Annotated in this window: 46 protein-coding genes and 2 tRNA genes; 27 read left to right on the forward strand and 21 right to left on the reverse strand. The window is 72.1% G+C overall.

What is annotated here, in order from left to right; translation table 11 throughout:
• From IG54_RS0129740 to IG54_RS42260, 5 genes are all read right to left on the reverse strand, one after another.
• Positions 1-393: carboxyl transferase domain-containing protein (locus IG54_RS0129740; RefSeq protein WP_030791413.1), on the reverse strand; the 393-nt coding region annotated here is incomplete at its 3' end.
• Positions 394-437: 44 nt separating this feature from the next.
• Entirely contained in the window at positions 438-869 is a 432-nt protein-coding gene (locus IG54_RS0129745) for a hypothetical protein (RefSeq protein WP_030791415.1), read from the reverse strand.
• Between the two features lie 158 nt (positions 870-1,027).
• The gene (locus IG54_RS0129750) at positions 1,028-1,819 is read right to left on the reverse strand and encodes an AfsR/SARP family transcriptional regulator (protein WP_030791418.1); all 792 of its coding nucleotides are present in this window, start codon (positions 1,817-1,819) and stop codon (positions 1,028-1,030) included.
• A 398-nt stretch (positions 1,820-2,217) separates the two neighbouring features.
• Positions 2,218-2,315: transfer RNA gene (locus IG54_RS0129760), tRNA-Val, on the reverse strand.
• 54 nt (positions 2,316-2,369) lie between these two features.
• Positions 2,370-2,464: transfer RNA gene (locus IG54_RS42260), tRNA-Val, on the reverse strand.
• Positions 2,465-2,662: 198 nt separating this feature from the next.
• Here IG54_RS42260 and IG54_RS0129765 point away from each other — a divergent pair.
• The 6 genes from IG54_RS0129765 to fabI all read left to right on the forward strand — a co-directional run bounded on the left by IG54_RS0129765 (position 2,663) and on the right by fabI (position 7,723).
• The gene (locus IG54_RS0129765; protein ID WP_030791421.1) at positions 2,663-3,655 is read left to right on the forward strand and encodes a DUF2156 domain-containing protein; all 993 of its coding nucleotides are present in this window, start codon (positions 2,663-2,665) and stop codon (positions 3,653-3,655) included.
• A gap of 51 nt (positions 3,656-3,706) precedes the next feature.
• Positions 3,707-3,871, forward strand: coding sequence for a hypothetical protein (locus IG54_RS42650; RefSeq protein ID WP_199809612.1), 165 nt, complete (start codon positions 3,707-3,709; stop codon positions 3,869-3,871).
• A 178-nt stretch (positions 3,872-4,049) separates the two neighbouring features.
• Positions 4,050-5,204 carry a fatty acid desaturase family protein gene (locus IG54_RS0129775; protein WP_030791424.1) on the forward strand — a complete coding sequence of 385 codons (1,155 nt, stop codon included), beginning with the start codon at positions 4,050-4,052 and terminating at the stop codon, positions 5,202-5,204.
• Entirely contained in the window at positions 5,204-6,625 is a 1,422-nt protein-coding gene (locus IG54_RS0129780) for an MFS transporter (RefSeq protein WP_030791427.1), read from the forward strand. Before IG54_RS0129775 ends, IG54_RS0129780 begins: the two co-directional genes overlap by 1 nt.
• Before the next feature lie 13 nt (positions 6,626-6,638).
• The gene (gene fdxA, locus IG54_RS0129785; protein ID WP_030791430.1) at positions 6,639-6,962 is read left to right on the forward strand and encodes a ferredoxin; all 324 of its coding nucleotides are present in this window, start codon (positions 6,639-6,641) and stop codon (positions 6,960-6,962) included.
• Positions 6,959-7,723, forward strand: a complete 765-nt coding sequence (fabI, locus tag IG54_RS0129790; protein ID WP_030791435.1) for an enoyl-ACP reductase FabI — start codon at positions 6,959-6,961, stop codon at positions 7,721-7,723. Before fdxA ends, fabI begins: the two co-directional genes overlap by 4 nt.
• Positions 7,724-7,806: 83 nt before the next feature.
• On the opposite strand, the gene serS is transcribed toward fabI, so the two are convergent.
• From serS to IG54_RS0129845, 11 genes are all read right to left on the reverse strand, one after another.
• Positions 7,807-9,084, reverse strand: coding sequence for a serine--tRNA ligase (gene serS, locus IG54_RS0129795; protein WP_030791438.1), 1,278 nt, complete (start codon positions 9,082-9,084; stop codon positions 7,807-7,809).
• A gap of 142 nt (positions 9,085-9,226) precedes the next feature.
• The gene (locus IG54_RS0129800) at positions 9,227-10,447 is read right to left on the reverse strand and encodes a beta-ketoacyl-[acyl-carrier-protein] synthase family protein (protein ID WP_030791441.1); all 1,221 of its coding nucleotides are present in this window, start codon (positions 10,445-10,447) and stop codon (positions 9,227-9,229) included.
• The gene (locus IG54_RS0129805) at positions 10,447-10,677 is read right to left on the reverse strand and encodes an acyl carrier protein (RefSeq protein ID WP_030791443.1); all 231 of its coding nucleotides are present in this window, start codon (positions 10,675-10,677) and stop codon (positions 10,447-10,449) included. Before IG54_RS0129805 ends, IG54_RS0129800 begins: the two co-directional genes overlap by 1 nt.
• Before the next feature lie 93 nt (positions 10,678-10,770).
• Positions 10,771-11,793 (reverse strand): beta-ketoacyl-ACP synthase III, encoded by a 1,023-nt coding sequence (locus IG54_RS0129810; RefSeq protein ID WP_030791445.1) that lies wholly within the window; start codon positions 11,791-11,793, stop codon positions 10,771-10,773.
• Positions 11,790-12,794, reverse strand: a complete 1,005-nt coding sequence (locus tag IG54_RS0129815) for a VlmB-like protein (RefSeq protein WP_030791448.1) — start codon at positions 12,792-12,794, stop codon at positions 11,790-11,792. Before IG54_RS0129815 ends, IG54_RS0129810 begins: the two co-directional genes overlap by 4 nt.
• On the reverse strand, positions 12,791-13,345 hold the full coding sequence (locus tag IG54_RS0129820; RefSeq protein WP_030791451.1) for a flavin reductase family protein: 555 nt from the start codon (positions 13,343-13,345) through the stop codon (positions 12,791-12,793). Before IG54_RS0129820 ends, IG54_RS0129815 begins: the two co-directional genes overlap by 4 nt.
• Complete coding sequence (locus IG54_RS0129825) at positions 13,342-13,884, reverse strand: hypothetical protein (protein WP_030791455.1); 543 nt, start codon at positions 13,882-13,884, stop codon at positions 13,342-13,344. Before IG54_RS0129825 ends, IG54_RS0129820 begins: the two co-directional genes overlap by 4 nt.
• 21 nt (positions 13,885-13,905) lie before the next feature.
• Positions 13,906-14,388, reverse strand: coding sequence for a type II toxin-antitoxin system RatA family toxin (locus IG54_RS0129830; RefSeq protein ID WP_030791459.1), 483 nt, complete (start codon positions 14,386-14,388; stop codon positions 13,906-13,908).
• 2 nt (positions 14,389-14,390) lie between these two features.
• Entirely contained in the window at positions 14,391-15,701 is a 1,311-nt protein-coding gene (locus IG54_RS0129835; protein WP_030791461.1) for an aspartate aminotransferase family protein, read from the reverse strand.
• Between the two features lie 44 nt (positions 15,702-15,745).
• Positions 15,746-16,885 (reverse strand): acyl-CoA dehydrogenase family protein, encoded by a 1,140-nt coding sequence (locus IG54_RS0129840; RefSeq protein ID WP_030791463.1) that lies wholly within the window; start codon positions 16,883-16,885, stop codon positions 15,746-15,748.
• Positions 16,886-16,921: 36 nt separating this feature from the next.
• A complete protein-coding gene (locus IG54_RS0129845) occupies positions 16,922-18,559 on the reverse strand; it encodes an aldehyde dehydrogenase family protein (RefSeq protein WP_234336392.1) in 1,638 nt (545 codons plus the stop codon).
• A 249-nt stretch (positions 18,560-18,808) separates the two neighbouring features.
• Here IG54_RS0129845 and IG54_RS0129850 point away from each other — a divergent pair, with 249 nt between their 5' ends.
• From IG54_RS0129850 to IG54_RS0129895, 10 genes are all read left to right on the forward strand, one after another.
• A complete protein-coding gene (locus tag IG54_RS0129850; RefSeq protein WP_234336393.1) occupies positions 18,809-19,129 on the forward strand; it encodes an acyl carrier protein in 321 nt (106 codons plus the stop codon).
• Positions 19,130-19,162: 33 nt separating this feature from the next.
• Positions 19,163-24,883 (forward strand): type I polyketide synthase, encoded by a 5,721-nt coding sequence (locus IG54_RS0129855; RefSeq protein WP_030791471.1) that lies wholly within the window; start codon positions 19,163-19,165, stop codon positions 24,881-24,883.
• Positions 24,884-24,895: 12 nt separating this feature from the next.
• Positions 24,896-26,560 (forward strand): fatty acid--CoA ligase, encoded by a 1,665-nt coding sequence (locus IG54_RS0129860; protein ID WP_051820134.1) that lies wholly within the window; start codon positions 24,896-24,898, stop codon positions 26,558-26,560.
• Positions 26,561-26,620: 60 nt separating this feature from the next.
• On the forward strand, positions 26,621-27,634 hold the full coding sequence (locus IG54_RS0129865; protein WP_030791478.1) for an LLM class flavin-dependent oxidoreductase: 1,014 nt from the start codon (positions 26,621-26,623) through the stop codon (positions 27,632-27,634).
• Between the two features lie 35 nt (positions 27,635-27,669).
• Positions 27,670-28,431 carry a thioesterase II family protein gene (locus tag IG54_RS0129870; protein WP_030791482.1) on the forward strand — a complete coding sequence of 254 codons (762 nt, stop codon included), beginning with the start codon at positions 27,670-27,672 and terminating at the stop codon, positions 28,429-28,431.
• A complete protein-coding gene (locus IG54_RS0129875; RefSeq protein ID WP_030791485.1) occupies positions 28,428-29,912 on the forward strand; it encodes an MFS transporter in 1,485 nt (494 codons plus the stop codon). Before IG54_RS0129870 ends, IG54_RS0129875 begins: the two co-directional genes overlap by 4 nt.
• Positions 29,913-30,147: 235 nt before the next feature.
• Complete coding sequence (locus tag IG54_RS0129880; RefSeq protein WP_037897987.1) at positions 30,148-31,359, forward strand: cytochrome P450; 1,212 nt, start codon at positions 30,148-30,150, stop codon at positions 31,357-31,359.
• Positions 31,360-31,456: 97 nt separating this feature from the next.
• Positions 31,457-32,416 carry a diacylglycerol/lipid kinase family protein gene (locus IG54_RS0129885; RefSeq protein WP_030791492.1) on the forward strand — a complete coding sequence of 320 codons (960 nt, stop codon included), beginning with the start codon at positions 31,457-31,459 and terminating at the stop codon, positions 32,414-32,416.
• An 88-nt stretch (positions 32,417-32,504) separates the two neighbouring features.
• Positions 32,505-32,873: a nuclear transport factor 2 family protein gene (locus tag IG54_RS0129890; protein WP_030791495.1), complete on the forward strand. Its 369-nt coding sequence runs from the start codon at positions 32,505-32,507 to the stop codon at positions 32,871-32,873.
• A gap of 73 nt (positions 32,874-32,946) precedes the next feature.
• Positions 32,947-34,500: an MmgE/PrpD family protein gene (locus IG54_RS0129895; protein ID WP_078594680.1), complete on the forward strand. Its 1,554-nt coding sequence runs from the start codon at positions 32,947-32,949 to the stop codon at positions 34,498-34,500.
• A 46-nt stretch (positions 34,501-34,546) separates the two neighbouring features.
• Here the strand turns inward: IG54_RS0129895 and IG54_RS0129900 are convergent, their stop codons facing one another.
• Positions 34,547-35,200, reverse strand: a complete 654-nt coding sequence (locus tag IG54_RS0129900) for a ScbR family autoregulator-binding transcription factor (RefSeq protein WP_063756278.1) — start codon at positions 35,198-35,200, stop codon at positions 34,547-34,549.
• A 232-nt stretch (positions 35,201-35,432) separates the two neighbouring features.
• Between IG54_RS0129900 and IG54_RS38420 the strand changes: the two genes are divergently transcribed.
• Positions 35,433-36,455 (forward strand): ScbA/BarX family gamma-butyrolactone biosynthesis protein, encoded by a 1,023-nt coding sequence (locus IG54_RS38420; RefSeq protein WP_051820136.1) that lies wholly within the window; start codon positions 35,433-35,435, stop codon positions 36,453-36,455.
• Here the strand turns inward: IG54_RS38420 and IG54_RS39435 are convergent.
• The gene (locus IG54_RS39435) at positions 36,432-37,034 is read right to left on the reverse strand and encodes a TetR/AcrR family transcriptional regulator (protein WP_234336394.1); all 603 of its coding nucleotides are present in this window, start codon (positions 37,032-37,034) and stop codon (positions 36,432-36,434) included. The genes IG54_RS38420 and IG54_RS39435 overlap by 24 nt on opposite strands.
• Positions 37,035-37,127: 93 nt before the next feature.
• Between IG54_RS39435 and IG54_RS0129915 the strand changes: the two genes are divergently transcribed.
• From IG54_RS0129915 to IG54_RS42265, 4 genes are all read left to right on the forward strand, one after another.
• The gene (locus tag IG54_RS0129915) at positions 37,128-38,381 is read left to right on the forward strand and encodes an oxidoreductase (protein ID WP_051820138.1); all 1,254 of its coding nucleotides are present in this window, start codon (positions 37,128-37,130) and stop codon (positions 38,379-38,381) included.
• Positions 38,368-39,021 carry an HAD family hydrolase gene (locus tag IG54_RS40740; RefSeq protein WP_078594682.1) on the forward strand — a complete coding sequence of 218 codons (654 nt, stop codon included), beginning with the start codon at positions 38,368-38,370 and terminating at the stop codon, positions 39,019-39,021. Before IG54_RS0129915 ends, IG54_RS40740 begins: the two co-directional genes overlap by 14 nt.
• Before the next feature lie 205 nt (positions 39,022-39,226).
• A complete protein-coding gene (locus IG54_RS40745) occupies positions 39,227-39,538 on the forward strand; it encodes a hypothetical protein (protein WP_078594684.1) in 312 nt (103 codons plus the stop codon).
• 12 nt (positions 39,539-39,550) lie between these two features.
• Positions 39,551-39,715 carry a hypothetical protein gene (locus tag IG54_RS42265; protein WP_158708953.1) on the forward strand — a complete coding sequence of 55 codons (165 nt, stop codon included), beginning with the start codon at positions 39,551-39,553 and terminating at the stop codon, positions 39,713-39,715.
• A 271-nt stretch (positions 39,716-39,986) separates the two neighbouring features.
• Here the strand turns inward: IG54_RS42265 and IG54_RS0129925 are convergent, their stop codons facing one another.
• On the reverse strand, positions 39,987-40,589 hold the full coding sequence (locus IG54_RS0129925; protein ID WP_078594686.1) for an RNA polymerase sigma factor: 603 nt from the start codon (positions 40,587-40,589) through the stop codon (positions 39,987-39,989).
• Between the two features lie 50 nt (positions 40,590-40,639).
• Positions 40,640-41,755, reverse strand: coding sequence for a threonine synthase (locus IG54_RS0129930; protein ID WP_030791520.1), 1,116 nt, complete (start codon positions 41,753-41,755; stop codon positions 40,640-40,642).
• A 343-nt stretch (positions 41,756-42,098) separates the two neighbouring features.
• Here IG54_RS0129930 and IG54_RS0129935 point away from each other — a divergent pair, with 343 nt between their 5' ends.
• The 6 genes from IG54_RS0129935 (at position 42,099) to IG54_RS0129960 (ending at position 49,066) form a co-directional block, all read left to right on the forward strand.
• Positions 42,099-43,673, forward strand: coding sequence for a S8 family peptidase (locus tag IG54_RS0129935; protein ID WP_030791523.1), 1,575 nt, complete (start codon positions 42,099-42,101; stop codon positions 43,671-43,673).
• Between the two features lie 255 nt (positions 43,674-43,928).
• Positions 43,929-44,684, forward strand: coding sequence for a GntR family transcriptional regulator (locus IG54_RS0129940; protein ID WP_030791526.1), 756 nt, complete (start codon positions 43,929-43,931; stop codon positions 44,682-44,684).
• Between the two features lie 340 nt (positions 44,685-45,024).
• Positions 45,025-45,213, forward strand: coding sequence for an SPOR domain-containing protein (locus IG54_RS0129945; RefSeq protein ID WP_030791530.1), 189 nt, complete (start codon positions 45,025-45,027; stop codon positions 45,211-45,213).
• 73 nt (positions 45,214-45,286) lie between these two features.
• Positions 45,287-45,685, forward strand: a complete 399-nt coding sequence (locus IG54_RS0129950) for a (deoxy)nucleoside triphosphate pyrophosphohydrolase (RefSeq protein WP_030791533.1) — start codon at positions 45,287-45,289, stop codon at positions 45,683-45,685.
• A 116-nt stretch (positions 45,686-45,801) separates the two neighbouring features.
• A complete protein-coding gene (locus tag IG54_RS0129955) occupies positions 45,802-46,218 on the forward strand; it encodes an ATP-binding protein (protein ID WP_030791536.1) in 417 nt (138 codons plus the stop codon).
• Positions 46,219-46,390: 172 nt separating this feature from the next.
• Positions 46,391-49,066, forward strand: coding sequence for a SpoIIE family protein phosphatase (locus tag IG54_RS0129960; protein WP_030791539.1), 2,676 nt, complete (start codon positions 46,391-46,393; stop codon positions 49,064-49,066).
• Between the two features lie 33 nt (positions 49,067-49,099).
• Here IG54_RS0129960 and IG54_RS0129965 read toward each other — a convergent pair whose 3' ends face one another.
• A complete protein-coding gene (locus IG54_RS0129965) occupies positions 49,100-49,813 on the reverse strand; it encodes a PspA/IM30 family protein (RefSeq protein WP_030791543.1) in 714 nt (237 codons plus the stop codon).
• Positions 49,814-50,014: the final 201 nt, after the last annotated feature.

Raw genomic sequence — 50,014 nt, forward strand, 5'->3', positions numbered from 1 at the left:
GGCCCCCGCGCCGTCGTTCAGCGAGACCAGCGGAGCACCCGCGGCGATGGCCATGTCCATGATCTTGTGGATCTTCGTGGCGTGCGCCTCACCCAGCGCACCACCGAAAATCCGGAAATCGTGCGCGTACACGAAGACCGTACGGCCCTCGACCGTGCCCCAACCGGTGACGACGCCGTCCGTGTACGGGCGCTTCGCCTCCAGGCCGAAACCGGTCGCCCGGTGTCGGCGCAGGGGTTCGACCTCGCGGAACGATCCCTCGTCGAGGAGCAGTGCGATCCGCTCCCGGACGGTGAGCTTGCCCTTGGCCTTCTGAGCGGCGGTGGCCGGTTCGCCGGGCCCCGCGAGGGCCCGGTCCCGGATCGCCGCCAGCTCCGCGACGTGGAGTCTCATCTCTCCCCTTACCGGTTGCCGTCACCGGGGACGCTGTGGGCGGTTCAGTCGGTGAGCTTGCGCAGGCCGCTGATCTGGAGCACGGCGAACCCGCCGACGACAGCGGCCTGCATGAGGATCCACACCGTGCCGATCGTGTTCGGGTCGAACCAGCCGAACAGCGCGGTGGCGACGCTGGCGAGGGCCCACAGCAGATTGGCCTCGATGACGATCTTGGTGGCGGCGGCGGACGGCACCTGCTGGGCGGCGAGGACGCCGACGAGCACGCCGTAGACGGTCAGGAAGACACCGATCCCGCGCAGCAGCCCGGCGTTCATGTCGAGGAGGTCGCCGACGGGGCCCGCGGCGATCAGGTAGATCAGGCCGTTGCCGGCCGTGACGGCGGCGTCGAGACCGAGGAACAGACGCAGCGGGCGCGCGGCGGACGAATTCGTGGCCGCGGTTCCAAAGCGTGCGGAGGTCTGGCTCGTGGTCATGAAATCTCCTGGTGGATACGGTTGTTGGGTCGATGCGCGCCGCGCGGGACGCGTGTGGGGGGTCCGCGCGGAGTGCGGGGGCCCGCCTTTTCCGTTCCGATGGTGGCAACTGGCGCTGACCGGGCGCTGACATCCCGCGTGCGGGGACGGCCAGAAACTCAGGCGGGCTGGAGCAGGGTGCGGGGCTCCGCGGCCAGGGCGGGGTCGTGCGCGAGGATCGCGTGCTCGACCTGGCGCAGGGCGGGGGAGGGGTCGATGCCCAGCTCGTCCGAGAGGTGCCGGCGCATGGCGCGGTAGACGTTGAGCGCGTCGGCCTGCCGCCCGGAGCGGTAGAGGGCGACCATCAGCTGCTCGCAGAAGCGTTCCCGCAGCGGGTGGTTGCTGTGCGCCTCGTGGAGTTCGGCGAGCATCGCGGCGTGGTGCCCGAGCCGCAGCTCCGCCTCGAAACGCAGTTCCATGGCGCGCATGCGGTACTCCTCGTAACGCGCGCAGGCGAGCTGGCAGATGGTGCCGCCGGGGAAGTCGCCGAAGACGGGGCCGCGCCACAGGGCGAGCGCCCGGCCGAGCAGTTCCGCCGTGGCGCCGGGGTCGGCCGCGCCCGCGGCCTCGGCCTGCCGGACCGACTTGGTGAATTCCGCCGCGTCGAATTCGCCCTCGTGGATGGTGAGCCGGTATCCGGAGGGGTGAATGGTCACCCGGGACACGGCGAGATCGGGTTCCAGGCTCTTCAGTTTGCGGCGGAGTCGGCTGATGTGAGCCTGGAGAGCATTGGCCTGCTTGTCCGGGACGCAGTCGCCCCACATTTCTTCAACGAGGCTCTCGCCCGAGATCGGGCGGCCCTCGCTGACGAGCAGCGTCTGGATGAGGTTGCGCTGGAGATCTCCCGAGATCTCCGCGAATCCTGACGCGGTGCGGATTTGCAGTGCTCCGAGAATCGAAAAGCTCAGCATGCCGTTTCCCCCTTGGCTTTCGTTGCTGCAACGTCGGGGTGGTTCACCTTCCGGGTCGCCAGGGCCATCGGTGCTGCGGTGTGGGGGCCCGCGGGTGGAGGTCGGCGTGGCGATCTCTGGGCGTCCCCGACCTGGGGAGACAGGGGGCGCACCCTCTGCCTCCTTCCGGCGAAGACCCTCTCACGGTATCATTCCTTTGGGAAGGTATTTTTTTGAACGAGGCGTATCGGATCCGCGAAAGCGGCTCTGACCTGCTGCTCCGTCCAGAAGAAGAGAGGCGCGTCCGCCGGACGCAAGCCCGCCCCGGCAGGCCTTGCCGCTGTCGCGGGGCGCCGGGGCGGTCGCTTCACCGGGGCGGGGGAGGCCCGGCGAAGTGGATGTGGAAGTCACTGTTCCAGTGGCGGAGAGGGCAGGATTCGAACCTGCGTGGGCCGCGGACGACCCGACCTTGAGCGTGAGCCCGAGATCCCCGATAAGCCACTCCGGGCACCTCTCCTGGTGGTACGGGCACGGTGTTCCGTGCCTGTACGGGCACGGTGTTCTGTGCCTGCGGAGAGGGCAGGATTCGAACCTGCGTGGGCCGCGAGCGACCCGACCTTGAGCGTGAGCCCGAGATCCCCGATAAACCACTCCGGGCACCTCTCCGTGTTCCCGGCCCGGTTTCCCGTGCCGTTCACGAGAACAACATTGCCAGGCACTTCTGACGGCGTGCTGACGCCTCTCTGACATGCCGTCACGCCTCCTGCCGTACACCTTCGGTGTGAGCTTTACGCCCTTCCCATGAAAGGGGCGGCGGTGCTCTACTCTCCTCGACCGCAACGGCTTCCGAAAGGGAAACGGATCATGACCGTGACCGTAGTGGAAAACCCGATTCTCCAGGCTGTTCGCACCCATACGCGGGCCGAGAATCCCAGCGCGTTCCTCGCGCTGAACAGTGGCAACAGCACCTTCACGCTGCCGGGAACGGACGGCGTCGTCATCTACCGCAGGACCGGCCGGTTCGCCGTCCAGTTCGGCGGGCCCTTCGCCGCCCCCGACGACTACGACACCCTCCTCGACGGCTTCCGGCGCCATGCGGGGGAGCAGGGGCTGACCCACGTAGGCGTCCAACTCCAGCGCGACGACGCCGCGCGCTACGCGCGGCGCGGGTTCACCGTCAACCAGATCGGCGCCTCCTGGGCGGTGAGCCTGGCCGAGTTCACCCTGCGTGGCACCCGCTTCATGCAGCTGCGCAACAAGATCTCCCGCGCCTACCGCAACGGCCTCCAGATCCAGGAGGTCGAGGCGGACGCCTGGCGGGAGGCGCTGGAGACCATCGACGGCGCCTGGCTGTCCAGCAAGGGAGCGGCCCGCCCACTGGAGTTCCTCGTCGGCGAGATCGGCGGCGAGGCGCAGCAGCACCGGCGGCTCTTCGTCGGCACGATCGCCGGGGCGCCGGTCGCCTACATCTCGTACTCCCCGGTCTTCGGCAGCCGCGCCGGGTGGATGCACGACCTGAGCCGGCGCGTGCCGGACGGGTCGCCGGGCCTGATGGAGGCCATCAACGCGCACGCCATCGAGGTGTTCCGCGGCGAGGGCGTCCCGTGGCTGCACTTCGGCTTCACGCCCTTCACGGGCCTGGACGCCGAGCACGAACTGGACGGCCACAGCCCGGCGTTCCAGTGGCTGATGCACGCCCTGTGGGCCGAGGGCGCCGCGCTCTACCCGGCCCAGACGCAGCTCTCGTACAAGCACAAGTGGGCGCCCGACGCGACCATCCCGGAGTACGTGGCCTTCGACGGACCCGCCTCCCTGGCGTCCTTCGCGCACATCTTCCGTGCGTGCAACGCCTTCTGAGGTGCCGTCAGGCAGGCGTAAACCGCAACCGACCGACAGGAGTGAAAGACGATGAGTGGCAACGCGGAGACCATCGACACGCTCAAGCACGCCATGGTGGAACAGCTCATGGGTGTCATCGCCGCCCCCGACGACGAGGACGTGGCCCGCGCCGCGGACGCCGTGGTCCGCGACCTGGACGCCCTGCTGCGGGCCGAGCCCGGCCCCGCGGCCTGAACCGGCGCGGAGCGAGGCCGAGCGGCACTGAACAGCGCCGATCAGTCCAGCATCAGCGCCACATCAGTGCCTCACGGAACGCTGCACACACGTTCGCCCGGCGTCCGTCCGGTGGGATACCCGACGCCGGGCGGGCGCCGCCGCCCGGTTCGGGCACTTCTTCCGAGGAGAGCTTCGTATGCAGCGTCCGTACGTCCAAGAGACCGGTGTCGCCGTCGACCCGCAGCGCCCCGCTGTTTCTCAGCGCCCCGCTGTTTCTCAGCGCACCGCAGCCCCGCAGCGCACCGCAGCCCCGCAGCGCACCGGGGCATCCGCGACCTTCTCCGAGCTGCTCAAACGCGTCAAGGCGGAGGGGCTGCTCGACCTCGACCCGCGGTACTACATCGGGCGCCTCACCCGGAACACCACGCTGCTGGTGGCTGGGCTCACCGCGTTCTTCCTGCTGGGCGACTCGTGGTGGCAGCTCGTCGTGGCGGTGTGGATGGGCCTCTGCGGCGGCCAGTCCTCCTTCATGTGGCACGACGCGGGCCACAAGGCGATGTTCCGCGACAAGCGGGCCGCCTCCGCGGTCGGCTACTTCCACGCCAACTTCGTCAACGGGGTCAGCTTCGGCTGGTGGGTCAACCACCACAACCGCCACCACAGCAACCCCAACCACCTGGACATGGACCCGGACATCGGCCGGCGCACCGCGATCTTCGACATCAAGCAGTACGCGACCCGCACCGGCGTCCAGCGCTTCATCGTGCGCTACCAGAGCGTCCTGTTCTTCGTGCTGCTCGTCCTCGAGTCGTTCAAGATGCACAAGACGGCCGTGAAGTCGATCGCCCAGGGCCTCACCAAGCGTCCCGTCCTGGAGTCCACCCTGCTCCTCGCGCGTGCCGCGATCTATCTGACCTGCGTCTTCACCGTCCTGTCGCCGGTCCTCGCGGTCACCTTCATCCTGGTCCAGCAGGCCACCCTCGGCGTCTACTTCGGCATGATCTTCGCCCCGAACCACAAGGGCATGGACGTGCGCGACGGTGACGAGGAGACCCTGGACTGGCTGGAGCGCCAGGTCCTGACCTCCCGCAACATCCGGCCCTCCTGGTTCATCGACTTCCTGTACGGGGGCCTCAACTACCAGGTGGAGCACCACCTGTTCCCGGCCATGCCGCAGAAGAACCTGGGGCGGGCCCGCGAACTGACCCGCGAGTACTGCGCCGAGCGCGGCGTCCCGTACCACGAGGTCGGCTTCTGGGCCTCCTACCGCGAGGTCGCCTCCTATCTGCACGAGGTCAGCGCACCCGTCCGCCGCGGCGAGGTCGACGCGCACATCGAGCGGGCCGCCTGATGGTCCACACCGCCACCAGACCGGCGGCCCCAAGCGCCGCCTCCCCGGGTGCCTCGATCGGCGTCCGGCTCGACCGGATGCCGATCACCCCGACCCACCGCAGCGTCACCGCGGTCATCGGCGTCGGGCTGCTCTTCGACACGTTCGAGAACAACCTCTCCGGCACCATCGCCAAGGTCCTCCAGAACGACTTCGCCTTCGGCGCCACCGAGCTGAAGCTCGTCCTCGCCTCCGCCTTCATCGGCCAGTTCATCGGCTCGCTGGTACTCGGCAAGATCGCCGACCGGTACGGGCGGCGCCGGGCGTTCCTGATCAACCTCGCGATCTACTCCGGTTTCTCGCTGCTCGGCGCCTTCTCGCCGAACGCGGCCTGTCTGATCGCGACCCGGTTCTTCGCCGGCATCGGCATCGGCGCCGAACAGTCCCTCTCCGACTGCTACTTGTCGGACGTGCTGCCCGCGAGGAAGCGCGGCCGGTTCATCGCCTGGGCGTACACGCTCGCCTTCTGCGGGGTGCCCGCCGTGGGCTTCGCCGCGCTGTGGCTCGTCCCGCTGACCCCGTTCGGCATCGACGGCTGGCGCTGGCTCTTCGTGATCGGGGCGCTCGGCTCGGCCGTGGTGTGGGTGCTGCGCAGGCGTCTTATCGAGTCCCCGCGCTGGCTGGCGGCGGTCGGCCGCGAGGACGAGGCGGAGGCGCTGGTCGCCCGCATGGAGGCGGAGGTCCCCGGCGGGGCCCCGGCCGCGCCGGAGGGCGACCTCGCGCACGCCGCCGCCAAGGGGCCCGCCCCCGCGACCCGGCTGCGGGACATCTTCCAGCCCCACCTGCGGCGCCGCACCACCATGCTGTGGATCTTCTGCGCGCTGTCGACGGTCGGCTACTACGGCTTCGGCACGCTCGCCCCGCAGATCCTCGCCGCCAAGGGGTACGGGATCGTCGCCGGCATCGGCTTCACCGCCGTCTGCTTCCTCGGCTACCCCGTGGGCTCCGCGCTCGCCCTGCCCATCATCGACCGCGTCGAGCGCAAGAAGCTGGTGGTCGCGTCGGCGGGCGCGATGGTCGTGGCCGGGCTCGGCTTCAGCTACGCGGGTTCGCCGACGGTCATCATGGTCTACGGCTTCGCCTACACGGTGTTCAGCAACCTCTTCTCCAGCGTCTCGCACGTCTACCTCGCCGAGCAGTACCCGACCGCCATCCGCGCGGCCGCGTCCGGCGCGGCGTACTCCCTGTCCAAACTCAGCGCCGCCGCGCTGCCGTTCGTCCTGCTCCCGGTCCTCCAGTCGTACGGGCCAGGCGCGCTGTTCGGTGTCATCGCCACCGTGATGGCCGCGCTCGCCGTCACCGTCCTCACCCTGGGCGAACGCACCACCGGCGTCCCGGTCGACCGCGCGAGCACCCCCGACCCCACCGCCCCCCTCACGTGAAGGAGGAAACCGCATGGCCTACGTCATCGCCCAGCCCTGCGCCGATGTGAAGGACAAGTCCTGCATCGACGAATGCCCCGTGGACTGCATCTACGAAGGCGGCCGCGCCCTCTACATCCACCCCGAGGAATGCGTGGACTGCGGCGCCTGCGAACCCGTCTGCCCGGTGGAGGCCATCTACTTCGAGGACGACGTACCCGCCGACTGGGGCGACCACCGCGGCTCCAACGCCGTCTTCTTCGAGGAGATCGGCTCACCCGGCGGCGCCACCGCCCTCGGCGCGCTCCCGCACGACTCCGCCCTCGTCGCCTCCCTGCCGCAGGCGGTGGCGTCATGAGCGGCCTGCTCGCGGGCAAGCGCGTCCTGGTGACCGGCGTCCTCACCGAGGCGTCCATCGCCTTCCACGCGGCGCGCCTGGCCCAACTGGAGGGCGCCGAGGTCGTGCTGACCGGCTTCGGGCGGCTCTCCCTGATCGAGCGCACCGCGGCCCTGCTGCCCAAGCCCGCCCCGGTCGTCGAACTGGACGTCACCGACCAGGAGCACCTGGACGGGCTCGCCGGCCGTCTGGGTGAGTACGTCGACGGCCTGGACGGCGTCGTGCACTCCATCGCCTACGGCCCGCCCGGCGCCTTCCACTTCCTCGACGGCACCTGGCAGGACGTATCGAGCGCCGTGCACGTCTCCGCGTACTCCCTGAAGTCCCTGACCACCGCCTGTCTGCCGCTCCTCGAACCGCGCGGCGGCTCGGTGGTGGGCGTCACCTTCGACGCCACGGTCGCCTGGCCCAAGTACGACTGGATGGGTGTGGCCAAGGCGGCCCTGGAGTCCACCAGCCGCTACCTCGCCCGCGACCTCGGCCCCCGCGGCATCCGCTGCAACCTCGTCGCCGCGGGCCCGCTGCGCTCCATGGCCGCCAAGTCCATCCCGGGCTTCTCCGAACTGGCGGACGACTGGCACACCCGCGCCCCGGCGGGCTGGGACCTCACCGACCCGGACCCCGCGGCCCGCGGCATCGTCGCCCTCCTCTCCGACCTCTTCCCGCGCACCACGGGCGAGATCGTCCACGTGGACGGCGGGGCGCACATGATGGGCGCGTGACCCGCGGGCGCACGACGGAGGGGGAGTTCAGGTGCCCGGCACCTGAACTCCCCCTCCGTCATACGCCCGGCGACAGCCCTCGGTCACTCCGTCGCACCATCCGGCAGGATCCGGCGGAACCCCGTGTACGAGATGAGCGCCTCGGGCAGCTCCACCGAACCGTCCGGCCGGGCGCCCTGTTCCAGGAGGGCCGCCACCGTGCGGCCGATCGGCAGCGCCGAGCCGTTGAGGGTCGCCGCGTACTCCTTGCGGCCGTCCGCCGTGCGGCACCGGATGCCGGCGCGGCGGGCCTGGAAGGTGCCGCAGTCGGAGACCGAGGAGATCTCACGATAGGAGCCGCTGCCCGGCAGCCACACCTCGATGTCGTAGGTCGAACGGGCCGAGAAGCCGAGATCCCCGGCGGGCAACTGCACGACGCGGTAGGAGAGTTCGAGGCGGCGCAGGCACTCCTCCGCGTGCTCCAGCATCAGCTCCAGCTGCGCGGGGGCGTCCTCAAGGGCGCAGACACGCACCAGTTCCACCTTCTCGAACTGGTGCAGTCGCAGGATGCCCCTGGTGTCCCTGCCGTACGCCCCGGCCTCGGCGCGGAAGCACGGGGTGCGGGCCGTGAACGCGTACGGCATCTCGCGGGCGTCCAGGGTCTGCTGCGCGAGCAGGTTGGTGAGCGGGACCTCCGCAGTGGGGATCAGGAACAGCTCGCGGTCGCCGACCTGCGTGGCGAACAGGTCCTCCGCGAACTTGGGGAGCTGGCCGGTGCCCGTCATGGTGTCGCGGTTGACCAGGAACGGCACGGAGTGCTCGGTGTAGCCGTGCTCGCCCGTGTGCAGGTCGAGGAAGAAGTCGGCGAGGGCGCGTTCGAGGCGGGCCCCGGGGCCGCGGCTCACGGTGAAGCGGGCGCCGGAGAGCCGGGCCGCCGCCTTGCCGTCGAGGATGCCGAGCCGCTCGCCGATGTCGGCGTGGTGGCGGGAGCCGTCCGCCTCGCACGGGGGCGGGCCGCCCCGGCGTATCTCCACCGCCTCCTTCTCGGAGTCGCCGTCCGGCACCGAGTCCAGCGGGATGTTGGGGACGGCGAGGACCAGGTCGGCGAGGTTCCTGCCCGCCTCCTTGGCGGCCGCCTCCGCCCGCTGGACCTCGGCGCGCAGCGCGCGGGCGGCCTCCTTGTCCTGTTCGGAGGGCGGCCCGGGGGTGCGCTCGCGGGCCGCGCGGTTCATCTCGGTGCGCAGCCGGGTCACTTCGGCCTGGGCGTCGGCCCGGCCGCGGTGGGCCGCGTCGAGCGCGGCCACGTCGAGATCGTGGCGGCGGCGGGCGAGACGCCGTACCGCCTCGGGCCCGGACGCGATCAGTTCGCGCGGATCGTGCATGGCTTCTCCTGGGGTCTGGGGTCTGGGGTCTGGGGTGCGGGGCGGAGGAGATACGCCGAGCCGCCCCCCTGGCGAGGGGCGGCTGCGGCTCCTGCCCGGGGCAGGGATCGGGGGCGGGATGGGAGCGGGTCCGCTCCGGTGCTCACGCGGGGGCGAGGGCCAGGACGGTGTTCTGACCGCCGAACCCGCAGGAATTGCTGAGCGCCAGATCGATGGGCATGGAGGTCGCCGAGTACGCGAGCTTGACGTCGACCTCCGCGTCCGGCATGACCAGGTTGGCGATGGGCGGCACCAGTTCGTGCTCGATGCTCAGCAGCGTGAACGCCGCCTCCACCGCGCCCGCCGCGCCGAGCAGATGCCCGGTCACGCCCTTGGTCGAGGTGACCAGCGGATCCCCCTGGAGGGTCCGTTTGATCATCCTCGCCTCGGCGACGTCGTTGAGCGGCGTCGAGGTGCCGTGCGCGTTCACATGCTGTACGTCGTCCGGATCAGCGCCCGCGTCGGCGAGGGCCGCGCGGACCGCCGCCTCCACCCCGGCGCCGTCCGGATGAGGCGACGTCATGTGATGGGCGTCCGCGGTGGCGCCGTAGCCGATGATCCGGCCGTGCTGGTGCGCCCCGCGGGCCCGGGCGTCCTCGACGCGTTCCATGACGAGGATCCCGGCGCCCTCGCCCGCGACGAAGCCGTCCCGGTCGGCGTCGAAGGGACGTGACGCGCGCGTCGGGTCGTCCTCGCGCCGGGACAGGGCGCCCATCTGCGCGAACCCGGCCATCACCAACGGCGTGATCATGGCCTCGCTGCCGCCCGCCAGGACGACATCGCAGCGGCCGAGCGCGAGCAGGTCCCGTGCCGTGCCGATGGCCGTCGCCCCGGACGCGCAGGCGGTGGCCACCACGAGGTTGGGTCCCGTCGCCCCGAACTCGATGGCCGTCTGACCGGCCAGCATGTTCGGCAGCTGCATGGGCAGCAGCAGCGGCGAGACCCGGTCGGCGCCCTTCTCCCGTAGCGCGTGGTGCTGTTCCTCGACCGTGCCGGGGCCGCCGTCCGCGCAGCCGAGCACCACCCCGACCCGGGCACCGTCCCAGGTCAGCGGGTCGAGCCCGGCGTCGTTGATGGCCTCGCGCGCGGCGACGAGCGCGAACTGCACGAACCGGTCCAGGCGGTGGGCCCGGCGGGCCGTCAACAGGGCTTCGGGGTCGAAGCCGGGCACACGGCAGGAGATCCGCACCGGATTGTCCGCCAGTACGGGATCGAACGCCGCGCCCGACCGGCCCTCGCAGACCGCCGCCCAGCTCGGCCCGACCCCGATGCCGCCCGGGGTGACGAGGCCGAGCCCGGTGACGGCGATGTCGATGCCGGCCATCAGACCTTCGCGCTCCTCTTCTCCATGAGTTCCACCATGTCGGCCACGGTCTCGGCCTCCAGGAGGTCGTCGTCGCTGACGTCGATGTCCAGTTCGGACTTGAGCAGCAGCGACAGCTCCACCACGGCGAGCGAGTCCAGCTCGATGTCATCCCTGGTGGCCTCCGGGGTGATGGCCTCGGGGGACACCTTGAGCTTGTTGGACAGGATTTCCTTGAGCTGCTCCAGCATGACGATCCCTTTCGGAAGGCGTACGCGCCGTTCGGCGTACGGGTCTTTTCGGCGTACGGGTCTTGAGGAGGTACCGCCCGGCGCCGGCAGGCGTCAGACGGACTGCACTTCGGGCCAGACGAGCGTCGCGGCCCCCCAGGAGAGCCCGCCGCCGAACGCGGTCAGCAGCACCCGGTGCCCGGCCGTGAGGCGGCCGTCGGCGGCGGACTGGGACAGGAGCAGGGGGAGCGAGGCGGCGCCGGTGTTGCCGACCTGCTCGATGTTGCTGAGCTGGTGCTCGGCGGGGATGCCCAGCCGCTCCGCGACGGAGTCGAGGATGCGGGCGTTCGCCTGGTGGGCCGCGAACCGGTCCACGTCGTCGAGCCGCCAGCCGGCCAGCTCGGCCGCCTCCTGCGAGGTGGCGGTCATCCGCTCCACCGCGTGCCGGTAGGTGTCGCGGCCGAGCATCCGGAAGTACTGGTCGCCGGGCTCGGGCGGGGTGCCCGCCGAGCGCTGCCGGGAGCCGCCGGCCGGTACCTCGATGAGGTGGCTCAGCTCGCCGTCGCTGCCGAGGACCATCGGCCCGACGGCGCCCGGTTCCCCCGCGTCCCCGGCGCGCAGGACCACGGCCCCCGCGCCGTCCGCGAAGATCACCGCGGTGGTGCGGTCCTCGGGGTTGATGATGGTCGTGAAGGCGTCGGCCGCCACAAGCAGCACCCGCTCCGCCTGCCCGGAGGCGATGAGCCCGGAGGAGGTGGCGAGCCCGTAGAGGAAACCGGAGCAGACGGCCGCCACGTCGAACGCCGCGACCTGGCCGAGACCGAGCCGCGCCGCCACCGTCGGCGCGGTCGCCGGGCACGGCTGGTCGGGGGTGGTGGTGGCCAGGACGAGGGCGTCCACCTGCTCGGTGCTCGCCGACTTCAGGGCGCGCAGACCGGCCTCCACCGCCAGATCGGAGGTGGCGGTGCCGGGGGAGACCACGTAGCGCTCGGCGATTCCGGTGCGGGAGCGGATCCACGCGTCGGAGGTGTCCAGACGCCGCGACAGCTCGTCGTTGGTCACCTTGTCCGGCGGCACGTACGAGCCGATGCCGCAGACCACCGCCGACCGGCCGAGCGGCCGGGCCGCGCCGCTCATGCGCCCGGCTCCGGACTGCTGTGGCCCTCGGCCGGGCTGCTGAGGACCTCGACGGGCAGCCCCATGTACGCCATACGGGACTCGGCCATCTCGTCGGTCCACTGCTCGGCCATGTCGTAGCGCTGCTCGGGCGTGGTGTCGAGCATCCGCACGCCGGGCCAGATCTCGTAGTCGCCGATCTTGTCGGCGTGGTCGGCCATGCCCTTTTGGAACAGTTCCTCGCGGTGGATGACGAACTCCCGGTCGGGGATCTCGTCCCAGAGCCTCACCCCGGCCCGCAGGATCTCCATCAGGCGCGGACGGTACTCGGGGTGGGCGATCACGTGGTCGCGCAGGATGGTGCTCGCCACGGTCAGATGGCGGATCTCGTCGATGGCGGTGCCGCGCGAGATCTCCCCGGTGGCCGGGGAGAGCGGCGTCCACTTGCGCTCGCTCAGCTCGGCGGCCGGGGCGAGCACCCCCTCGATGACGATGGCGAAGACGGCGACGCCGCCCGCGAAGTCGCCCTGGTCGCGGACGATGTCGAGGGTGAAGTCGACCACCGGGTCCAGGACCCGCTCGCGGTAGTCCGCGGCCATCTCGTCGATGTCCTTGAGGAGCGTGTCCGCGGGGTGCCCCAGCTCCACCAGGTGGTTGCGGAAGACGCGGGCGTGCCGGGCCTCGTCGATGAGCTGGGTGGCGTAGAACTCCATCTCGGGCACGCCCGGGGCGAGCGCCACGTAGTGGCCGAGCAGGCGGGTGGCGATCTCCTCGGACAGACCGCGGAAGCCGAACTCCAGGACCAGCGCGTCGCGCAGCGGTCCCGGCGCCTTCAGGAAGTCGGGGACCGTCGCCCGCTCGTGGTGCCCGGTCGCGCCGCGGTCGCGCAGGGTGCCCTGGGCGACGGAGGTGAACCAGTAGGCGAGGTCGCAGTCGTTGGGGCCGAGGGTGAGTTCCTTCGCGCCGTCGAGCAGCCCTGGCGCCTTGTCCCAGTCGGCCTCGGGGGCCACAGAACCGGTCATGATGCCGACGTCTCCTTCGTGGTACGGGCGGGACGCAGGGAGCCCGCGACGAGGCCGCCCGCGTAGCTGAACAGCGGGGGGCGGCTCTCGGCGGTGGCGCGCACGACGTAGCCGAGCAGCACCTCGCCGTCGCCCGCCCGGTGCGAGGAGTGGAGCCGGCAGGAGTAGTGGGCGAGCGCCTCGGTCAGCCGGGGGGCGCCGGCGTAGGAGTCGGCCGTCCAGGGCACGCCGTCGAACTGCGCGCTGCCGTCGGGGCGCGAGCTGTCCGCGAACCACCGCGCCAGATCGCCCTGCCCGCCGTCCAGTACGTTGACGACGAACCGTCCCTCGGCCGCGGCGAGCCGCGCGAACGACGAGCCGGGCCGCAGCGCGACCCCGATCAGCAGGGGCTCGCGCGAGACGAGGGTGACCGTGCTCGCCGTGGTGCCGTGCAGCTGTCCGGCGTGGCCGACGGTCAGCACCGACACCGGCGACGCCAGGTGGTACAGCGCCCGGCGCCGCTCCGCCGGGTCCTGGCGCACCGGGCGGCGCAGCGGGGTGAGTGTGCTCATCGCAGGGCCTCCTCACGGGCCCGGGCCGCGGGCCGCGGCGGCTTGGCGACGTGTCCGACCGGCTCCGGGTCCTGCGCGTGGCCGGCCGGCTTGGGGTGGGCGACGCCGAGGTCGTCCAGGAGCCGCAGATAGCCGTTCTGCCGCACCGGCTCGAAGGGCAGCGCGAACGACTTCATGAAGTTGCCGAACAGGCCGCGGTCGCCGAAGAGATGGAAGGGCAGCACCAGCAGCGCCCACTCGGGACCGATCAGCCAGCACCACAGCGCGGCCACCACGGCCTGGGTGATGAGGCTGTGCATCACGTTGTAGAGGACGTAGTACACCTTGGAGATCGGTTTCCCGCCGCTGCGCTTGAAGGCGATCGCGCCGGGGATGTAGCCGATCAGGTCGATGTAGAGGAAGAGGGCGACCGCCGGGATCCAGCGGATGTCGCCGAGGTGCGCGATGAGCAGCCCGGTGGTGACCGCGAAGCCCACCAGGTACTCGGCGCGGTGCAGGGAGAAGGTCTTCGGCGTCTCGAAGGGATTGGCCTGGTCCATGGTCAGCTCCTGGCTAAGGTCTCAGGCGCCGACGGCGGCCGGCTGGGACAGTTCGAGGCCGCCCGCGATCCGCGTCTTCGGGAACAGGCCGGTCAGCGCCCAGGCGACGGTCTCCTTGACGACCCGCTCGGCGATCGGGTCGAGGATGCCCTCCAGGCTCGGGATGCCGAAGTCGAATTCGGCGTCGAAGCGGACCGCGACGTCGTCGCCGTCCTGCGTCAGCGACCAGACGCCGGTGAAGGAGTCGAAGTCGCCGTCGGACTGCTCGAAGCGGATCTCGCCCTGCTCCGGCAGGAAGGTGTCGTCCTCGGTCCAGCGCAGCAGGCCGCTGCGGAAGTGCAGCTCCCAGCTGGAACTGCACCGGGTCTCGGGCAGGGTGGCGTGCACCGTGGTGGAGTTCACGTGAGGGGCCAGGTCCGGGTACTTCTCCCAGCGCATCACGGCGTCGAAGACCGTCGAGACCTGCTCCGCGGGGACCACTGCTTCCAGTTCAACGTGCCGCACGATCAGTTACCGCCTTCCGGCATGGTGGCCGCGCCGCGCACGAGGTCGCGGGTGGCCAGGTCGAAGGAGTTGAGGAGGAACTCCACATCGGTGTCGCTGAGGACGGCGGGCGGTGTGAACCGCACCACCGAGCTGCCGTTCATGGAGTGGTTGGCGACCACCCCGTGGTTGAAGAGTTCGATCAGCAGTTCGCCGGCGAGGCCCGCCTCGACCAGCTCCACGCCGATGAGCAGCCCCTGACCGCGTACGTCGACGACGAGTTCGGGGATGTTGCGGTACGCGATCTCGGCGATCCGCGGCAGCAGCACGGCGCCCAGGTCGGTGGCCCGGGTGACCAGGCGCTCCTCCTTCATGGCCCGCACCGCGCCCTGCACCGCAGCCATCAGGACGGGCTGCCCGGAGAAGGTGGCGGTGTGGACGTAGGGGTCCTTGTCGAAGGGGCGGAACGCCTTGCGGGTGGCGATCGCCGCTGAGACCGGCAGCACACCGCCGCCGAGCGCCTTGCCCGCGAGCAGTACGTCGGGGCGTACGCCCTCGATGTCGGCGCCCCACCACTCGCCGAGGCGGCCGAAGCCGGACTGCACCTCGTCGAGGATCAGGAACCCGTCGTGCTCGCGGACCAGTTCCTCGACCCGCTTCAGATAGCCCTTGGGCGGCATGATGACGCCGCCCTCGCCCTGGACGGGCTCCAGGATGACGCAGACCTCGCCGGGGTGGGCGGCAAGCGTGGCCTCCAGGGCGTCGGCGTCACCGAACGGCAGGTGCTCGAAGTCGGGTATCAGCGGCCGGAACGGCTTCTGGTAGACCTCCTTCGCGGTGGCGGACAGGGCGCCGAGCGTCTTGCCGTGGTAGCCGCCCCGCATCGAGACGGTCCGCTTGTAGCCGCCGGCGCGGGCCAGCTTCAGGCCGGTCTCCACGGCCTCGGCGCCGGACAGCGCGAAGTGCACGCGGTCCAGGCCCTCCGGCATCACGGAGACCAGGGCCTCGGCGGCGCGGGCCACCGTCGGCTCCAGGAGGATGCGGGTGGCGGTGGGGTGCGTACGCAGCTGGCGCTCCACCTCCTCCATCACGATGGGGTGGCGGGCGCCCATGATGAAGACGCCGTAGCCGCCGGCGTTGAGGAAGCGCTCGCCGTCGCTGGTGGTGAGCCAGGCGCCTTCGGAGGCCACCTCCATATGGCTGCCGAAGAGTTCGGCGAGGGTGGCCCGGCCCTTGCTGAGATGGGCGCGGTACAGGCCGAGGACCTCCGCCTCGGTGTCGGCCGCGGAGGCCGAGGGGCCCGCGGACGCCGGGTTTTCCTGGATTACGGTCACGGTTCACTCACTCCAAAAAAAGCAGGTGCGGTCGGGGCTGCGGGTCAGGCGAGGACCAGCGGGCCGCCGTCGAAGTAGCGAAGGAGCGGCTCGGCGGCGGCGCCCCGGCCGGGCGGGTGGAAGGCGAGCGCGGTGGACGCGGCCGCCTCCAGGGCGTGGCCGGAGGAGCGGATGAAGTCCAGGCCGCCCAGCAGTTCGAGGGAGTGCGAGGTGATGCGGGGCAGCGCGTTCTGCACGGCGTAGCGGGCGACGAGCACCCGGGCCACCGACGCCTCGTCGCCCGGCTCGGGACCGATCGCGCGGGCCACGCCTTCGAGCAGCGCCACGGCGGCCTCCAGCTCGACCGCGAGGGCGGCCCGCTCCTGGACGCTGCCGCGCTCCCGCTCCTGGACCTGCTCGACCAGGGCGGCCGCGCCTCCCAGGTATCCGGCGGTGATGAGCATCTCGAACCAGACGAACCCGGCCGTCTGGAGGTCGTCGAGGCGGCGCGGATCGTCCGCCCCGGCGCGTACGACCATGTCCTTCGGTACGAAGACGTCCTCCAGGAGCACCTCGTCGCTCTCCGCCCCGGCGAGCAGCTCGTTGCCCCAGAAGGGGCGGACGGTCAGACCGGGCGCGTCGGCGGGCACCAGGGCGAGCGCCAGTTCGGGGTCGCCCTCCAGGCCGTGGATGGCGATGCTCGCGGTGAGCAGGCTCATCGAATGGGACAGGCTGCACGGCTTCTTGGCACCCGAGAGGAGGTAGCCGCCCTCGACCGGGCGTGCGGTCACCGACGGGGTGAGGATGTTCTGCTCGGTGCGGCCCTCGGCCCAGCCGGAGGCCATCACCAGCTGGTCGGGGACGACCCGGCGCAGCAGATCGTTCTGCGCGTCGGTGAGCCGGCCCTTGGCGATGGCCAGCGAGTAGAGCATGGCGACGGTGAAGTGGTGCATGGACACGGCCGCGACGAGGGACGGCGAGAGGGAGCCGAGGGCCAGCTGGGTGTGGAGGGCGTCCAGCGGGGCGGCGCCGTGGCCGCCGAACTTCTCGGGGATCAGCAGGCCGACACCGCCGTGGATACGGAAGAGGTCGATGATCGGGCTGCCGGGCTTCTCCCGCTCGGTGTACGGGATCTGCTCCAACTCCTTGAGCAGGCCGGGGTGGTAGCGCTCGCAGACGGCCCGAGCGACATCGAGGGAACGCACGTCAGAACCTCCGAAGGAGAGGGGAGTGGAAGCTGTTCAGTCGTCGAAGGCGCCGAAGACCGCCTCGTAGGGGCTGACGTCACGGGCGATGCTGACGCCCTGCACGTGGGACGTCTTGAGCATCGGGTAGTTGGCCTCGCCGAAGGCGCCGCCGGTGCGGCCGGTGCCGCCGTGGCTGGGCAGATAGGGCAGGAAGCCGATGTGGGAGTCGTTGACCTTCAGCAGGCCGCCGTTGACGACGCGGCGCACGAAGGTGTCGATGACGTGGTCGGAGCGCGACCAGAGGGAGTTGCGCAGCCCGTACTCGTTGGAGTTGACGAACCTGAGGAAGTCCTCAAGCAGGGCGTCGTCGTTGTCGGCCTCCGGCACGATGACGGGGATCAGCGGGAAGAACGTCTCCTCGCGCACCACGTCGTAGGTGCGGGCGCGGTCCAGGCCGTCGACGCGTACGACGGTGGGCTGGAGGAAGACACCGGTCTCGGACGGGGTGCCGTCGAGTTCGGTGCGGTTGCCGCCGGTGACCAGCTCGGCGCCGTTGTCCAGGGCCTGGCGGAGCAGCCGGAAGAAGCGCTCGCTGCGGCGCACCGGGGAGAGCAGGACGTCCTCCTCCTCGGGGTAGCCCGGCTTGATGGCCTTGACCTGCTCCTTGACCTCGGCGATGAGGGCGTCCGCGACCGCCGGGTGGACCAGTACGTAGTTGGGGACCATGCAGATCTGGCCGGAGCCGAAGAACGACTCGGTGATCGCCTCGGCCGCCCACTTCACGTCGGCGTCCTTCCACACCACGATGCCGTCGTTGCCGGCCAGTTCGAGGATCGGCTTCTTGCCGTTGGCCACGCAGGCCTGCTCGAAGCGGAGGCCTTCCTGGCTGCCGCCGATGTAGAAGATGTCGTTGATCAGCGGGTCGGCGACCCACCGGTCCAGGGTCTGCTTGGGGTTGGAGCACACCGCGTTCAGGACGCCCGGCGGGGCGTCGAACTCCTCCAGGAGCGGCGCCACGATGTCCCGCAGCAGCCACATGGTGGACAGCGCGATGCTGCGCGGCGCCCGGACGACGACGGCGTTGCCGGCCATCAGGGCGAGGACGGACAGCGCGGCGCTGGGCAGCGGGGCGTTCTGGGGCGGGTTGAAGGCCACCACGCCGTCCGGCTGGCGTTGCAGGATCAGCTTGCGGCCGCCGTACTCCTTCTCGACCCGCATCTGCTTGGTGTACCAGCGCAGGCTGCCGGGGGCGTAGATCTGGAGCAGGCAGCTCAGTTCCCAGCGGGCCAGCTTCACCGGGTGGGACTCGGCGACCAGCATCTGGAGGAACTCGTCCTGGTGCTTGATGAGTTCCTCGCGGAAGCGGGTGCCGAGGCGCATCCGCCGCTCCTGCGGTACGGCCGCCCAGCCGGGGGCCGCCGCGGCGGCGGCCTGGGTGGCCAGGTCGATGGCGGAGTCGTCGGCGATGGCGCAACGCCCCACGACATAGGGGTGGTTGGCCGCGTCGGATTCGGGGTCCTGTTCCAGCGTGCGCTTGAGGCTCACGCTGGTGAAGACGTCCTCCAGCAGGGAGCGCCCGCTGACGGTGTAGACCCACCCGTCACCCGCGACGTCCTTGCCAGCGATGTAGAGGTCGTAGCTCTTGAGTCCGGAATGTGCCGGAGCACGTTCCTCCTGTATGGCGCCGCGCATTATCAGCCTTTCGGGTGGGGTTTCTCCGAGTGGATTCCGATCTGGTGAGCCCTTGCGAAGCATCTCGATCGTGACAGCGGGATCTGACCCGGCGCTGACGCCGTACTGATTGGCCGGGCCGAATCGATTGAGACAACCCCGCGTTCAGAACCGAAAGAGGTGACTGAGTGGCGGGCGCGCAGGGTACGCGCGCGACGTCAGTGAGGCGTCAGCCCGCATTGATTTCATGGCTCCATGTCTCCCGAACACATGACACTTAAGCAATTCAGGGAACTTCCCCGGACGGAACTCGCCGAGGAAATGGAGCAGCTCCTCGTCAGCCAGTTCAGGGCGACCCTGCTCATGGACGACGCGGAGGAGCTGCCGCTCGACATCAGCTACTTCGACCTCGGTCTCACCTCGCTGAAGCTCACCGAGATGAGGCGGACCCTGGAGGGGATCCTCGACCTCTCCATCAACGCGAACGTGCTCTTCAACGAACCGACGGTCGGCCGGCTCCTCGACTATCTCGTCGACGCGGTGTCCGACCCGTCCCACGCAATAACCGGCGCGATACCCAGCACCAACTGATCCACCAGGGTCCCGGACAGAAGGAGACGCGGTATGCCGCGCGAGGAATCAGAGAAGAATCAGACGTCCGACCGGGCGCCGGAGCCGATCGCGATCGTCGGTGTGGGCCTGCGATTCCCCGGCGGCAGCAATTCCCTCGATGAATTCGACGCCTTCTTGCGCGAAGGGCGCTCGGGGATCGGACCCATTCCCGGCGACCGGTGGGACGTCGAGGCGTTCACCCCGCGGAGCCCGGACGACAAGGGGAAGATCCACACGACGTCCGGCGGATTCCTCGACCGCATCGACCGTTTCGACGCGGCCTTCTTCAACATCTCCCCGAAGGAAGCCCAGTACATGGACCCCCAGCAGCGCATGCTGCTGGAGACCGCCTGGCAGGCCCTGGAGCACGCCAACATCGACCCGGCGCCGCTGCGCCGCGGCAACGGCGGCGTGTACATCGGCGCCAGCTCCATCGACTACGCCCTCGAACTGGACTCCCTGCCCTACGAGGAGCTGGACGGCCTGCTGGCCTCCGGCATCACCATGTTCCCGCTGTCGGGGCGCCTGTCCTACTTCCTCGGCTGGCGCGGCCCGAGCATGAGCGTCGACACGGCCTGCTCGTCGTCGCTGGCCGCCCTGCACGTCGCCGTCCAGGGGCTGCGCGCGGGCGAGACGGACATCGCGCTGTGCGGCGGCGTCAACGCCCTGCACCATCCGCGCATCCCGGTGATGTTCTCCAACGCCCAGATGCTGTCCCCCGACGGGCAGTGCAAGACCTTCGACGAGTCCGCCGACGGGTACGCCCGCGCCGAGGGCTGCGGCATCCTCGTACTCAAGCGCCTGAGCGACGCCACCCGCGACGGCGACACCGTCCTCGCCCTGGTCAGGGGCACCGCCGTCGGCCAGGACGGCGACAGCGCGGGCCTGACCGTGCCGAACGGCCCCGCCCAGGAGAAGGTCATCCGCGCCGCGCTCGCCGCCGCCGCGCTCGCCCCCGAGGACATCCAGTACGTGGAGGCGCACGGCACCGGCACCCCGCTGGGCGACCCCATCGAGTTCGGCGCCATCGGGGACACCTTCGCCGACTCGCACACCAAGAGCGACCCGCTGCTCGTCGGCTCCGTGAAGACCAATCTCGGCCACATGGAGCCCGCTTCGGGCATCGTCGGCGTCATCAAGGCGGTCCTCCAGATCAGATCCGCCACGATCTACCCGCACCTCAACCTCGACACCCCCTCCGGACGCATCCCCTGGGACCTGTACCCGGTGCGGGTGCCCACCGCGTGCGAGCCCTGGAAGGCGCCGGTCCGGCGCGCGGTCGTCAACAGCTTCGGCTTCGCGGGCACCATCGGCGCGGTCGTCCTGGAGCAGCCCCCGGCCGCCGCGGAGCCGGACTCCGCGCCCGGTGAGGCGCCCGCGACCCCCATGTTCACGCTCTCCGCCAAGACCGCCGCCGCCCTGCGCGAACAGGTCGGGCGATACCGGCAGTTGCTGGCCGACGCCCCGGACCTGCCGGTCGACGCCCTCTGCTACACCGGCAACGTCTCGCGCACCCACCACCCCTACCGCCTCGCGGGGCCGGTCACCGACCGCGCCGCGCTCACCAAGCTCCTCGACAAGGCCGCCGACCACGACCACCAGGGCCCGGCCGGCATCCGCAAGGTCGCGTTCATGTTCAGCGGGCAGGGCGCGCAGTACGCGGGCATGGGCGCCCACCTGTACGAGGGCTTCCCGGTCTTCCGCCGCCACGTCGACGAGTGCGACCGTCTGTTCTCCGCCGAACTGGGCCGCTCCATCCGCGACTTGGTGATCGGTGTTGCCGACGACCCCGAGTCGATCGACCGTACCGAGTACACCCAGCCCGCCCTGTTCACCCTGGAGTACGCCCTCGCCCAGCTGTGGATGTCCTGGGGCGTGCGCCCGAACGTGCTCATCGGGCACAGCATCGGCGAGGCCGCCGCCGCCGCGGTCGCGGGCCTGTTCAGCCTCCCGGACGCCGTGACGCTCGTATCCGCCCGCGCCCGCCTCATGCAGGCCGTGCGCGCCGAGGGCGGCATGGCGGCGGTCACCGCCCCCGCCGAGGACGTCCTGCCGCTGCTCGAACCCCACCCCGATCTGGCGCTCGCCGCCTCCAACGCCCCCGACCAGTGCGTGATCTCGGGCGGCGCCGACGCGCTCGCGCAGGTCACCGGGCAGCTGCTCGCCCAGGGACTGCGCGTCGACCGGCTCGCTGTCTCGCACGCCTTCCACTCGCCGCTCATGGCCGAGGTGTACGACGACTTCCGCGCCGCCCTGGCGGCCATCACCTTCCGCGAGCCGTCCATCAGCCTCATCTCCAACGTCACCGGCAAGCTCGCCCGCTTCGCCGAGATCGGCACCCCCGACTACTGGGTGCGGCACATCGGCGAGCCGGTGCAGTTCCTCGCCGGCATCCGCGCGGTCGCCCGGCGCGGCCGCCACGCCCTGATCGAGATCGGCCCCTCCACCGCGCTGACCGCCCTCGCCCAGCGCTCCCTGCCGGTCGCCGACCACCTGTGGCTGGCCAGCCTGCGGCGGCGCGACCGGGGCGGTGACACCACGCTGCGGGCGCTCGCGGAGTACTACACCGCGGGCCTGCCGGTCTCCTGGGCCGGCTACCACGACGGCCGTGCCGTCCCCGCCAAGACGGCGCTGCCCACCTACGCCTTCCAGCGCAAGCGCTACTGGCTGCCCACCACCGCCCCCCGCAAGGGCGGCGCGCGGGGCGGGGCGGCGCAGCACCCGCTGTTGGGCGTCGACACCCAACTGGGCTGGCCTGTACGGGAGTTCACGTCCGAGTTCACCGTCGGGGAGCTGGGCGCGCTCGCCGACTTCGCCGACGGCGACCGCACCACGCTGCCCGCCGGTGCCTACGTAGACCTGCTGCTCGCCCTCCAGGACGCCGTGCACGGGCACACCCGCGCCGCCGTCCAGGAGCTGAGGCTGCTCGAACCGCTCACCCTGAACGCCGACACGCCTCTCACGCTGACCACCCGGCTGCGGCCGCGCGCGGACGGCGGCGCCGAGGTGAGCGTCCTGACCCGCACGGAGAAGGACGGCGCCGAGAGCGGTGTCGACGCGGGGCCCGAGGAGCGCCTGCACGCGACCGCCGTGCTCGCGCCCGGCCAGGACCAGGGCGAGCCGCCGCTCGCCGGGCTCGTCGCGGGGCCCGCTCTCCTGGAGAGCGACGCCGAGGACCTCTACACCGACCTGACGTCGGTGGGCCGCCCGCACGGCCCGCGCGCCCGCGCCCTGGTGCGCGCCGCCCGGCACCAGGAGGGCGTCCGCACAGCCGAGTTGAGCTGCCGCGGCACCACCTCCGTCGAGCAGATGCCCGCCGAGCTGGTCGAGGCCGCGGTGGAGGCGGCCGTCGTCCTCGACCCCGAGGGCCCGGTCTTCCTGCCCCGCGAGATCGCCTCCGTACGCCACTTCAAGAAGCCCCGCGGTGAGCGGCTGACCGTCGTCGCCCGCGTCACCACGGAACAGGACCGGCGCCTCGCCGACATCCTGGTCCTGGAGAACGGCGACCCCGTCATCGAACTCGGCGGCGTCACCCTCGCCCGCCCCGAAGTCCCCGCCGGGCGACGGCAGTTCCTGCACCGCCCCGAGTGGGTGCGCCGCGCCCTGCCCGCCGCCGCACCGGACACCGCCCCCCGGCACGTCCTGCTCCTCGGCCTCCCCGAGGACGCCGGCACCACCCCGGACGGGCTGCGCGTCACCGCCGTCGCCGACTCCGCCGCCCTCAAGGCCGCCCTGGACGACGACTCCGTCACCGACGTCTGCTGGAGCTGGCGCCCGCTGCCCGGCGCGATGTCGGCCGAGCTGATGCGCACCGAGTGCGAGCACAACTACCGTGACCTGCTCGGCTTGTTGACAGCGCTCGACGCCGCGGCCCAGCAGCGGCCGCCCCGGCTGTGGCTGGTCACCGAGGGTGCCCAGCGGCTGCCCGGCGACCATCCCGGCAGCGGCGCGCACCTGGCCGCCGCCACCCTGTGGGGCTTCGGCCGGGTACTGCTGACCGAGTCGCCCCAGTACCGCGCGACGCTGGTCGACCTCGCACCCGGCGACGGCCTGTCGGCCCTGCTCGACGAGTGCCGTGCCGAGGCGCCCGGCGAGTACCAGATCGCCCTCCGCGGCGGCCTGCGCCACGTCCGACGGCTGCTGCCCGGCGACACCGCCCGCACCTGGCCCGGCGGCTTCGCGCTGCGCACCCCGGGCTCCGGCGACCTCTCCGACCTGTGCCTCGCGCCCGCGGAGGACCGCGCCCCCGCGGCCGGCGAGGTCCAGGTACGGGTCGCCTCGGTCGCCCTCACCGCGGCCGACGCCCAGGCAGCCCTGGACGGCGAGGAGTCCGGCGGGCCCGGACCCGTGCTCGGCTCACTGGCCGCGGGAACGGTCCTCGCGGCCGGCGCCGAGGCCGCTTTCACCGCGGGCGACGAGGTCTACGTACGCCATGACGGCGCCCTGCGCGCCACCCTCACCGTCCCGGCCGCCGAGGTGGCCCTCGCGCCCGGCGCGGCCCGCGGCAAGGGGCGGGTCGGGGCCACGGCCTTCCGCCTGGAGGAGATCGGCGAGGCGCTGCGCACCGCCGCCTCCGGGTCCCGCGCCGAGGTGTGGGTGGACGTGCCCGGCGGCCCGGACCCCGAGCCCGCCCCGGCCCGCGTCCGCCCCGACCGCACGTATCTCGTCACCGGCGGCCTCGGCGGCCTCGGCCTGGTCACCGCACGCAAGCTGGTCTCGCTCGGCGCCCGGCACCTGACCCTGGTCAGCCGCGGCGGACGGGCCACCGAGGAGGCCGCGCCGGTCCTCGCCGAACTGTCCGAGCGGGCGGAGGTCAGCGTCGTACGGGCCGATGTGAGCAGCGCCGACGACGTGCGGAACCTCGCCGCCGGGCTCGCGGCAGGCCCCCACCCGGTCGGCGGTGTCGTGCACGCGGCGGGCTCCTTCGACAAGAAGCTGATCGCCGAGCTGACCTGGGAGTCCATCGACGCCCAGCTCGCCCCGAAGGCGTACGGCGGCTGGCTGCTGCACGAGGCGGCCGAGGAATTCTTCCCCGACCTCGACTTCTTCGTGACGTACTCCTCGATCGCCTCCGTCCTCGGCGGCGCCACCCAGGGCCACTACGCGGCCGCGAGCGCGGGCCTCGACGGCCTCGCCGAGTGGCGCGGCCTGCGCGGACTGCCGGGCCTCTCGGTCAACTGGGGCGCCTGGGCCAGGGTCGGCATGTCCGCCCGGCTCGACGAGCAGCTGGCCCAGGAGATCGACCGCAGCGGCGTCCGCTTCTTCTCGCCCACCAGGGCGCTCGACACCCTCGCGCGGCTCTGGCAGCGGCCCGGCAGCCGCCGGGTGGTGGGCGAGTTCGACTGGGCGCGCTATGTGACGGGCGGCGCGGTGGACGACGCGTTCTACGACCGGCTCGCCCGCCAGGACCAAGGCGGCGCGGACGGCACCGGCCTCGACCTCACCGCGCTGGCCGCCCTGCCGAAGCCGGAGCGCACGGCCCTGATCGCCGCGGCCGTGCGCGAGAAGGTCGCCGAGGCGCTGCACATGGACGCCGGGGACGACCTCGATCCGAACGCCGAGTTCGTCTCGCTCGGCCTGGACTCGCTCATGGCCCAGACCGTCAAGGGCGGCCTGGAGACGCTGTTCCGGCTGCCGCTGCCGGCATCGCTGACCTTCGACCATCCGACGGTCCGCAGGCTCACCGAGTTCCTCGACGGGCGCCTCGCCCCGGCCACGCAGCAGCACCCCTGACGGGAGACCACAGTGGAACACCACACCACCAGCAACTGGACGCTGACCCGCACCTCCAGGACGCACGCCGGGGGCCGGGCGGAGCACGCCGCGATCATCTGCGAGGGCCGCACCACCACCTACGGGAAGCTGCACAGGGACAGCAACCGCGCGGCCCACGCCCTGCGCGACGCCGGGATCGGCCCCGGCGACCGCGTCGCCTACCTGGGCCGCGAGTCGGAGAACTACTACCTCACGATCCTCGCCTGCGCGAAGGCGGGCGCCGTCCTGGTCCCGGTCAACTGGCGCCTCACCCAGGGCGAGGTGGACCACATCCTGCGCGACTCGGGCGCCGTGCTCCTCTTCGTGGACGACGAGTTCTGGGAGACCGCCGACCGCGTCAAGCCGCTGCTCCCGGGGCTGCGTACGGTCGTCCGCGTCGACGGCACCGACAGCGAGGGCGAACCGGCGCGCGGCGCCGGGCTGCCCGCCTGGTACGCCGACCACCCCGCCACCGACCTGGAGCCGGGCACGGGACCCGACGACGCGGTCGTGCAGATCTACACCAGCGGGACCACCGGGCTCCCCAAGGGCGCGGTCCTCGCCCACCGCAGCTTCTTCACGCTGCCCGCCGCGATGCGCGAGCACGGCGCCGACTGGCTCGACTGGCTCCCGGACGACGTCAGCCTCATCTCGCTGCCGGGCTTCGGCATCGCGGGCATCGGCTGGTTCATGCACACCTTCAACGCCGGTGGCACGAGCGTGGTGATGCCGCAGTTCATCCCGCAGGAAGCGGTGCGGCTCATCCGCGAGCACGGCGTCACCATCACCTTCGCGGCGCCCGCCATGCTCCAGATGATGATGGCCGAACGCGGCGCGGGCCCGGCCGCGTTCACCTCCCTGCGCAAGATCGCCTACGGGGCGGCGCCGATGTCCGAGACACTGCTCGAACGCTGCCTCGCGGTGTTCGGCTGCCAGTTCGCGCAGATCTACGCCAGCACCGAGACCGGCAGCGTCGCGGTCTGCCTGCCCCCCGAGGCACACCGCCCCGGCACCGGCCTGCTGAAGTCGGTCGGCAGACCCTGCCCCGGCAACGAGGTCAAGGTCATCGGCCCGGACGGCGAGAGCCTGCCGCCCGGCGAGACCGGCCAGATATGCGTACGCACCCCTTCGCGCATGCTCGGCTACTGGAACCTCCCCGAGGCCACCGAGCGCACCGTCGTGGGGGAGTGGCTGCACATGGGCGACGCCGGCTACCTCGACGAGGACGGCTATGTGTACCTGCGCGACCGCATGAACGACACGATCATCGTGGCCGGGCAGAACATCTACCCCGCCGAGGTGGAGAAGGCGCTCGCCGCCCACCCGGCCGTCGCCGACGCCGCCGTCGTCGGACTGCCCGACCCGCACTGGGGCGAGGCCGTGCACGCCGTCGTCGTGCTGCGGCCCGGCGCCGCCGTCAAGCCCCGCGAACTGCTCGTCGCCCTCCGCGCCCACCTCGCCGACTACAAGATCCCGAGCGCCTTCCACTTCGCCGAGGACCTGCCGCGCAACCCGTCGGGGAAGATCCTGCGCCGCGCCGTGCGGGACCGGCTGACCGCCGAGGCACCCCCGACCGGCGAGCGCCTGACCCTGCCCGTCCAGCGCCGCGACTCGGCACGGACGGCCTCGCTGCCGCCCCAGCGGCAGCGCGTCTGACGCACGTACCCCGTACCGCTCCACCCCCGCACCCTCCACCGGACGAAACGGAGCACCTCCATGCAGTCCTCAGCCGGGCCCCTGCGCATCGGCATCCTCCTGCCCACCCGGGAACAGGCCATCAACGGCGCCTACGCCGCCGCACCGCTGCTCGACTTCGCCCGGCAGGCCGAGGCGCTCGGCTTCGACTCGCTGTGGGCGGGCGACTCGCTGACCGCACGGCCGCGCCTCGACCCCCTCGTCGTGCTCTCCGCGGCCGCCGCCGCCACCGAGCGGATCACCGTCGGCACGGCCGCGTTCACCCCCGCCCTGCGCCACCCGCTGATCGGCTCCCACCTGATCGCGAGCCTGGACCACGTGGCCGCCGGCCGACTGGTCCTCGGGCTCGGCTCCGGATTCCCGATGCCCGAGACGGAGGAGGAGTTCGCCTCCGTCGGGGCGTCCTTCGCCGGGCGGGTGGGGCGGCTCGACGAGATCGCCGCGCTGTGGCGCACCGCCTGGCGCTCCGGCGAGGAGGGGCGGCCCACCGGCTTCCAGGGCAGGTTCTGGCAGGCCGAACGGCTCCAGCGGCTGCCCAAACCGGCCTCGCCCGGCGGCCCGCCGCTCTGGCTGGCCGGCAGCGACACCCCGAAGGTGCTCGCCAGGGTCGCCGAGAAGTACGACGGCTGGCTGCCGTTCCTGCCCGACGCCGAGGCGTACGGCAGGGCCCGCGCCCGCATCGCCGAACTCGCCGAGGCGGCGGGCCGCGCCCCCGACGCGGTGACCCCCGCGCTGTACGCGACGGTCACCGTCAACCGCGACGAGGCGGCGGCCAAGGCCGAGCTGGAGCACTACATCGAGCACTACTACGGGCGCTCCCTGGAGCAGATGTCGGCCATCCAGGCCTACGGCTGGGGCAGCGCCGAGAGCTGCGCCGAGTGGCTCGGCGCCTATGTGCGCGCCGGCGCCCGCCACCTCGTCATCCGGATCGGGTCGCTCGACCCGGAGCCGCAGCTGAAGGAGATCGCCGAGGTGCTGCTGCCCGCGGTACGCGCCATCGGCCGGCACACAACCGTTGGGAGAACACAGTCGTGACCACCGCCACCGCCACTGCCACCCTGGGCCAGGAGATGTCCGCCGCGGGTGAGTGGTTCCACCCGGCCGAGCCGTCCGAGGACGCCTCCGTACGGCTGTTCATGCTGCCGCACGCGGGCAGCGGAGCCATCATCTACCGCGACTGGGAGCGGCTGCTGCCGGGCGACATCGCCCCGCAGGCGGTCACCCTGCCAGGACGCCACAACCGGCGTGACGAGATGACGTACGAGGACTGGGATCCGCTGCTCGACGCGCTGCACGAGGCTGTCGTCGACGACCTGGACGAGCGGCCCTTCGCGTTCTTCGGGCACTGCCTCGGCGCCCAGCTGGCGTTCCGCCTCACCATCCGCATGGAGGCGGAGGGCGGCCCCTCGCCGGTCCTCGTCGGCATGTCCGGATGGTCGCCCGTCGGCTTCTTCCAGCCGACGGAGGAGCAGAGCCGGATGCCCGACCCCGAACTCGTCGAGTGGATCAAGAAGTTGGGGTCGTTCCCCGCCGAGATCTACGACAACCCCCAGATGCTCGCCCTCGTCGTCCCCGCGCTCCGCGCCGATCTGCGCGTCGCCGCGCAGTACGTCGACGACGGCGCGGGCACCGCCTGCCCGCTGGTCTCCTACGGCGGCGCGTCCGATCCGCTGATGGAGAGCCCGGACGCCATGGAGCACTGGGCCGGGCGCAGCCCCCAGTACCTGGGCCACAGCGAGTACCCGGGCGGGCACTTCTACATCGACAGCCACGCCGAGGCCGTCACCGCGCACTTCGCCCAGCGGCTGCGACGACTGGCGGGCCGCTCATGACCACCGAAGCGGACATCGACGTCAAGGGCGCGAACGTCCCGCCCCTCGCACCCCAGGCCGCGCCGCCGGACGAGGCCGCGGCGGCCAAGCCCTCCTACGGGGCGCTCCTGGTCGTCCTGGCCGGCCTGTTCATCACCAACCTCGACTTCTTCATCGTCAACGTGGCGATCCCCTCGCTCCAGACGAACATGCACGCCACCGCGGCGGAGATCCAGCTGATCGCCGTCACCTTCACCATCGGCCTGTCCGCGTTGCTGATCACCGGCGGCAGGCTCGGCGACATCTACGGCAGGCGCCGGGTCTACTCGATCGGCGTACTGCTCTTCACACTCGCCTCGCTGGCCTGCGGCATCGCCCAGAACATGGGCGAGCTGATCATCGCCCGCGGCATCCAGGGCGCGGCCGCGGCGCTGGTCATCCCGCAGGTGCTCGGCATCCTGACGACCACCTACTCGGGCAAGCACCGCGCCGTCGCGTTCAACGCGTACGGCATCGCGCTCGGCGCGGCCGCGGTCTTCGGGCAGCTGATCGGCGGGCTGCTGATCAAGGCCGATGTGTTCGGCATGGACTGGCGGACCATCTTCCTCATCAACGTGCCGATCGGCGCGATCGTGCTCGCGCTCACCCCGAAGCTGGTGCCCGAGTCGAAGTCCGAGGGCCGCACCGGGCTCGACCTGGTCGGTGTCCTGCTCGTCACCGCCGGGCTCACCGCGGTCGTGCTGCCGCTGGTCATCGGCCGCGAGGAGGGCTGGCCCGCCTGGACCTGGCTGTGCATGGCGGCGGCGGTGCCGCTGCTCGCCGCCTTCTGGCTCTGCCAGCGGCGGCTCGCGGCGAGCGCCAAGTCGCCGCTGGTGAGCCCGTCCCTCTTCCACGACCGGGCGTTCACCGTCGGGTCGGCCACCATCCTCGTCTACTTCTCGGTGATGGCCTCCTTCTTCCTGGTCCTCGCGCTCTACCTCCAGCAGGGGCACGGCGCTTCGGCCCTGGAGTCGGGGCTGCTCTTCGTGCCGCTGGGCCTCGGCTTCTTCGTCGCCTCGGCCATGGCGCCCAAGTTCGCCGCCAAGCTGGGGCGGCAGGCGCTCGCTCTGGGCGCCCTGGTGGTGGCCGCGGGCGACATCGCCTTCGCCCAGACCGCCTCCCAGCTCGGCACCACGGGCTCGGTCGGCTGGTGCATCCCCGCGATGGTGGTCTGCGGCTTCGGCATGGGCCTGGTGGTCGCCCCGCTCACCTCGCTGGTGCTTGAGGGGGTGGCGCCCGGGCACGCCGCGGCAGCCTCCGGGGTGTTCTCCACCGGCCAGGAGATGGGCAACGCGCTGGGCATCGCGATCATCGGCGTGGTCTTCTTCGACCAGGTCGGTGAGCATCCGTCGGCCCAGGGTTACACCGACGGGTTCGGGTTCAGCCTGTACGTCCAGGCCGGCATCTGCGTCCTGGTCGCGGTCCTGGTGCAGTTCCTGCCGCGCAAGGCCGAGAAGGCCTGAACAAGGGCCCGGTAGCTGGCAGTTAGGACGGCGGGTGCCCCGGAGCGAAGGCTCCGGGGCACCCGCCGTCCGCATGCCGTGAGAGCGCGGCCGCGCGTGTTGCGCGGATGTGTCCCCGCCGGACACGACAGGCGCGAGATCCAGCCAGAAAGGGTCAGCCGGACGTCAGGGGAGCATCAGGGCATTCGGCCAGCATGACGGAAAGGAACAAGCCATAGCCCAGGGGGGAAATGCCATGACGGTCACTCCTGTCATGCCCGAGGTCCAGGAGCGGCTCGCCGCCTGGCCCATGCCGCGCACCTGCCCGTACGCACCGCCGGACGCCTACGCCGAACTCCGCAGGGGCGGACCGGTCAAGGTCCGGATCAGGACAGGCGAGGCGTGGCTCATCACACGCTACGACGACGTCCGCGCGGTCCTGACCGACGCGCGTTTCAGCTCGGACGACACCCAGCCCGGCTTCCCGGTTCGTATACAACTGCCGCCCGCTCCCCGGGTGATGTCGTTCACGCGCATGGACGGCCCGGAGCACGGGCGGCTGCGCCGCATGGCGATGACCGAGTTCACCGCCCGCCGCACCCGCGCGCTGCGGCCCTCGGTGGAGCTGCTCGTGGAGCGCCTCGTCGACGAGCTGGAGCGGGGGCCGCGCCCGGCCGACCTGGTGGCCGCCTTCTCCGTCCGGCTGCCGTCCCTGGTGATCGCCCGCATGCTGGGCGTCCCGGAGGCGGACGAGTGCGACTTCACCGAGCTGAGCCAGGCCGTCCTCTCCCAGGACGCGACGCCCGAGGAGATCTACGCGGCCTTCGTCGAGATGACCCAGTACCTGGACGAGCTGATCCGCCGCAAGGGCCGCGAGCCCGAGGAGGACCTGCTCAGCCGCCTCGCCACGCAGTACGTGGCCACCGGCGAGCTGTCCCACGACGACCTGGTGGCGATGGCCCGGCTCTTCCTGGTGGCGGGCCACGAGACCACCGCCCACCAGCTCAGCCTCAGCGTGCTCAGCCTGCTGCGCGAGCCGGGCCAGCTGGAGCGGCTGCGCCGCGACCCGGACCTGTTCGCCCCGGCCGTCGAGGAGCTGCTGCGCTACTGGTCCATCACCCAGGACAACCAGGTCCGCGTCGCCGTCGAGGACGCGGAGATCGGCGGCGCCCGCATCGCGAAGGGCGACGGTGTGATCCTCGCCTACCCGAGCGCCAACCACGACGAGTCGGTCTTCCCCGGCGGCGACCGCGTCGACCTGGACCGGGACGCGAGCCGGCACATCGCCTTCGGCTACGGCCCGCACCTGTGTCCGGGCGCCTCGCTGGCCCGCATGGAGCTGGAGGTCGCCCTGCGCGCCCTGGTGGGCCGCTTCCCCGGCCTGCGCGTCGCGGACGTCCCCGGGGCGGTGTCGTTCCGCGAGAACACGATCAACTACGGGCTCGACGCCCTGCTCGTGACCTGGTAGCGGGCCCGGCGGCGGAGTCAGCCGCGTGTCAGACCGGCGTCAGCGCCCGATGGAAGAGTCGTTCGCAGGTGCTACCAGATCAAGGAGTACGCCCGACATGGCCAACAGCAGCGACGCCGCGGGCCCCACCAGGGCCCTGGTCATAGCCAATCCCGCATCCGGCAGCCACAGCCCCGAACTGGTGCGCGACGTAGTGGAGTTGTGCGCAGCCCACCTCTCCCGTGCCGAGCTTCACCTCACCACTGCCCGGGGGGACGCGACCGCCTTCGTGCGCCGCGCCCTGGAACGTCCCGACGGGGCACCCGACCTCGTCGTGACCATCGGAGGCGACGGCACCGTCCGCGAGGTGGTCCAGGGTCTCGACGGGGCCGCCGGGCGGCGGGCCGCGCTCCAAGTGGTGCCCGGCGGCACCGGCAACTCCGGGTACAAGATGCTCTGGGGCGACCGGCCCTGGACCGAGTCCCTCAAGGCGGTCCTCGCCGACAGCGGGCCGGGCGGCAGCGCCCGGCTGCGCCGGCTGGACCTGGCGCGGCTCGCCGAGACCGGCAACCGCGTCTACCTGGGCGCCTGTAGCGGTGTGATCGCCAACGCTCTGATCAGCGCGAAGGACAGCCCGCTGCGCGGTCGGGAGCGGTACGCCAAGGCGTTCGCCGACAGCGCGAAGGCCTACGTCCCGTACCCGGGCCGGGTCGTCGTCGACGGGCGGGTGGTGCACGAGGGCCCGACCGTCCTCGCCAACGTCGGGGGCGGCCGCTACCGCGGCGGCCGGTTCCTGGTGCTGCCCGACTCGCTGCTCGACGACGGACTGCTGGACGTCTGCGTCATCGGCGGCGGTGTCGCCGCCACCGAGGTGCCCGGACTGACCCTGGACGCCGCGCACATGTCCCATCCGGCGACCGTGTACGCACGCGGCCGCTCGATCACCGTCGAGCGCACCGACGGCGAGCGGCTGCCCCTGGAGCACGACGGCGAGTACCAGTACGCCATCGGCTCGTCGGCCACCTTCGACGTACTCCCCGGGGCGCTCACCGCCTGGGCGCCGACGGACCCCGCCTGACCCCGCCCGACCTCACCTGATCCCACTCGACCCTTTGCCACGCGTACGACAGCACGACCCTTACGACCCGCAGAACCAAGGAGACCTCATGAGCGACCTCAGCAACACCGTCACCCGCTACCTCGCCATCTGGAACGAGGCCGACGCCGACAAGCGCGCCGCGGCGATCGCCGAACTGTTCACCGCGGACGCCCCCTACATCGACCCGCTCGCCGCGGTCGAGGGCCACGAGGGCATCGGCGCGGTCATCGCGGGCGCCCGCGACCAGTTCAAGGGCCTCGGCTTCGAACTGATCGGCACGGTGGACACCCACCACAACATCGCCCGCTTCCAGTGGGGCCTGGTGACCGAGCCCGGCGCCGAGCCGATCGCCATCGGCTTCGATGTCGCGGTGACCGCCGACGACGGCCGTATCAAGGGCGTCTACGGCTTCCTGGACAAGGTCCCCGCGGCCTGATCACCCCGGGGCGGCCGTGCGCCACCGGCGTACCGCCGCCCCGGACCACACCGCTACAGGAAGGGCGCGTCCCATGTCGGCAGTCCTCGCCGAACGCGTGGCCCGGACGCTGTGCGAGCAGTGGGAGCGCCCCCGGCCCGCGCCCGCCCGCGCGGCCACCGACACACCGTTGCGCGAACTGTCCCGGTGGGCCGCCCAGTTGCGCCCCCAGGACATCCCGTGCCGGGTGCTGAAGCTCGCCGCGAGCCAGGTCCTCTCGCAGATCGCCTCCATCAGGGCGGGCCTCGCCCACCCGCTGGGCCGCAAGCTCGTCGCCGCCTTCGGCCACCCCATGCAGCGCGACCCGCGAGCCGCGGCGGGCGTGTTCGCCGCCCTCGGCTCCTGGCTCAACCTCGACGACACCGCGTACGCCGGCCATCTGTCGAACTCGACCGTCGCGGTGCCCCTCGCCTTCGCGTACGCCCGCAAGCTCGACGGGCTCTCCCTGCTGACGGCCGTCGTCGCGGCCAACGAGTGCGCGGCCCGCATCACCGCCTCCGCGACCCTCGGGCCGCTGCGCGGGCAGAGCGCCGTCCACACCCACCTCGCGGGCGCGGTGGCGGGGCGGCTGCACTGCGACCGCGCCCCCGCCGAGCAGTGGGAGAACTCCTTCGGCCTGGCCTTCGCGATGCCCAACTGGCCGCTGATGCGCGCCTTCCTGGCGAGCGACGCCCGGCTGTTCAACACCTTCACGCCCGTCCGCACCGCCATGGACGCCTGTGACGCGGCGGCGGCCGGACTGCGCGGCGCCCCCGACATCATCGAGCACCAGGACGGCTTCCTGGCCCGCTTCGCGACCGTGCCGCTGCCCGACGCGGTGGCCAAGGGGCTGGGCCGCCGCTGGCACACCGACACCCTGTCGTTCAAGATGCACCCCGGCGGCCCCGGCATCGACGCCGCCGTGGACTGCGCCACGGAGATCCACCGGGAGCTGGGTCCGATCCGCCCCCGGGACGTGGCGGAGATCGTCGTCGAGGCGTCCCTCTACACGCTCTTCGCGGGGGAGCGTGCGGCCCAGTACGTGAACGGCCCCGGATCCCCGCTCGGCGCCCTCGTCCTCGACGTGCCCTACCCGGTGGCCACCACGCTGCTGACCGGGGAGTTCTCGGTGGACGACTTCTCCTCGCCGCGCCTGGACGACCCCGACCGCTGGGAGCTGGCCCGCCGCGTGCGCCTGGAGCACGACACGGCCATGACCCGCGAACTGTTCCTGTCCGACGCGCCGTTCGGGGAGGCGGTGCGCGAGGCGGGCCCCCGGGCCGAGCCCTGGCTGCGCGGCTTCGGCGGCGACGACCTGGTGGACCTCGTCGGCAACCTCGGCGCCGCCGGCCGGGACTTCGCCCACTCGACTAAGGCCACCGGCGCCCGGGTCACCGTACGGCTGACCGACGGCCGTACCGTGACGCGCGGCCGTCTCATCCCGGTCGGCGCGGCAGGACCCGACACGCGCTCGCGCCACTCGGAGATGGTGCGCGAGAAGTTCCTCGCCGTCGGCGGCTCGCACCAAGTGGCGGACACCGTGGGCGCGTTGCACCGCATGCGGCCGCGCGGGGTGCGGCGGTGGATAGAGGCGGCCTTCCTCGACTGACGGCCCCCGCGACCCCGCGCCCGCACGGCCCCGTCCGGCCAGCCGGTCAGCCAGTCAGCCGGCCTGCCGACAGGAAGACGTCGACGATCTCCTGTACGCGGTCGACGACGTCCTGGCGGTCGGCCTGGACCCAGGAGATGTGCTGCGCGCCGAAGAGTGCGGACCGCAGCACGCGCGCCAGCGCGGCCGGGTCGGCGGTCTCCAGCGTCCCCGCCTTCCGGCAGTTCTCCAGCAGCTCGGTCAGCAGGTCGGTGAACCCCACGTAGGGGACCGGCATGTCGGCCTTGATGTAGGGCCGCTCGATCTGGAGCCGGGAGCCCGCCTTGATGAAGTCGTCGTCACGGAAGCCGCGGGCCACCTCCGTCATGACGTCGGCGACCGTCGCGGGCGAGGACTGGTCGCCCTCCAGGACGGGGGCGATGATCTCGTTCAGCCTGCGGTAGAACTCGTCCGCCACGGCGGCGGCGATCGCCTCCTTGTTGGCGAAGTGGAAGTACACGGCGCCCTTGGTCAGCTCCGCCTTGTCGGCCACGTCCTTGATGGTGACGGCGGGGAAGCCGGAGTCGGCGAAGACCGAGGCCGCCGCGTTGAGGATCGTCCTGCGGGTGTGGATGGCCCGCTCCTGCTTGAGGTGCGAGGTGTCGTCGGACGAGGTCGCGGCCGGCAGGGGGAGCGGAGGTGCCTTGCGTTCGTTGCTCATGGCTTCCAAATCGTGCTCAGTGTGTGCCAACTGGTCAGTACCCAGGGTGAGTTGGTGGTGATGGAACGTGGTTCGACTCTTGAAATATACCTTCTCGCAGGTATATTAATTCCCGCGCAGCAAGGCTTCACACGTCTGTTTCCAGCACGAGTTCGTCCTGATTTGGGGGGAAGCTTTGTCTCAGAAGTCGGTCGTGCTCATCGATGATTCCAGAAACCGGGACGCCGCATCAATGGCTTGCGCGGCACCTGGCCTCACGTTCCTCAGACCCGTCCCGCGCGAGCTGGTGCACCGCAGCTCGATCGCGGAGGTGTTCGTCACGGACGGCTGTCGTGTAAGCGACAGCCGTTTCTCCGTCGCGGCCCAGTGGCCGCGCGACCACGCGCTCTACCACCCGGACGAGCAGGGGTTCAGCGATCCCATGCTGTTCGCGGAGACCATCCGCCAGGCCCTTCTCTATGTGGCCCACGAGCACTTCGAGGTGCCGATCGGGCACCGGTTCGTCGGCCGCGACCTGTCCTTCGAGATCACCGACCCGGCCGCGCTGCGGATCGTCGGCGTCCCCGTCCCCGTGGTCCTGGAGGCCGAGTGGACCTGGGAGGAGGGCCGGCCGAGGGGGGCCCGGCTCGACGTACGCCTGCTGGCGGGCGGCAAGCCCTGTGGTAGCGGCACGATACGGGTCTACGTCATGGACGACAGGCGGTACGGACTGCTGCGCCGGATGGCGTGGGGCGGCGACGCCCCGCCGGTCCCGGCCCCGGACCGCGCCACGGCCGCCCCGCTCGTGCCGCCGCGCAGGGTGGGCCGGCTGCGCTGGAAGGACTGCGTCCTTGAGCGCTGCTGGCCGGACGGTGACTGGCAGCTGCGCCTCGACCGCGACCACGCGGTGCTCTTCGACCACCCCACCGACCACGTGCCGCTCATGGTCCTGATGGAGGGCTTCCGCCAGCTCGGCCACCTCTGTGTGCACGAGACGGTCGAGGAGCCGCTCGTCGACCAGGCGTTCGCGCTGGTCGGCGCCCAGGTGGAGTGCGCGGCCTTCGCCGAACTGAACGTACCGATCCGGCTCGTCGTCGAGCAGAGCGTGCCCGGCCTCACCCCGGCGGACGCCTTCCGGCTGCGCGTCGCGGCCCTTCAGGGGGACACCCTGCTGGCCAGGACCGATATGACGTGGGCGGGGGTCGGACCGCGCAACCCCCGGGAGGTGGCGGGCCGTTGGCCCGAGCCGGCCTCACTGGCCGGGCTTGCCCCGTAGGGCGTGGGACAGCACGTTCCACATGGCGGCCACCCGGCTGCCCGGCTCCGGCCGTTCGTGCGCGGAGCCCATCCAGAAGACACTGAAGAACGCGGCCACGAGCAGATCGGCCACGGCCTTGGCGGACGCCGAGGCCTCCCAGTGCCCCTCCCGCTGCACCTCTCCCACCAGGTCGAACACGACCGAGTGGGTCTCCTCCAGCAAAGGCGCCGGCACCCCTGACGCCTGAGCGGTCTCCAGCGCCAGCCTGAGCGCGGCGCGGGCGCGCACATCGCCCTGGAACAGCTCCCCCAGGGTGAGCATGAGCGTCCGCAGCCGGCCGAGCGCCGGTCCGGTGGACGCCTTCGCCTCACCCAGGGGGAGCTGTACCGCGGTGGTCAGGTGGGACGACAGGACGGCGGCCAGCTCCTCCTTGTTGGAGAAGTGGCCGTAGAGGGCGCCCTTCGTCAGGCCGATCTGGTCGGCGATCTTCTGCAAGTTGGTGTTCGCGTACCCGTATCGCGCGAACTCGTACGCGGCGGCGTCCAGGACGGCGTCGTACGTGCGCAAGGCCCGTGCTTGCTTCGGCAAGGTGCACACCTCCTTCACTGGGGATCGAGCGGCGAGGGACCGACGGCGCTAAAGATACGTTCAAGAACGAATTCTAATCGGCGAGAGAGGTGTATGCCACAGATGATTCAGTCACAGAGTTCACCGGCGGGACATCAGCGGACCGGCGGCCACGCGCTGCCGCCCGCCGCGGTCGCGAGCGCCGCCAGGTCGGCGGCCGTCCACACGGACGGCGCCGAGCGGGAACGGCGGCTGCACGAGGAGACGGCGGGGCTGCTGACCCGCGCCGGATTCGCCCGGCACTTCGTCCCCCGCGCCTGGGGCGGCACCGAAGGCACCTACGCCGCCCTCCTCGACGCGGCCGCCACGGTCGGCGCGGGCTGCGCCTCGGCCGCCTGGTGCGGGGCCCTGTGGGGCGCGCACGGCAGATTCGCCGCGTATCTGCCTCCCGACGGGCAGCGCGACCTCTGGGCGGCCTCGCCCGATGTCCGGATCAGTGCCGTGATGAGCGCGTCGGGCGAGGCGAGACCCACCCGGGACGGCTGGCTGCTGAGCGGCGCCTGGCCGTACGCGAGCGGTGTGGCCTTCGCGGACTGGCTGCTGCTCGCCTCCACCGAGCCCGTCGAACAGGGCGGGCGCTGCCGGGTGTTCGCCGTCCCACGCGCGCGGGCCACCATTCTCGACACCTGGCGCGCCGACGGGATGCGCGGCACCGGCAGCCACACCGTCGTCGTCGAGTCCGTCCCCGTGCCCCGCCACCGCTCCTTCCTCATGGCCGACCTGACCGCGGGCGCCCCCGGCCCCGGGCGGGCCAGCTGCCACACCGTCCCCGCCGAACTCGGCGGCGGCCTCCTCTTCTGCGCCCCCGCCCTCGGCGCCGCCCGCCACGCGTTGGAGGCGTGGTCACGGGGGGCGGCACGCCGCGCGCGCGACCTCTCCGACGCCGACGCGCTGCGGCTGCACCGGGTCCTCGCCGTCTCCGCGGACGAGATCGAGGCCGCCCAGCTCCTGCTGCGGGACGCCGCGCAGCGCGCCGACGCCGACGCCTGGACCGAGCGGGACGTCGCGCGCAACCGCCGCATCGCGGCATCGGCGATCGGCCTGCTCGCGCGCGCGGTCGAGCGGCTCCACCGCACCGGCGTACGCCCGAACCCGGCGGGCCCGGACGTCGTCGGGCGGTGCCGTCGCGACGTACGCACCGTGGCGGGCCACCGGATGCTGCGCAGGGAGCGGGCCGCGGTCGACTACGCCCGCAGCGTCTTCTCCGAGCTGTCCGACGTGCCCGCCCTCCCGGTAACCGCTCCCGCGGTACCCGCCCCCTCGGTACCCGCCCCCGCGCGGGACCTGACCTTGGAGGCTCCCCATGCCGACATCTGAACCTCCAGCACCCCGACGCCCCCGTCTCGTCTTCTCCGACGTGGACGAGACGCTGATCACCTGCAAAAGCCTCCTCGACTTCCTCGGCTACTACTTAGCGGGCCGCTACGGCCCCCAGGGGGCGAGCCGCGCGGCCCGGATCCGCGAGGACCTGCACGCGAAAGTGACCGCGGGCCTCCCGCGGGCCGACGCCAACCGCGCGTACTACCGCGCCTGGCGGGGCGAGCCGGTGGCGGCGGTCGAGGAGTGGGCCCGCCGCTGGTTCGCCGAACGCAGCGCCGCCGAGGGCTTCTACGTCCGCGAGGTCGCGGCGGAGCTGCGCGGACACCGGGCCGAGGGCGCGGGCATCGTCCTGGTCTCCGGCTCGTTCGGGCCGGTCCTCGACCCGCTCGCCGAGGCGGTCGGCGCCGACCACGTGCTCTGCGCGCGCCCGGAGCGGTGCGGCCGCGTCTACACCGGCGCGCTCCTGGGCGCCCCGGTCATCGGCGACGAGAAGCGCCGCTTGGTCCGCGAACTCCTCGCCCGGCACACGCACATCGACCCGGCGGACTGCTACGGCTACGGCGACGACCCCTCCGACCTGCCGATGCTGTCCGAGGTGGGGCACGCGGTGATGGTCGGGGCGTCGTCCCACGGGTAGGGGCGTCGTCCCACCGATAGGGGCGTCGTCCCACGGATCGGAGCGCCGGTCCCTTGGGCGGACTGCGGAACGGCCGTCGGCGGGGCGGGGGCCTTTTGGCCGGCCCCGCCGCGCGGGGGGGTCCCCCCCGCGGGCGGGGGGGCGGACCAAGGGGGCCGGCCCCGCCGACGGCCGTTCCGCAGTCCGCCCAAGGGACCGGCGCTCCGTGGAGTACCACGCCTTCCGGACGGTCTCGACGGCGACGCCCGGCCTGCCCTTGCTGTCCTTCACCTCACCGATCAGCTCGATGCCGGGCGTGTCCGCGAGGATCCTGAAGAGCGCGGCGCGCAGCCGCGGGCTCGCGGGGGAGTCCTCCAGCATGATCAGGATCTGCTCGGAGCGGCGCTCGGCGTCCTTCGGGAAGAGCGCGGCGAGAGCCTTCTCGTCGGTGGGCAGCTTGTCGAGCTGCGGCCACGTCAGCCACTCCTCGCCCACCGGCCACTTCTTGACCTTGCCCTCGGCGCCGTTGCGGGCGTAGTAGGTGGTGAAGGTGCGCTTGCCGTCGTCCTGGTTGTCGGTCTCGACGCGCACCTTCCAGTACTCGGCGTCCGAGGCGGGGGCGTCGGCGGCCACCGCCGCCATGTCGTCCAGGAACCGGCCCGCCGAGGCCGAGGCGGTCGCCGCGGGCTTGCCGCCCAGGTCGAGGACGGGGTAGGCCACGGCTCCCACCGCGATCGCGGCCACGGCGGCGGCGGCGACGAGCAGCCTGCGGCGGCGGGGTACCGCGGGGCGGGTCTCCCGCTGCGCCTCGAAGGCCACGGCGGCCTGCGCGGCGGCCACGGCACCCGGCCGGGGCGGCGGCACCTCACCGGCGGCGAGCAGCTCCGCGGCGCCGGGGAAGTCGAGAAGGGCGTCGCGCTCCTCGCGGGGGTCGCCAAGGGCGTCGCGCTCCTCGGGGGAAAGGCCACCGTGCTCAGTGCGTTCGGTCATGCCAGGTCTCCTGTCAGCTTGAGGGGTGTGTCGGCGCGCAGCCGGTTGCGGGCGCGGTGCAGCCGCGATCTGGCCGTCCCCGCCGGGATGCCGACGGCCGCGGCGGCCTCGCCGGGCGTCAACTGCTCCCAGGCGACGAGCAGCAGCAACTCGCGCTCCGCCGCCGGGAGTTCGGCCAACAGCGCGCGCAGCCGCGGTGCGACCGCGGCCGCGTCGAGCCGCGCGTCCACCGCCTCCCACGGGTCGTCGCGGCCCTCGCCCCGCGGCCCGGTGCGCTGCCGCTCGGTCCGCCGCCAGTGCGCGGACAGAACGTTTCTGGCCACGCCGAACAGCCAGGCCCGCACGGGACCGCGGCCCGCGTCGAAGCCGTGCCGCGTGGCGTAGGCCTGGAGCCAGGCCTCGGCCAGCAGATCGTCCGCGGCGCCGGGTGCCCGCCGGGCGAAGTAGCCGTGCAGCGCGTGCGAGTGGCGTCGCACCAGCGGCTCGAAGGCCGAGGCGTCGCGCCCGGCGCGGGCGAGCAGCTCCTCGTCCGTCGCCTCGCCGCCCGCGCCGGGGCCGCCCCGTTCCTCCGGTGTGCCGTCCCGTTCCTCCGGTGTCACGAGCCCTCACTCTCCGACCGCCGGACGGCGGTCCCACCCTCTACTTGGCGTCAGCCCCCCGCGGCGTTCGCGAGGCCCGTCTTGGCGCCCGCCCCGCACAGCGGCACCACCGCCGTCCGCTCGCCGAGCGCCCCGTCCCGCACGGCGGCCCAGCAGGCCACGCCGGTCGACTCGACGTACAGGCCGCGCCCCGCGAGATCCCGCTGGGCCGCCACGATCTGTTCCTCCGTCACGGTGAGGAAGCCGCCGCCGAACTCGCGTACCGCCCGCAGGATCTGCCGCGCGCGGGGCGGGCGTGGGATCGCGATCCCCTCGGCGAGGGTGGGCGCGGGGACGCTCTCGCCGACCAGGTCGTCCGCGCCCGCCCGCCAGGCCTCGGCGAGCGGGGCGACCGCCGCGGACTGCACCGCGTACAGCGCGGGCGCCTTCGCGATGAGCCCGGCCGCGTACAGCTCGCGCACCGCGAGGGCCGCGCCGAGCAGCAGCGTGCCGTTGCCGACAGGTGCGACCAGGGCGTCGGGCAGCCGGCCGCCCAGGTCCTCCCACAGCTCGTGGACGTAGGTCTTGGTGCCCTGGAGGAAGTACGGGTTGTGGACGTGGGAGGCGTAGAACGTGCCGGGCTCGTCGGCGGCGGTACGGGCCGCGCGGGCCGCCGACTCCCGCCCCCCGTCGACGACTTCGAGCCGCGCGCCGTGCGCGCCGATCTGCTCCAGCTTCTTCGGCGACGTCCCGGCGGGCACGTACACGGTGCAGGGGAGCCGGGCCCGCGCGCAGTACGCGGCGAGGGCCGTGCCCGCGTTGCCGCTGCTGTCGGCGATGACACGCTCGGGGCCGAGGCGCTGCGCGAGAGCGGCGAGCACGACGGCGCCCCGGTCCTTGAAGGAGAGCGTCGGCATCAGGAAGTCCAGCTTCGCAAAGATGCCGTCCGCCAGTTCCACGACAGGCGTACGGCCTTCGCCGAGCGAGAGGGCGGGGGCGGGCAGCGGCAGCCACTCGGCGTACCGCCAGAGCGAATTGACGCGCCCAGCAAGGGACTTGAGGTGCGCGGGAGTGGGGGAGAAGTCCAGGTCGAGGGGCCCGCGGCAGACGGGACAGGCCCAGGCGAGCGACCCCGCGGGGACACGCGCCCCATCGACGGGGCAGAAGGAGTCGGGCAGGGCGGGCATGGCGCCGAGGGCGCTGGGAGCAGTCATGCGCGCAGGCTAATAAATCAACTCCGGGAAGCCTGCCGGGCGATGGAGCCCCGTGGCAGCGCGCGGCAGTGACACGGTGCGAGACGAGCCCGAGGCGAGGCGCTCGCGTTACGTCCGGTCCTGACCCTTGTGGGATTCCTATGGATCAGTCAATCTTTCGTCCCGACGGGGGCGGAATCCCGTGCGATCGGGCGTGTTCGTATAGATGTACGGACGTATTGACATGCCCATGACGGGTGCCTCCGTGTGTGGCGAACCAAGTGTGGACAGCACCAATCCCCCACCAGCGCACCACCTATTGAGGAGGACCCCTCAGATGGCAGTGATGCGTCATACCCGCCGAAGACTGGCCGGGATCAGCGCGACAGCGGTCGCGGCCCTCACCCTCGGCGTCGTCTCCGCCCTCCCGGCCCACGCCCAGCCGGAGCAGGCGGAAGGCAGGATCGAGAACGCCGGAGCCCCCGGCACGATCAAGAACAGCTACATCGTGAGCCTCGGCAAGGACGCCCCGAAGGCCCGCTCCGCCGAGGGCAGGGCCCTCGCCAAGGAGTACGGCGCCGAGATCGAGCGGACCTACGACAAGGCCCTCAACGGCTACGCGGTCGAACTGACGGAGGCCGAGGCGAAGAAGTTCGCCGCCGACCCCGTGGTCGACGCGGTCGTCCAGAACCGGACGTTCACTGCCTCCGCGACCCAGACCAACCCGCCCTCCTGGGGTCTGGACCGCATCGACCAGAAGAACCTGCCGCTGGACCAGAAGTACACCTACCCGGACTCGGCGGGCGAGGGTGTCACCGCGTACGTCATCGACACCGGCGTCCGCATCAGCCACAGCGACTTCGGGGGCCGGGCCTCCTACGGCTATGACGCCATCGACAACGACAACACCGCGCAGGACGGCCACGGCCACGGCACGCACGTCGCGGGTACCGTCGCGGGCACCCTGCACGGCGTCGCCAAGAAGGCCAAGGTCGTCGGCGTCCGCGTGCTGAACAACCAGGGCTCGGGCACCACCGCCCAGGTCGTCGCGGGCATCGACTGGGTGACCAAGAACGCGGTCAAGCCCGCCGTCGCCAACATGTCGCTCGGCGGCGGCGCCGACAGCGCGCTCGACACGGCCGTACGCAACTCCATCGCGTCCGGCATCACCTACGCGGTCGCGGCCGGCAACGAGTCGACCGACGCGTCGACGAAGTCCCCCGCGCGCGTCCAGGAGGCCATCACCGTCGGCGCCACGACCAGCACCGACGCCAGGGCCAGCTACTCCAACTACGGCAGCGTCCTCGACATCTTCGCCCCGGGCTCCTCGATCACCTCGTCGTGGAACTCCAGCGACTCGGCCACCAACACCATCTCCGGTACGTCGATGGCGTCCCCGCACGTCGCGGGCGCGGCGGCGATCTACGTCGGCCAGAACCCGTCGGCGACCCCGGCACAGGTCTCCACCGCCCTGGTCAACGCCTCCTCGACCGGCGTCGTCACCAGCCCCGGCAGCGGCTCGCCCAACCGCCTGCTGAACGTGACGGGCGGCACCACCAACCCGCCGGGCCCGAAGTTCACCAACGACACGGACTACGCGATCGCGGACAACGCCACGGCCGAGTCCCCGGTGACCGTGACCGGCGTCGCGGGCAACGCGCCCGCGGCCCTGAGTGTGCCGGTGACCATCCAGCACACGTACATCGGCGACCTCCAGGTGCAGCTGATCGCCCCCGACGGCACGGCCTACACCCTCAAGGCCTACGGCACCGGCGGCAGTTCGGACAACATCAACACCACGTACACGGTGAACGCCTCCTCGGAGACGGCCAACGGCACGTGGAAGCTGCGGGTCAGCGACAACGCGGCCCAGGACACCGGGAAGATCGACACGTGGGGTCTACAGTTCTGATCCGCCCCCCCTCGTGAACGCATAGCGCGGCAGATCTCGTCCCCGCGGCACGGCTCAGGGTCCCCGACCCGTCCGGCCGCGGGGACGAACGTTTCCGCAGTGCGCTCGGTCGCTCGCCATATCCGGGTAAGAGCCCTGCGTAAAGACCTGCGAGGGCAGAAATCATCACTTCGAGTGATTCCTTGGCCTAGGGTTGCAGGCTTCAACCCACGGTTGCCAGGCTGTAGCTGTCTGTCAACCTGATGGGAGTGGCCAGTGACTTTCGGTGAGCAACCGGCGTATCTGCGCGTCGCGGGTGATCTTCGCAAGAAGATCGCCGACGGTTCGCTCCCACCGCACACCCGGCTCCCCTCGCAGGCGAGAATCCGCGAGGAGTACGGCGTATCGGACACGGTCGCCCTGGAGGCGCGCAAGGTCCTGATGGCCGAGGGCCTGGTCGAGGGCCGCTCCGGTTCCGGGACGTATGTGCGCGAGCGCCCCGTCCCCCGCAAGATCGCCCGCACCGGCTACCGCGGGGTGGACGGCGGCTCGACCCCCTTCCGCCAGGAGCAGGCCGCCGACGGCGCGCGGGGCACGTGGGAGTCCCGCAGTGAGCAGACCGAGGCGGGCGCCGCGATCGCCGAGCGCCTCGGCATCCGCCCGGGCGACCGCGTGATGTGCACCAAGTACGTCTTCCGGGACGCCGGGGAGGCGATGATGCTCTCCACCTCCTGGGAGCCCCTCGCCGTGACGGGCCGCACCCCCGTGATGCTCCCTGAGGAAGGCCCGCTCGGCGGCTGCGGAGTGGTGGAGCGCATGGCGGCCATCGACGTCGTCGTGGACAACGTCGCGGAGGAGGTCGGCGCCCGCCCGGGCCTCGCCGAGGAGCTGACCGCGCTCGGCGGCGTCCCCGGCCACGCGGTCCTCGTCGTCCAGCGGACGTACTACGCCTCGGGCCGCCCCGTCGAGACGGCCGACATCGTCGTCCCGGCCGACCGGTACCGCATCGCGTATCACCTGCCCGTGAAGTGAGGAGCCGCCGACGGCGTGTTCGGCGGGCCCCTCGTGATCACGACGGTTTTCGGCTTTTTCGGACGACCCCCACGTCCCTCATCCACGCCTCCTTCACCGCTACGGCCGGTCCGCGCACCGGTGAACGGACTGCCTGGACGGGCGGGCCCGGGGCGCACTCGCGCGGTGCGCCCCTCGCCGCTGTCGCTCTGATGGCCGATTGACAACGGCCTGCGTATCTCTTTGTGCAAACTCGTATCCGCTGAGTAAAGGTCGGGCGTAGGCTCGGGCATATGCGGAGTGCGGTTTCCTTGGCGATCGAGGCGCGGCGCGCGCCGGGGGCGGCGAGCGGAGGGGCGCGATGAACGACGGGACGGTCCTGCTGCCCTGGCTCGTCATACGCCAGGACGACAACGGCAACCGCTATCGCGTGGGCAGGTTCGCGACTAAGGCCGAGGCCCAGAAGATCGCCGACAGCCTCGACGACCTCGGCCCCGAGCGGCGCTACTCGGTCGAGAAGCTGAACCAGAACGGCAGCGGGCGCCAGTAGGCGGGGCGCCCGAGCCCCGCCCTGAGCAGGGCACCCGAGCCCTGCCCCGAGCAGGGCCCCTAAGCTCCGGCACATGGACGAACGCATTGTGGTGGGCGCCGCCCTGTACGACGACGGACGCCTGCTCGCCGCGCGGCGCAGCGCGCCCCCCGAGCTGGCGGGCGGCTGGGAGCTGCCGGGCGGCAAGGTCGAACCGGGAGAGCGGTGCGAGGACGCGCTGGTGCGCGAGCTGCGCGAGGAGTTGGGCGTCGAGGCGGAGATCCTGGAGCGCGTGCCGGGCCAGTGGCCGCTCGCCCGGGGATACGCCCTGCGGGTGTACCGGGCCCGGCTGGTCTCGGGAGTGGCCGAGCCCCTTGAGGATCATGACGAACTGCGCTGGCTCACCCCTGACCAGGTCTGGTCGGTCCCGTGGCTGGCGGCGGACGTGCCCGCGGTCACCGCGGCGCTCGGGCAGCCGCACTCCGCGCACTGACCCCGCCTACGCCGTTCGTGCCACAGTGCGCCCCGATACGGGGTGAAGCCACCTGGATATCGGGTATGTGCCCATTAACCACCCGAAACCGGACAGGTTCTGCCTCTGGTCTGGAAGTGATCGGCGTGCTCGACACCGAAGGCGACTGCGCCGCGTGGGACTTCCCCGCCGACCCCGGCGCCGTCCGCACCGCCCGCTCGGTCGTCCGCGAACAGCTCGGCGACTGGGGCCTCGCACCCCTCGGTGACGTCACCGTGCTCCTGGTGAGCGAGCTGGTCACGAACTCCCTGCGGCATGCCTCCGGGCCCATCGGCGTACGCCTCGTACGCCCCGCCGGCCCACTGGGCACGCTGCTGGTGGAGGTGTCCGACCCCCTCCCCGACCCGCCCCTGGCCCGCGTCGCGGCCCCGGACGACGAGGGCGGGCGCGGCCTTCAGCTGGTGGCCCGCTCCTCGCGCAGCTGGGGTACGCGTCCGGGCAGGACGGGCAGCACGGGGAAGACGGTGTGGTTCGAGCTGGCGCTGCCGGGTTAGAAGACTTGCAGTGTGCGAAGGTCGTCGGCACAAGAGCCGCACGGGCCAAAAAGCGATGAGTCCGTGCTGTGATCGTGAACGCCGCGTGGCGCTGCACCGTAGTGCTGGATACTGCGGTCAGCCGTACGCGGCGACCGGTGCCGGACGCGGTGAGCTGGAGGGGACGGTTCGCGTGAGCGAGATACCAGCGAAGGCGGCGGAGCCCGAGGGGCCGTCGGGCGACGCGCAGGCCGAGCGGCCGTCGGGTGCTCCGGTGGCCGGTGAGACGACCGGCGACGCGGGGGGCGAGGGGCTCGGCGACATGCCGCCCGGCCATCCGCCCGACGAGACCTGGCAGAGCAGCCCGCCCGGTTCGATCTACGACTACATCAAGGTCGCCTCCTTCTCGATCGGCCCCGACGGCCTCGTCGACCAGTGGAGCACCCGCGCCGAGCGGCTGTTCGGCGTGGCCGCGCGCGACGCCGTCGGCAAGGACCCCATCGAGGCCTTCGTCCCGCCCGAGCTGCGCGCCGGCGGCCACCGCAAGATGGCGGAGATCCTCGACGGACGGGAGTGGACGGGCGTCGTCCCCTTCCGCGTGCCCGACGAGGAGGGCGGCGCCGGACCCGGCATGGAGGGCATCGCCGAGGTCTACGTCATGCCGACCGGCACGGAGGAGGGCGAGCGGGCCGCGGTCTGTATCGTCGTCGATGTCCGCGCGCTCCGGCAGATCGAGACGGACCTCGCCTCCTCGCAGGCCATTTTCGGCCAATCTCCCTTCGGCTTCCTGCTGTTCGGCACGGATCTGAAGGTGCTGCGGGCCAACCGCCGCTTCGCCGACGTCTTCGGCGGCGGCGTCGAGGACCAGCGCGGCCGCACCGTCCACGACTATCTGCCGCGCCACGAGGCCGACCGCATGGCCGCCGCGATGAAGCGGGTCCTGGAGACCGGCGACGCCGTGACGGACATGCAGATCGTCGGCCCCGCGCCCGGCAGCGCCGACCGCAGGCACTGGTCGATCAACCTCTACCGCGTGCACAGCGGCTCGGGCCGCCCCATCGGCGTCGCGGGCCTCGGCACCGACGTCACCCGGCGGCACGCGGCCGCCCGTGAGGCCGCCCAGGCCCGCCGCAACCTCGCCCTCCTGAACGAGGCGGGCGCCCGCATCGGCAACTCCCTCGACCTGGAGACCACTGCGAGGGAACTCCTCGACGTCGCCGTTCCCGGCTTCTGCGACCTCGCGTCCGTCGACCTCTACCAAGGACTGCTCGACGGCGACGAGGCGCCGCCCGGCCTCGCCGACGGCAGCGCGGAACTGCGCCGGGTGGCCTTCGCGAGCGCCGTCGCCGACGCTCCGTTTCCGGACGGCAGCGCGCCCGTCGACGTCGGCTCCGTGCACCGCTTCGCGTTCACCTCGCCCTGCGCCGACGCCCTGCGCGCGGCCCGCCCCCGGCTGACCACCGCGCAGGACGACGAGTCCGCGAGCCGTCTCACCGGCGGCCTCATCCAGTCGACGCTCGCCGTGCCGATGGTCGCCCACGACACGGTGGTCGGCCTCGCCCAGTTCTCCCGTACGAAGGGCAGCGAACCCTTCGGCGAGCGCGACCGGGCGCTCGCCGTCGAACTGGCCGCGCGCGCCGCCGTCTGCATCGACAACGCCCGCCTCTACCGCCGCGAGCACGAGCGCGCCCTGATACTGCAACGATCCCTGCTGCCGCCCGGCGACCCCGAGGCGTCCGGCCTGGACATCGCCTGCCGCTATCTGCCGGGCAACGCCGCGACGGAGGTCGGCGGCGACTGGTTCGACGTCATCGAACTGCCCGGCCACCGCACCGCCCTGGTCGTCGGCGACGTCATGGGCCGCGGGTTGCGCGCCGCCGTCGCCATGGGGGAGCTGCGCACCGCCGTACGCACCCTGGCCCTGCTGGACCTGGAGCCCGCCGAGGTGCTCTCCGCCCTCGATGAGATCGCCCGCGGCCTCGGCAGCCCCGCGGGACCCCAGCAGGGCACCCGCGCCGCCCGCAAGGCGGCGGACGCCGACCTCGGCGAGGTGTACCTCGCCACCTGCGTCTACGCGGTCTACGACGCCGTCACCCGCCGCTGTACGTTCGCCAACGCGGGCCATCTGCCGCCCGTCCTCGTCGAGCCCGGCGAAACGGCGCTCATGCTCGACGTGCCGCCGGGCATGCCGCTCGGCGTCGGCGGCGAACCCTTCGAGGACGTCGAGGTCGAACTTCCCGAGGGAGCCCTCCTCGCCCTCTACACCGACGGGCTCGTCGAGTCCCGCGACCACCCCCTCGACGAGGGCCTGAACGCGCTCGTCCGCGCCCTCGACGACGCCCCGCCCGCCCTTGAGGACGTCTGCGACCACGTCCTGAACAGCCTCGACACCCACCACGGCGAGGACGACATCGCCCTCCTGACGGCGCGCGTCCAGGGCCTGCCCGCCGAGCACGTCGGCGACTGGACGCTGCCGCGCGACCCCAAGTCGGTGGGCCGCGCCCGCGAACTGGCCTGCGACCAACTGCGCGACTGGGATTTGGAGCGGCTCTGCGACACGGCGGAACTGCTGGTCAGCGAGCTGGTCACCAACGCCCTGCGGTACGGGGAGGGTGAGATCAGACTGCGCCTCCTGCTCGACCGCACGCTGGTGTGCGAGGTGTGGGACGGCGGCTTCGTCCAGCCGCGCCGCCGCCGGGCCCGCGACACCGACGAGGGCGGCCGCGGCCTCCAGCTGGTCGGCCTGCTCAGCGCCGGGTGGGGCTCGCGCAGGACACCGCGGGGCAAGACGGTGTGGTTCGAACTGGCGCTGCCGGACGGGGAGACCGAGCCGATGGACGCGGCGGAGGCCCTGCTCAGCCTCTTCTGACGCCGATGTCCGGCGGCCTCACGTGGTCGCCTTTCACGTGGTCGCCTTGAGGGCGGCGAGGCGGGCCTCGACCTCCGCCGCGTCGCCCAGCCCGTCCAGCTCCTCGAACTGGGCGTCGAGCGAGGACGCGGCCAGCTCCTGCTTGCCGAGCACCCGCGCCTCCTCGCGGCGCACCTTCTCCTCGAAGCGGTTCAACTCGCTGGTCGGATCCAGGACGTCGATGCTCCGGGCGGCGTCCATCATCCGGTTCTCCGCCTGCGCGCTCGTCGCCCGCGCCACCAGCTGATCGCGCCTCGCCCGCAGATCGGCCAGCTTCATCTCCATCCGGTCGAGCCCCGTCCGGAGCCTGTCCACGATCTCGGTCTGCGAGGCGATCACCGGCTCGGCCGCCTTCGCCTCCTGCTCGCACCGCAGCTGCCGCCCGAGCGCCACCTTGGCGAGCCTGTCGAACTTGTCGGCCTCCGTCGCGCTCCCGTCCGCGCGCAGCTCGTCCGCCTTCCTGCTCGCGGCCAGTGCCTTGCCGCCCCACTCCACGGCCGCGTCCCCGTCCTCCTGGTGGTCCTGCTCCAGCATCCGCAGATTGCCGATGGTGGTCGCGACCGCCTCCTGGGCCTCCCTGATGTTGTCCGTGTAGTCGCGGATCAGCTGGTCGAGCATCTTCTGCGGGTCCTCGGCCTGATCGAGGAGCGCGTTGATGTTCGCCTTGGCGAGCTGGGCGACCCGGCCGAGGATGGTCTGCTTCGTCATGGGCTGGTCCTCCTTGTACGAGGGTCGTGCTGTTGTCCGAGGGTCGTGAGGGTGGTGCTTGTACGGGGGCGTGAGGGTGGTGCTTGTACGGGGCGCGAGGGCCGTGCTTGTACGGGGGCGTGAGTGACGTACGGACGTTGGCCGCCGGGGCGCCGAGGGGGGCTCAGAACCTCCCGCCCCCGCCCCGGCGCCCCCGCGTCC

It is taken from the genome of Streptomyces sp. NRRL S-920 (assembly GCF_000717945.1).
In the GTDB taxonomy this organism is placed as follows: Bacteria; Actinomycetota; Actinomycetes; order Streptomycetales; family Streptomycetaceae; genus Streptomyces; species Streptomyces alboniger.

Bases quoted from the DNA above. Each gene is read 5' to 3' on its own strand.
- serS (WP_030791438.1), bottom strand. From the start codon at position 9,084: ATGCACGATCCGCGCGAACTGATCGCGTCCGGGCCCGAGGCGGTACGG.
- IG54_RS0129855 (WP_030791471.1), top strand. From the start codon at position 19,163: ATGCCGCGCGAGGAATCAGAGAAGAATCAGACGTCCGACCGGGCGCCG.
- IG54_RS0129805 (WP_030791443.1), bottom strand. From the start codon at position 10,677: ATGCTGGAGCAGCTCAAGGAAATCCTGTCCAACAAGCTCAAGGTGTCC.
- IG54_RS0129845 (WP_234336392.1), bottom strand. From the start codon at position 18,559: ATGCGCGGCGCCATACAGGAGGAACGTGCTCCGGCACATTCCGGACTC.
- IG54_RS0129780 (WP_030791427.1), top strand. From the start codon at position 5,204: ATGGTCCACACCGCCACCAGACCGGCGGCCCCAAGCGCCGCCTCCCCG.
- IG54_RS0129815 (WP_030791448.1), bottom strand. From the start codon at position 12,794: ATGACCGGTTCTGTGGCCCCCGAGGCCGACTGGGACAAGGCGCCAGGG.
- IG54_RS0129900 (WP_063756278.1), bottom strand. From the start codon at position 35,200: ATGAGCAACGAACGCAAGGCACCTCCGCTCCCCCTGCCGGCCGCGACC.
- fabI (WP_030791435.1), top strand. From the start codon at position 6,959: ATGAGCGGCCTGCTCGCGGGCAAGCGCGTCCTGGTGACCGGCGTCCTC.
- IG54_RS0129950 (WP_030791533.1), top strand. From the start codon at position 45,287: ATGGACGAACGCATTGTGGTGGGCGCCGCCCTGTACGACGACGGACGC.
- IG54_RS0129745 (WP_030791415.1), bottom strand. From the start codon at position 869: ATGACCACGAGCCAGACCTCCGCACGCTTTGGAACCGCGGCCACGAAT.
- IG54_RS0129880 (WP_037897987.1), top strand. From the start codon at position 30,148: ATGACGGTCACTCCTGTCATGCCCGAGGTCCAGGAGCGGCTCGCCGCC.
- IG54_RS0129875 (WP_030791485.1), top strand. From the start codon at position 28,428: ATGACCACCGAAGCGGACATCGACGTCAAGGGCGCGAACGTCCCGCCC.
- IG54_RS0129915 (WP_051820138.1), top strand. From the start codon at position 37,128: ATGATTCAGTCACAGAGTTCACCGGCGGGACATCAGCGGACCGGCGGC.
- IG54_RS0129895 (WP_078594680.1), top strand. From the start codon at position 32,947: ATGTCGGCAGTCCTCGCCGAACGCGTGGCCCGGACGCTGTGCGAGCAG.
- IG54_RS0129865 (WP_030791478.1), top strand. From the start codon at position 26,621: ATGCAGTCCTCAGCCGGGCCCCTGCGCATCGGCATCCTCCTGCCCACC.
- IG54_RS0129965 (WP_030791543.1), bottom strand. From the start codon at position 49,813: ATGACGAAGCAGACCATCCTCGGCCGGGTCGCCCAGCTCGCCAAGGCG.
- IG54_RS0129890 (WP_030791495.1), top strand. From the start codon at position 32,505: ATGAGCGACCTCAGCAACACCGTCACCCGCTACCTCGCCATCTGGAAC.
- IG54_RS40740 (WP_078594682.1), top strand. From the start codon at position 38,368: ATGCCGACATCTGAACCTCCAGCACCCCGACGCCCCCGTCTCGTCTTC.
- IG54_RS0129850 (WP_234336393.1), top strand. From the start codon at position 18,809: ATGACACTTAAGCAATTCAGGGAACTTCCCCGGACGGAACTCGCCGAG.
- IG54_RS0129750 (WP_030791418.1), bottom strand. From the start codon at position 1,819: ATGCTGAGCTTTTCGATTCTCGGAGCACTGCAAATCCGCACCGCGTCA.
- IG54_RS0129825 (WP_030791455.1), bottom strand. From the start codon at position 13,884: ATGGACCAGGCCAATCCCTTCGAGACGCCGAAGACCTTCTCCCTGCAC.
- IG54_RS0129935 (WP_030791523.1), top strand. From the start codon at position 42,099: ATGGCAGTGATGCGTCATACCCGCCGAAGACTGGCCGGGATCAGCGCG.
- IG54_RS0129930 (WP_030791520.1), bottom strand. From the start codon at position 41,755: ATGCCCGCCCTGCCCGACTCCTTCTGCCCCGTCGATGGGGCGCGTGTC.
- IG54_RS38420 (WP_051820136.1), top strand. From the start codon at position 35,433: ATGGCTTGCGCGGCACCTGGCCTCACGTTCCTCAGACCCGTCCCGCGC.
- IG54_RS0129870 (WP_030791482.1), top strand. From the start codon at position 27,670: ATGTCCGCCGCGGGTGAGTGGTTCCACCCGGCCGAGCCGTCCGAGGAC.
- fdxA (WP_030791430.1), top strand. From the start codon at position 6,639: ATGGCCTACGTCATCGCCCAGCCCTGCGCCGATGTGAAGGACAAGTCC.
- IG54_RS0129800 (WP_030791441.1), bottom strand. From the start codon at position 10,447: ATGGCCGGCATCGACATCGCCGTCACCGGGCTCGGCCTCGTCACCCCG.
- IG54_RS42650 (WP_199809612.1), top strand. From the start codon at position 3,707: ATGAGTGGCAACGCGGAGACCATCGACACGCTCAAGCACGCCATGGTG.
- IG54_RS0129885 (WP_030791492.1), top strand. From the start codon at position 31,457: ATGGCCAACAGCAGCGACGCCGCGGGCCCCACCAGGGCCCTGGTCATA.
- IG54_RS0129820 (WP_030791451.1), bottom strand. From the start codon at position 13,345: ATGAGCACACTCACCCCGCTGCGCCGCCCGGTGCGCCAGGACCCGGCG.
- IG54_RS0129775 (WP_030791424.1), top strand. From the start codon at position 4,050: ATGCAGCGTCCGTACGTCCAAGAGACCGGTGTCGCCGTCGACCCGCAG.
- IG54_RS0129765 (WP_030791421.1), top strand. From the start codon at position 2,663: ATGACCGTGACCGTAGTGGAAAACCCGATTCTCCAGGCTGTTCGCACC.
- IG54_RS0129945 (WP_030791530.1), top strand. From the start codon at position 45,025: ATGAACGACGGGACGGTCCTGCTGCCCTGGCTCGTCATACGCCAGGAC.
- IG54_RS0129810 (WP_030791445.1), bottom strand. From the start codon at position 11,793: ATGAGCGGCGCGGCCCGGCCGCTCGGCCGGTCGGCGGTGGTCTGCGGC.